Annotated in this window: 52 protein-coding genes, 3 tRNA genes and 1 pseudogene (1 of these 56 cut by a window edge); 27 read left to right on the top strand and 29 right to left on the bottom strand. The window is 58.5% G+C overall.

Annotation, left to right across the window (positions count from 1 at the left end):
• Window positions 1-212, bottom strand: the beginning of a protein-coding gene (gpmB, locus tag ACNY69_RS16170; protein ID WP_111141372.1) for a 2,3-diphosphoglycerate-dependent phosphoglycerate mutase GpmB. Its footprint begins 436 nt before the window's first position; 212 of the gene's 648 nt are visible here — the first part of the coding sequence; it begins with the start codon at window positions 210-212; its stop codon lies beyond the left edge, outside the window.
• A 203-nt stretch (window positions 213-415) separates the two neighbouring features.
• Between gpmB and yjjX the strand changes: the two genes are divergently transcribed.
• Window positions 416-934: an inosine/xanthosine triphosphatase gene (gene yjjX, locus ACNY69_RS16165; protein ID WP_111141373.1), complete on the top strand. Its 519-nt coding sequence runs from the start codon at window positions 416-418 to the stop codon at window positions 932-934.
• On the opposite strand, the gene trpR is transcribed toward yjjX, so the two are convergent.
• Together trpR and sltY are read right to left on the bottom strand one after the other, a co-directional pair.
• Window positions 935-1255 (bottom strand): trp operon repressor, encoded by a 321-nt coding sequence (gene trpR, locus ACNY69_RS16160; protein ID WP_111141374.1) that lies wholly within the window; start codon window positions 1253-1255, stop codon window positions 935-937.
• Between the two features lie 45 nt (window positions 1256-1300).
• Complete coding sequence (gene sltY / locus ACNY69_RS16155) at window positions 1301-3220, bottom strand: murein transglycosylase (protein ID WP_418799187.1); 1920 nt, start codon at window positions 3218-3220, stop codon at window positions 1301-1303.
• Window positions 3221-3489: 269 nt separating this feature from the next.
• On the opposite strand from sltY, the gene atzF reads away from it, so the two are divergent.
• From atzF to urtE, 8 genes are all read left to right on the top strand, one after another.
• A complete protein-coding gene (atzF, locus tag ACNY69_RS16150; protein WP_293774693.1) occupies window positions 3490-5277 on the top strand; it encodes an allophanate hydrolase in 1788 nt (595 codons plus the stop codon).
• Between the two features lie 2 nt (window positions 5278-5279).
• A complete protein-coding gene (gene uca / locus ACNY69_RS16145) occupies window positions 5280-8909 on the top strand; it encodes an urea carboxylase (protein ID WP_418799185.1) in 3630 nt (1209 codons plus the stop codon).
• A complete protein-coding gene (locus ACNY69_RS16140) occupies window positions 8906-9601 on the top strand; it encodes a GntR family transcriptional regulator (protein ID WP_418799183.1) in 696 nt (231 codons plus the stop codon). The genes uca and ACNY69_RS16140 overlap by 4 nt, the downstream gene beginning before the upstream one ends.
• A 27-nt stretch (window positions 9602-9628) precedes the next feature.
• Window positions 9629-10897, top strand: coding sequence for an urea ABC transporter substrate-binding protein (gene urtA / locus ACNY69_RS16135; protein WP_111141526.1), 1269 nt, complete (start codon window positions 9629-9631; stop codon window positions 10895-10897).
• Window positions 10898-10974: 77 nt separating this feature from the next.
• Window positions 10975-12540: an urea ABC transporter permease subunit UrtB gene (gene urtB, locus ACNY69_RS16130; protein ID WP_418799181.1), complete on the top strand. Its 1566-nt coding sequence runs from the start codon at window positions 10975-10977 to the stop codon at window positions 12538-12540.
• On the top strand, window positions 12540-13613 hold the full coding sequence (gene urtC, locus ACNY69_RS16125) for an urea ABC transporter permease subunit UrtC (protein WP_418799179.1): 1074 nt from the start codon (window positions 12540-12542) through the stop codon (window positions 13611-13613). The genes urtB and urtC overlap by 1 nt, the downstream gene beginning before the upstream one ends.
• On the top strand, window positions 13610-14401 hold the full coding sequence (gene urtD / locus ACNY69_RS16120; protein ID WP_418799177.1) for an urea ABC transporter ATP-binding protein UrtD: 792 nt from the start codon (window positions 13610-13612) through the stop codon (window positions 14399-14401). Before urtC ends, urtD begins: the two co-directional genes overlap by 4 nt.
• A 1-nt stretch (window position 14402) precedes the next feature.
• Window positions 14403-15101, top strand: coding sequence for an urea ABC transporter ATP-binding subunit UrtE (urtE, locus tag ACNY69_RS16115; RefSeq protein WP_111141512.1), 699 nt, complete (start codon window positions 14403-14405; stop codon window positions 15099-15101).
• A gap of 7 nt (window positions 15102-15108) precedes the next feature.
• On the opposite strand, the gene ACNY69_RS16110 is transcribed toward urtE, so the two are convergent.
• Genes ACNY69_RS16110 through rbsK form a run of 3 tightly spaced genes read right to left on the bottom strand, consistent with a single transcriptional unit; the run spans window position 15109 to window position 18371 of the window.
• Window positions 15109-16122, bottom strand: coding sequence for an aldose 1-epimerase family protein (locus tag ACNY69_RS16110; protein WP_418799174.1), 1014 nt, complete (start codon window positions 16120-16122; stop codon window positions 15109-15111).
• A complete protein-coding gene (gene fucP / locus ACNY69_RS16105) occupies window positions 16119-17444 on the bottom strand; it encodes an L-fucose:H+ symporter permease (RefSeq protein ID WP_111141508.1) in 1326 nt (441 codons plus the stop codon). Before fucP ends, ACNY69_RS16110 begins: the two co-directional genes overlap by 4 nt.
• Before the next feature lie 9 nt (window positions 17445-17453).
• Window positions 17454-18371 carry a ribokinase gene (gene rbsK / locus ACNY69_RS16100; protein WP_418799172.1) on the bottom strand — a complete coding sequence of 306 codons (918 nt, stop codon included), beginning with the start codon at window positions 18369-18371 and terminating at the stop codon, window positions 17454-17456.
• Window positions 18372-18762: 391 nt separating this feature from the next.
• On the opposite strand from rbsK, the gene deoR reads away from it, so the two are divergent.
• Together deoR and ettA are read left to right on the top strand one after the other, a co-directional pair.
• A complete protein-coding gene (gene deoR / locus ACNY69_RS16095; protein WP_418799276.1) occupies window positions 18763-19527 on the top strand; it encodes a DNA-binding transcriptional repressor DeoR in 765 nt (254 codons plus the stop codon).
• Window positions 19528-19694: 167 nt separating this feature from the next.
• Window positions 19695-21362: an energy-dependent translational throttle protein EttA gene (ettA, locus tag ACNY69_RS16090; RefSeq protein WP_111141504.1), complete on the top strand. Its 1668-nt coding sequence runs from the start codon at window positions 19695-19697 to the stop codon at window positions 21360-21362.
• Window positions 21363-21412: 50 nt separating this feature from the next.
• Here the strand turns inward: ettA and ACNY69_RS16085 are convergent, their stop codons facing one another.
• The gene (locus ACNY69_RS16085) at window positions 21413-21790 is read right to left on the bottom strand and encodes a type II restriction endonuclease (RefSeq protein ID WP_111138471.1); all 378 of its coding nucleotides are present in this window, start codon (window positions 21788-21790) and stop codon (window positions 21413-21415) included.
• A 112-nt stretch (window positions 21791-21902) separates the two neighbouring features.
• Complete coding sequence (locus tag ACNY69_RS16080) at window positions 21903-22799, bottom strand: LysR family transcriptional regulator (RefSeq protein WP_111138472.1); 897 nt, start codon at window positions 22797-22799, stop codon at window positions 21903-21905.
• Window positions 22800-22988: 189 nt separating this feature from the next.
• On the opposite strand from ACNY69_RS16080, the gene ACNY69_RS16075 reads away from it, so the two are divergent.
• A complete protein-coding gene (locus ACNY69_RS16075) occupies window positions 22989-23990 on the top strand; it encodes a zinc-binding alcohol dehydrogenase family protein (protein ID WP_367396058.1) in 1002 nt (333 codons plus the stop codon).
• Between the two features lie 45 nt (window positions 23991-24035).
• Here ACNY69_RS16075 and nadR read toward each other — a convergent pair whose 3' ends face one another.
• The 3 genes from nadR to serB all read right to left on the bottom strand — a co-directional run bounded on the left by nadR (window position 24036) and on the right by serB (window position 27726).
• Window positions 24036-25277, bottom strand: coding sequence for a multifunctional transcriptional regulator/nicotinamide-nucleotide adenylyltransferase/ribosylnicotinamide kinase NadR (nadR, locus tag ACNY69_RS16070; RefSeq protein ID WP_293774668.1), 1242 nt, complete (start codon window positions 25275-25277; stop codon window positions 24036-24038).
• Window positions 25278-25352: 75 nt separating this feature from the next.
• Window positions 25353-26735, bottom strand: coding sequence for a DNA repair protein RadA (radA, locus tag ACNY69_RS16065; protein ID WP_128085969.1), 1383 nt, complete (start codon window positions 26733-26735; stop codon window positions 25353-25355).
• Window positions 26736-26748: 13 nt separating this feature from the next.
• Window positions 26749-27726: a phosphoserine phosphatase gene (gene serB / locus ACNY69_RS16060; RefSeq protein WP_367396057.1), complete on the bottom strand. Its 978-nt coding sequence runs from the start codon at window positions 27724-27726 to the stop codon at window positions 26749-26751.
• A gap of 107 nt (window positions 27727-27833) precedes the next feature.
• On the opposite strand from serB, the gene ACNY69_RS16055 reads away from it, so the two are divergent.
• The gene (locus ACNY69_RS16055) at window positions 27834-28484 is read left to right on the top strand and encodes a YtjB family periplasmic protein (protein ID WP_418799168.1); all 651 of its coding nucleotides are present in this window, start codon (window positions 27834-27836) and stop codon (window positions 28482-28484) included.
• Window positions 28485-28571: 87 nt separating this feature from the next.
• On the opposite strand, the gene yjjG is transcribed toward ACNY69_RS16055, so the two are convergent.
• The 3 genes from yjjG to ACNY69_RS16040 are packed head-to-tail and all read right to left on the bottom strand — an operon-like array spanning window position 28572 to window position 30093.
• Window positions 28572-29252, bottom strand: coding sequence for a pyrimidine 5'-nucleotidase (gene yjjG, locus ACNY69_RS16050; RefSeq protein WP_293774664.1), 681 nt, complete (start codon window positions 29250-29252; stop codon window positions 28572-28574).
• 18 nt (window positions 29253-29270) lie between these two features.
• Entirely contained in the window at window positions 29271-29711 is a 441-nt protein-coding gene (rimI, locus tag ACNY69_RS16045) for a ribosomal protein S18-alanine N-acetyltransferase (protein WP_111138479.1), read from the bottom strand.
• Window positions 29683-30093 carry a DNA polymerase III subunit psi gene (locus ACNY69_RS16040; protein WP_111138480.1) on the bottom strand — a complete coding sequence of 137 codons (411 nt, stop codon included), beginning with the start codon at window positions 30091-30093 and terminating at the stop codon, window positions 29683-29685. Before ACNY69_RS16040 ends, rimI begins: the two co-directional genes overlap by 29 nt.
• Before the next feature lie 106 nt (window positions 30094-30199).
• On the opposite strand from ACNY69_RS16040, the gene rsmC reads away from it, so the two are divergent.
• The 4 genes from rsmC (at window position 30200) to ACNY69_RS16020 (ending at window position 31702) form a co-directional block, all read left to right on the top strand.
• Window positions 30200-31231 (top strand): 16S rRNA (guanine(1207)-N(2))-methyltransferase RsmC, encoded by a 1032-nt coding sequence (gene rsmC, locus ACNY69_RS16035; protein WP_111138481.1) that lies wholly within the window; start codon window positions 30200-30202, stop codon window positions 31229-31231.
• Between the two features lie 152 nt (window positions 31232-31383).
• Window positions 31384-31470, top strand: a tRNA-Leu gene (locus tag ACNY69_RS16030).
• 30 nt (window positions 31471-31500) lie between these two features.
• Window positions 31501-31587 (top strand) — tRNA-Leu (locus tag ACNY69_RS16025).
• 28 nt (window positions 31588-31615) lie between these two features.
• Window positions 31616-31702 (top strand) — tRNA-Leu (locus tag ACNY69_RS16020).
• A gap of 121 nt (window positions 31703-31823) precedes the next feature.
• Here ACNY69_RS16020 and ACNY69_RS16015 read toward each other — a convergent pair.
• On the bottom strand, window positions 31824-32108 hold the full coding sequence (locus ACNY69_RS16015; protein WP_111138482.1) for a DUF1435 domain-containing protein: 285 nt from the start codon (window positions 32106-32108) through the stop codon (window positions 31824-31826).
• 219 nt (window positions 32109-32327) lie between these two features.
• On the opposite strand from ACNY69_RS16015, the gene ACNY69_RS16010 reads away from it, so the two are divergent.
• The 3 genes from ACNY69_RS16010 to ACNY69_RS16000 all read left to right on the top strand — a co-directional run bounded on the left by ACNY69_RS16010 (window position 32328) and on the right by ACNY69_RS16000 (window position 34950).
• Complete coding sequence (locus ACNY69_RS16010; RefSeq protein WP_418799165.1) at window positions 32328-33425, top strand: GGDEF domain-containing protein; 1098 nt, start codon at window positions 32328-32330, stop codon at window positions 33423-33425.
• Window positions 33426-33596: 171 nt separating this feature from the next.
• Window positions 33597-34391 (top strand): siderophore-iron reductase FhuF, encoded by a 795-nt coding sequence (gene fhuF, locus ACNY69_RS16005; protein WP_111138484.1) that lies wholly within the window; start codon window positions 33597-33599, stop codon window positions 34389-34391.
• A 94-nt stretch (window positions 34392-34485) separates the two neighbouring features.
• Window positions 34486-34950, top strand: a complete 465-nt coding sequence (locus ACNY69_RS16000; RefSeq protein ID WP_111138554.1) for a YbaK/EbsC family protein — start codon at window positions 34486-34488, stop codon at window positions 34948-34950.
• 139 nt (window positions 34951-35089) lie between these two features.
• On the opposite strand, the gene ACNY69_RS15995 is transcribed toward ACNY69_RS16000, so the two are convergent.
• From ACNY69_RS15995 to ACNY69_RS15985, 3 genes are all read right to left on the bottom strand, one after another.
• Window positions 35090-36076: a nucleoside hydrolase gene (locus tag ACNY69_RS15995; protein WP_418799162.1), complete on the bottom strand. Its 987-nt coding sequence runs from the start codon at window positions 36074-36076 to the stop codon at window positions 35090-35092.
• Window positions 36077-36087: 11 nt separating this feature from the next.
• Entirely contained in the window at window positions 36088-37110 is a 1023-nt protein-coding gene (locus ACNY69_RS15990; protein WP_418799161.1) for a LacI family DNA-binding transcriptional regulator, read from the bottom strand.
• A gap of 87 nt (window positions 37111-37197) precedes the next feature.
• The gene (locus tag ACNY69_RS15985) at window positions 37198-38586 is read right to left on the bottom strand and encodes an MFS transporter (protein ID WP_418799159.1); all 1389 of its coding nucleotides are present in this window, start codon (window positions 38584-38586) and stop codon (window positions 37198-37200) included.
• A gap of 583 nt (window positions 38587-39169) precedes the next feature.
• Here ACNY69_RS15985 and ACNY69_RS15980 point away from each other — a divergent pair.
• Window positions 39170-39724, top strand: coding sequence for a histidine phosphatase family protein (locus ACNY69_RS15980; RefSeq protein ID WP_111138487.1), 555 nt, complete (start codon window positions 39170-39172; stop codon window positions 39722-39724).
• Here the strand turns inward: ACNY69_RS15980 and ACNY69_RS15975 are convergent.
• On the bottom strand, window positions 39706-40671 hold the full coding sequence (locus tag ACNY69_RS15975) for a beta-propeller fold lactonase family protein (protein ID WP_111138488.1): 966 nt from the start codon (window positions 40669-40671) through the stop codon (window positions 39706-39708). The two genes, ACNY69_RS15980 and ACNY69_RS15975, sit on opposite strands and share 19 nt — an antisense overlap.
• A 505-nt stretch (window positions 40672-41176) precedes the next feature.
• Here ACNY69_RS15975 and ACNY69_RS15970 point away from each other — a divergent pair.
• The gene (locus tag ACNY69_RS15970) at window positions 41177-42190 is read left to right on the top strand and encodes a glycosyltransferase family 32 protein (RefSeq protein WP_111138489.1); all 1014 of its coding nucleotides are present in this window, start codon (window positions 41177-41179) and stop codon (window positions 42188-42190) included.
• Here ACNY69_RS15970 and ACNY69_RS15965 read toward each other — a convergent pair.
• The gene (locus ACNY69_RS15965) at window positions 42167-43084 is read right to left on the bottom strand and encodes a LysR family transcriptional regulator (RefSeq protein WP_111138556.1); all 918 of its coding nucleotides are present in this window, start codon (window positions 43082-43084) and stop codon (window positions 42167-42169) included. The genes ACNY69_RS15970 and ACNY69_RS15965 overlap by 24 nt on opposite strands.
• A 99-nt stretch (window positions 43085-43183) precedes the next feature.
• Here ACNY69_RS15965 and ACNY69_RS15960 point away from each other — a divergent pair, with 99 nt between their 5' ends.
• The 3 genes from ACNY69_RS15960 (at window position 43184) to ACNY69_RS15950 (ending at window position 47020) form a co-directional block, all read left to right on the top strand.
• Complete coding sequence (locus tag ACNY69_RS15960) at window positions 43184-43573, top strand: tautomerase family protein (RefSeq protein WP_111138490.1); 390 nt, start codon at window positions 43184-43186, stop codon at window positions 43571-43573.
• A 223-nt stretch (window positions 43574-43796) separates the two neighbouring features.
• A complete protein-coding gene (opgB, locus tag ACNY69_RS15955) occupies window positions 43797-46088 on the top strand; it encodes a phosphatidylglycerol--membrane-oligosaccharide glycerophosphotransferase (protein WP_367396054.1) in 2292 nt (763 codons plus the stop codon).
• 218 nt (window positions 46089-46306) lie between these two features.
• Complete coding sequence (locus ACNY69_RS15950) at window positions 46307-47020, top strand: hypothetical protein (RefSeq protein ID WP_418799156.1); 714 nt, start codon at window positions 46307-46309, stop codon at window positions 47018-47020.
• Window positions 47021-47035: 15 nt separating this feature from the next.
• Here ACNY69_RS15950 and ACNY69_RS15945 read toward each other — a convergent pair whose 3' ends face one another.
• Window positions 47036-47749 carry a GNAT family N-acetyltransferase gene (locus tag ACNY69_RS15945; protein WP_418799154.1) on the bottom strand — a complete coding sequence of 238 codons (714 nt, stop codon included), beginning with the start codon at window positions 47747-47749 and terminating at the stop codon, window positions 47036-47038.
• 100 nt (window positions 47750-47849) lie between these two features.
• Here ACNY69_RS15945 and pdxR point away from each other — a divergent pair, with 100 nt between their 5' ends.
• Entirely contained in the window at window positions 47850-49298 is a 1449-nt protein-coding gene (gene pdxR / locus ACNY69_RS15940) for a MocR-like pyridoxine biosynthesis transcription factor PdxR (protein WP_418799274.1), read from the top strand.
• A gap of 120 nt (window positions 49299-49418) precedes the next feature.
• Here pdxR and ACNY69_RS15935 read toward each other — a convergent pair whose 3' ends face one another.
• Window positions 49419-49925, bottom strand: coding sequence for an RcnB family protein (locus ACNY69_RS15935; RefSeq protein WP_418799152.1), 507 nt, complete (start codon window positions 49923-49925; stop codon window positions 49419-49421).
• Window positions 49926-50056: 131 nt separating this feature from the next.
• Window positions 50057-51310 carry a serine hydrolase domain-containing protein gene (locus ACNY69_RS15930; protein WP_418799150.1) on the bottom strand — a complete coding sequence of 418 codons (1254 nt, stop codon included), beginning with the start codon at window positions 51308-51310 and terminating at the stop codon, window positions 50057-50059.
• A 239-nt stretch (window positions 51311-51549) separates the two neighbouring features.
• Here ACNY69_RS15930 and ACNY69_RS15925 point away from each other — a divergent pair, with 239 nt between their 5' ends.
• On the top strand, window positions 51550-52218 hold the full coding sequence (locus ACNY69_RS15925) for a YecA/YgfB family protein (protein WP_367396051.1): 669 nt from the start codon (window positions 51550-51552) through the stop codon (window positions 52216-52218).
• 142 nt (window positions 52219-52360) lie between these two features.
• Here ACNY69_RS15925 and ACNY69_RS15920 read toward each other — a convergent pair whose 3' ends face one another.
• From ACNY69_RS15920 to symE, 6 genes and pseudogenes are all read right to left on the bottom strand, one after another.
• Complete coding sequence (locus ACNY69_RS15920; RefSeq protein WP_418799148.1) at window positions 52361-52663, bottom strand: hypothetical protein; 303 nt, start codon at window positions 52661-52663, stop codon at window positions 52361-52363.
• Between the two features lie 312 nt (window positions 52664-52975).
• A complete protein-coding gene (locus tag ACNY69_RS15915) occupies window positions 52976-53560 on the bottom strand; it encodes a DJ-1/PfpI family protein (protein WP_418799146.1) in 585 nt (194 codons plus the stop codon).
• 412 nt (window positions 53561-53972) lie between these two features.
• Entirely contained in the window at window positions 53973-54731 is a 759-nt protein-coding gene (locus tag ACNY69_RS15910; protein ID WP_418799272.1) for a CDP-diacylglycerol diphosphatase, read from the bottom strand.
• 121 nt (window positions 54732-54852) lie between these two features.
• Window positions 54853-55161: a contact-dependent growth inhibition system immunity protein gene (locus ACNY69_RS15905; RefSeq protein WP_111138500.1), complete on the bottom strand. Its 309-nt coding sequence runs from the start codon at window positions 55159-55161 to the stop codon at window positions 54853-54855.
• Between the two features lie 2 nt (window positions 55162-55163).
• Window positions 55164-55998 (bottom strand): annotated as a pseudogene (locus ACNY69_RS15900) (RNase A-like domain-containing protein).
• Window positions 55999-56422: 424 nt separating this feature from the next.
• On the bottom strand, window positions 56423-56752 hold the full coding sequence (symE, locus tag ACNY69_RS15895) for an endoribonuclease SymE (protein WP_418799144.1): 330 nt from the start codon (window positions 56750-56752) through the stop codon (window positions 56423-56425).
• Between the last annotated feature and the right edge of the window lie 96 nt (window positions 56753-56848).

The following is a 56848-nucleotide window of genomic DNA, read 5'->3' as shown; positions in this document are numbered from 1 at the left end:
CCACAGGCATCCGCAATAATCTCCGCGGTGCGGCGCGTCCGTCCCAGATCGCTGGCGATCACATGGGTGATCCCCAGCTGTTTTACGCGCTCACCCACCTGTCGGGCTTGCTGCTCACCTTTTTCCGTCAATGGACTGTCAGACTGGCCCTGAATACGGCGTTCCGCATTCCATACCGTTTCACCGTGACGAACAAGATAGACCTGTAGCATGTTAGTTTCCGTTATACTGCGACAAAATCGCTTTAGAGCCTGTTCCGACAGGCGTCATTGTTGCAGGCAGTCCGGGCGCAGACAGTGCGTAATCACCCGACGTACAGCGGGTACGTGCGGCGTGTGGGCACTGCTCCGGCTCAGACTGACAGATAAAATGGCCTGAGGGCCAGGCGCTTAATCACCTGAGGGTTCAATCAATTATGTACCATGTTGTCGCAGCCACAACCAACCCAGCGAAGATTCACGCGATTGCGCAGGCATTCAGCGACGTTTTCGGCGAAGGATCCTGCCATATCGAAGGGGTCGAGGTCGATAGTGGCGTTGCCGCACAGCCGTTAACCCATCTCGAAACGCGAACCGGCGCACGCCAGCGCGTAATGAATGCCCGCCAGGTTCGCCCGGAGGCGGCATTCTGGGTCGCGATTGAGGCAGGGATTGAAGAGGATTGTGCGTTTGCCTGGATGGTGGTGGAAAATCAGAAGCAGCGTGGCGAATCGCGTTCAGCCAGTTTTACCCTGCCACCGGCCGTGCTGGCGGGTCTGCGTGAAGGCCGCGAGCTTGGCGAAGAGATGGCGCGCCTGACCGGTATTGAGAATATCAAACAGAAGGGCGGCGCGATTGGCGCGTTTACGCACGGCCTGCTCAGCCGCTCCAGCGTCTATCATCAGGCGCTGATCCTGGCGCTCTGCCCGTTCGTCCATCCGCTCTATCAGCAGTAATCAGGCGCGGCCCAGGCGCGCTTCCAGCCAGCGTTTCAGCTCCGGCGGCGCCTCTTTCAGGCTGTTTGATCCCCGGGTAATGGTCGCGATGCCGACGCCAAGCTCATTTTTCAGCTCGCGCTGGCTCATTTCGCCGTTCATTAACTCTTCAATGATCCGCAGACGGGTGCCGAACGCTTCGCGCTCGTCGGGCGTCATCATCAGTTGCAGCAGAGGCAACGCATGGCCATCCGCAAAGGCCTGCTGCATCAGCAGGACAACGCGCTGCCAGCTATCGTCTGTCGGATGCGCATCGGCAGAGGGGGAATCAGAATGGGTCATGGAGAGGCTTCCGTACTCGCTAAAGAGTACGGAAGCTTAGCACAGCTAGTAACGGCGATTCCACTCAGCATCTGACAGGATCCGGTCAGGCTTGCCCATGAAGTGACGATAGTAGGCGTCATACGCCAGAACGTTCTTCACATAGCCGCGCGTTTCGGAGAAGGGGATTGTCTCGATAAACGCCACAGCATCAAGGTTGCCGCCACTGATTTTCTGCCAGCTGCGCACCCGGCCAGGCCCGGCATTGTAGGCCGCTGAAGCGAAGATCCGGTTCTGGCTGAACTGCTGATAGACATACTCCAGATACTGGGTGCCGATCTGGATATTGGTTTCCGGATCCAGCAGCTGGCTGACGTTACTGTAGCCCGGAATGTTATACATCTTCACGGTATGCGCTGCGGTTGCGGGCATGATCTGCATCAGACCGCTGGCTCCGACCGGGGAACGGGCTTTGGGATTCCAGGCGCTCTCCTGACGCGAGATCGCCATCGCATAGCTCGGCGGGATCTGCTTCACGTCGGTATTGCGCTCATAGACGCTCCGCCATGCCAGCGGGAAACGCTCCTTCAGGCTGTCCCACATTTTGGCCGTGATGGTCGCCTGCACGCTGAGATCCCACCAGTCCTGTTCATTCGCGTATCGCGCCAGCATCTGCTGCTGGGTATGCGTGCGGCTGCCGATCAGATTGCTCCACTCGCTGCGTGCCAGGTTATCCAGCCCCCAGTACATCAGCTCGCGAACACGGGCCAGTTCGGGGCCCTGCACCGTGGCGCTGTCTGGCTTCGGCGCTTCATCCACCTGCAGCGGATAATCCACGCCCAGACGCTGAGCGGCTACCATCGGATAGAAGCCGCGCGCCTGCATCAGCTTACGCAGGATCTCTTCCGCTTCCTCTTTACGTCCTTTCTCAAACAGCAGATCGGCCTGCCAGTATTGCCACTCATCTTTCTCTTTGGCTTCCAGCGGCAGACGGGCGATCCAGGTGTTCAGACCGCGCCGATCGTGCTGCGTGAGCGCCAGGCGAATCCGGCGTTCCAGCAGCGCGGTCGACTCGCTGTTCATCACCACCGCATCACGCCAGCGCGCCTGCTCAGAGGTGAGATCGCTGCCCATCATGCGCCAGACGACAATCTCCTTCAGCGCCTGCTCATCCTCCGGCCCCATCTTCTGCGCCCGGACCAGAATCGGGATCAGGCTGCGGGCATTTTCCATATCCTGCCGCGCCACACGGGTAAAGGCGTAGATCGTCGCCTGGCGGGTGAAGTCGGTGGGACCGACGCTGCTGGCGAAGGTGCTGACCGTCAGCGGATCCTGCTGCAGCGCCTGCACCGCGTCAGACATGGTCTGATAATCGGCTGGCAGCGTTTTCGCCAGATAGCTCACCAGGCTGTCATTGCCAGCCTTCATCGCCAGCCGGATGCGCTCCAGGATGGTAATCGGTGAGAGCTGACCGGAAGACTGCCAGACTGAGAAGAGCTTATCGCAGTCCGCAGGCAGCGCCGTGCCGCGCAGCCAGATCTGCTTCGCACCGTCGAACGCGGCCTGCTGCTGGCCGGTGGCCCATTTCGCGTAGTACCAGTTGCAGCGCGCCTGCACCGGCTTAGGTTCAGTCGGGCTGAAGTTCAGCACGCCCTGCCAGTCCTGGCGGTAAGCCAGCACGTTGATAAAGCGGGTGCTGAGCGATCGCGCAGGCGGCAGCGTCGGATACTGGCGAATAAAGTTCTGCACGGCCAGCGCGGTCTCCTGATCGAGATCCTGCGCCAGCAGGCGATACTGCAGATAAGGGTAAAGCGGATAATCCTGCAGCGTCGGCAGGAGCTGATCCACGGTGGCCATCTGGTTGCTGTCCCAGGCCTGTTTAATTTGTTGATAACGTTGCCGTTGTTGATCAAGCGAATCGGCCCATGCGCTGCTGGCCGTGCCGGCCAGGCAGATCCCTATCATCCAGTTACGCCACTTCACCACGTAAATCTCCTCTGTTGCTGGGCCCGGCGAACTGCCAGACAGTCTTCATGCTAACCAGGCCACCGGACTCTTGCCATGTTCTTCACAAAATTTACGCACCATGACCCCCGGCGCACCGCTATCGCTCAGGCTGCGCGCCGCGATTGTGCAAATTATCATCAGAAAATCTTATCACCACCGTCATTAACCCGTTGAATCAGCGCGTTAAAAAACTGGCACACCCTTTGCTCTGTTGAATGCCATCTTGTATACCAGCTGGAATTCTTCTTATGACATCGACCATTGGCCTGACGCTTCACGCCTGGCAGCAGCGCATTCAGCAGGCACCGCAGCAGATTAGCGCCCTGCTCAACGCACACCTGGCGGAGATCGATCCGCAGGATAACGCCTGGATCACCCTGGCGACACCGGATCAGTTAGCGGCACAGATTGCGCCGCTGCTGGCGGACTATCAGCGCGATCCTGCGGCGCTGCCGCTGTTTGGGATACCGTTCGCGGTCAAGGACAACATTGATGTGATGGGCTGGCCCACCAGCGCCGCCTGCCCCGCCTTTACCTACACCGCCCGTGAGGATGCGGTGGCTGTCGCCCGGCTGAAAGCCGCTGGCGCGGTGGTCATCGGCAAAACCAACCTCGATCAGTTCGCGACCGGTCTGGTGGGCACCCGCTCGCCTTACGGCGCGGTCTGCAATACCTTCGACGCCGGCTATGTCAGCGGCGGCTCCAGCTCTGGCTCGGCGTCGGTGCTGGCGCGCGGACTGGTCGCCTTTTCACTCGGCACCGATACGGCCGGATCGGGTCGCGTCCCGGCAGGTTTCAACAACATCGTCGGCCTGAAACCGACCAAAGGCTGGTTCTCTGCGCGCGGCGTGGTGCCCGCCTGTCGGCTTAACGACACCATCTCAATCTTTGCGCTGACGACCGAAGATGCCTTTACCGTCGCCACGCTCATGGGCGGCTATGACAGCGGCGACGCCTATTCGCGCGTCAACCCGCGCACCGCCCCGGCCAGCCTGCCCGCCCGTCCTCACTTTGCTATCCCGGCCGATCCAGCTTTTTTTGATGATGCTGCTGCCGAAGCCGCCTGGGATCGGGCGCTGGAGGCCCTGCAGGCAGGCGGCGCGACGCTGCATCCCATCGACTTCACCCCGTTCCGCCAGCTGGCTGAACAGCTCTATTACGGCCCCTGGGTTGCCGAACGCACGGCGGCGGTGGGCGAAATGCTCGACCAGATGGAGCCGGTCGTGCAGAACATCATCGCCAGCGGGCTGAACTACAGCGCGGTGGAGGCATATAAAGCGGAGTATCTGCGCGCCGACCTGACGCGCCAGATCCAGCAGGCGATGGCCCCTTTCGACGCGCTGGTAGTGCCGACCTCGCCCACCATCCACACCCTGGAAGAGATGAAGCAGGAGCCCGTCCACTACAACTCGCAGTTTGGCACCTACACCAACTTTACCAACCTTGCTGACCTCGCGGCGCTGGCGCTGCCCGCGCCGTTCCGCAACGACGACCTGCCAGCCGGTATCACGCTGATCGCGCCGGCCTGGCACGATCGGGCGCTGGCTGAGTTTGGTCTGCGCTGGCAGCAGCAACTGGCGCTGCCGCTGGGCGCCACCGGCCAGCCCTTTCCGACCCGACGCGCCACGCTGCCCCCTTCAGCCGATCACGTCCGGCTGGCGGTGGTGGGCGCCCATCTCACCGGTATGCCGCTCAATTTCCAGCTTACCGAACGCCAGGCGGTGTGGGCCGGGGAGACGCAGACCGCGCCCCATTACCGCCTGTTTGCCCTGCTGGAGGGGGCGATCAAAAAGCCGGGCCTGATGCGTGATGAACAGGGTGCCGCAATCGCCGTGGAGCTGTGGGACATCCCGCTGGCGCGCTTCGGCGAGTTTGTGGCAGAGATCCCGGCGCCGCTGGGGATCGGCAACCTGACGCTGGCCGATGGCCGGGTCGTCAAAGGCTTTATCTGCGAAGGCGCGGCGCTGAACGGCGCGCTGGAGATCACTGAAACGGGCGGCTGGCGCAACTGGCTGGCATCACAGGGGAGTCACTGATCATGTTCACCACCGTACTGATTGCCAACCGCGGCGAGATTGCCTGTCGCGCCATCCGCACCCTGAAGCGCCTCGGCGTGAAAAGCGTCGCGGTCTACTCTGACGCCGACCGCAACGCCCGGCACGTCAGGCAGGCGGATGTGGCTATCGCCCTGGGCGGCGACAAAGCCAGCGACAGCTATCTGCGCATCGACAAAATTCTGGCGGCGGCGCAGCAGAGCGGCGCGCAGGCGATCTGGCCTGGCTACGGTTTTCTCTCCGAAAGCCAGCCGTTTGCCGAAGCCTGCGAAGCGGCAGGCATCGCCTTTGTTGGCCCGACCGCGCAGCAGATTGGCGAGTTCGGACTGAAGCACCGCGCGCGCGAGCTGGCGGCCCGTGCGGGCGTGCCGATGACACCGGGCACGCCGCTGCTGGCGTCGCTTGAGGCGGCGCTGCAGGCCGCCGATGAGATTGGCTATCCGGTGATGCTGAAAAGCACCGCAGGCGGCGGCGGCATTGGCCTGACACGCTGCGCCGATGCGCAGGCTCTGGCCAGCGCCTGGGAGAGCGTGCGCCGCCTCGGCGAACAGTTTTTCAGTGATGCCGGGGTGTTTCTGGAGCGCTGTATCGATCGCGCCCGTCACATCGAAGTCCAGATTTTTGGCGACGGCAACGGCACCGTGGTGGCGCTGGGCGAACGCGACTGCTCGCTGCAGCGCCGTAACCAGAAGGTGGTGGAGGAGACGCCTGCGCCGGGCCTGTCGCCCGCCACGCGCGAGGCCCTGCTCGCGTCGGCGGTGCGGCTCGGTGAGCTGGTGAACTACCGCAGCGCGGGCACCGTGGAGTATATCTACGACGTCAGCCAGCAGACATTCTACTTCCTGGAGGTCAACACCCGCCTGCAGGTGGAACATCCGGTTACGGAGTGCGTCACCGGGCTGGACCTGGTGGCGTGCATGTTACAGGTGGCGGCGGGCGATGCGGTGGACTGGGCGCGTCTGCAGCAGGCGCCGCAGGGGGCGGCGATTGAAGTCCGTCTCTATGCCGAAGATCCCCTGAAAAACTTTCAGCCCAGCCCAGGCCTGTTAACGGGCGTGGCCTTTCCCGAGGGCGTGCGGGTCGACACGGGTGTCGAAACCGGCAGCGAGGTCTCCGGGTTCTACGATCCGATGATCGCCAAGCTGATTGTGCACGCCGACAGCCGCGATGCGGCCCTGGAAAAACTGCAGCAGGCGCTGGATGCCACCCAGCTGCACGGCATCGCCACCAACCTGGATTACCTGCGGCAGATCACCACCAGCGACACGTTTCGCAGCGGCAGCGTCTGGACCCGCTATCTCGACAGCGTGGTGCCCGCCGCCCCGGTGGTGGAGGTGCTGCAGCCCGGCACCTTCAGTTCGGTTCAGGACTATCCCGGCCGCCTCGGCTACTGGGACATCGGCGTGCCGCCTTCCGGCCCGATGGACGATTTCGCCTTCCGGCTGGCTAACCGCATCGTCGGGAACCATGCATCGGCAGCGGGCCTGGAGTTTACGCTGCAGGGGCCGACCCTGCGCTTCCACTGCGATGCCACGCTGGCGCTGACCGGCGCGGCGTGTGACGCCACGCTGGATGGCGAGCCGGTGAGCTACTGGCAGCCGCTGACGGTAAAAGCGGGACAGACGCTGGCGCTGGGCCGCGCCCGAGAGGGCTGCCGCAGCTATCTGGCGGTGCGCAACGGCTTCGACGTACCGGTCTATCTCGGCAGCCGCAGCACCTTCTCGCTGGGCCAGTTCGGCGGTCATGCCGGGCGCACCCTGCGCGTGGCCGATATGCTGCCGATCTCCCGGCCTGAACAGGCGGCCTGCACCACCCCTGCCCCGATCAGCGCACCGCAGCCGCTCGACGCGGCGCTGATCCCGCACTACGGCAGCGAATGGCGTATCGGCGTCCTCTACGGGCCGCACGGCGCGCCAGACTTCTTCACCCAGGCCGCAATTGATGAGTTCTTTGCCAGTGACTGGCAGGTGCACTACAACTCCAACCGCCTCGGCGTGCGGCTGGTCGGCCCGAAACCCACCTGGACCCGCGCCAACGGCGGCGAAGCGGGCCTGCATCCCTCAAACGTACACGACTGCGAATATGCCATCGGCGCGGTCAACTTTACCGGCGACTTTCCGGTGATCCTGACGCATGACGGCCCCAGTCTGGGCGGCTTTGTCTGTCCGGTGACCATCGCCAGAGCGGAGCTGTGGAAGGTGGGTCAGGTCAAACCTGGCGACACCATCCGCTTCCACCCGATTTCCGCAGAAGATGCGCTGGCGCGGGAAAAAGCGCAGACGCATCTGATCGAAACCCTGCGGCCGGAGCATCCGCCAGCGTTTGCCGTGCCGTCGCTGGCCGAAACCGCCCACGGCTCCGCGACGATCCTGGCCGCGCGGGACGCGACCGGCAGCACACCGGCCGTGGTCTACCGCCAGGCGGGCGACAAATATGTGCTGATTGAGTATGGCGATAACGTACTGGATCTGGCGCTGCGCCTGCGCGTGCATCTGCTGATGAATGCGCTGAAAGCAGAGGCTGAACCAGGCATTGAGGAGCTGTCGCCGGGTGTGCGGTCGCTACAGGTGCGCTACGACAGCCTGGTTATCAGCCAGGCGCGGCTGATGTCGCTGCTGCTGGCGCTGGAGGCCACGCTGGGCGATGTCAGCACCCTTAAAGTGCCGTCGCGCGTCGTGTGGATGCCGATGGCGTTTGAAGACAGCGCCACGCTGGGCGCCGTCAGCCGCTATCAGGAGACGGTGCGCGCCACGGCCCCCTGGCTGCCGAATAACGTCGATTTCATTCAGCGCATTAACGGCCTGAGCAGCCGCGAAGCGGTGCGCGATACCCTGTTCGACGCCAGCTATCTGGTGCTGGGACTGGGCGACGTCTATCTCGGCGCCCCCTGCGCCGTGCCGATCGATCCGCGTCATCGCCTGCTGAGTTCCAAATACAGTCCGGCGCGCACCTTTACCGCCGAAGGTACCGTCGGCATCGGCGGCATGTATATGTGCATCTACGGCATGGATTCGCCCGGCGGCTATCAGCTGGTGGGCCGCACGCTGCCGATCTGGAACACCTTCCTGAAAAATCCGCAGTTCGCGGCCGATGCGCCATGGCTGCTGCGCTTCTTCGACCAGGTGCGCTTCTATCCGGTGAGTGAGAGCGAACTGAATCGGCTGCGCGAAGATTTCCGTGAAGGCCGCACCAGCCTGCGTATTGAAGAGACCGAGTTTGATTTCGCCACTCATCAGCAGTTCCTTGCCGATCACGCCGCTGAGATCGCCGCCTTTCGCCAGCGTCAGGCTGCCGCCTTTGAACAGGAAGTGCAGCACTGGGCGCGGGAAGAGGAGAACGCCCCGCCTGTGCAGGAGGCCGCCACCGGCGTCAGTGACGAGGATCACAGCGGCCTGGCCGTGCAGGCTGACCTCAATGGCAACATCTGGAAAGTGCTGGTGCAGCCGGGCGAGGCGGTCAGCGCCGGTCAGACGCTGATCATCGTGGAGGCGATGAAGATGGAGCTGGCGATTGTCGCGCCTCAGGCGGGCCGCGTGACGCGGATCCTCTGTCAGGCGGGGCGGCCGGTCACGCCCGGCGACACCCTGTTATGGCTTGAACCGGAGGCAGAATGAGAGCACATCCTCCGAAAGCGCGCCCCGAAGCGCTGGCCGAACGGGTCTATCAGGCCCTGAAGGACGATATTTTTGCCTTTCGCCTGATGCCGGGCGATCGCTTCAGCGAAAGCGAAATCGCCGCGCGCATGGCGGTCAGCCGCACGCCGGTGCGCCAGGCGCTGTTCCGGCTGGAGCGTGAAGGCTTTGTGGACGTCTGGTTTCGCAGCGGCTGGCAGATTAAAACCTTCGATTTCGCCTGGTTCGAATCGCTCTATGATCTGCGCACCGTGCTGGAGTGCGAGGCGGTAAAACGCCTCTGCGCCCTGCCCGCGCCGCAGTGCGCCGCGCTGCTCGAAGCACTCAACCAGTTCTGGTGTGATTCGGAGGCGCTCGCCGACGGACTGGTGGTGTCGCAGCATGATGAGGCGTTTCACATGACGCTGGTCGCCGCCGCCGGTAATCCGGAGATGGCGCGCATCCACGCCGAGCTCACGGAGAAGATCCGCATCATCCGTCGCCTCGACTTCACCCGCGACGATCGCATCTGCGCCACCTATCAGGAACATGCGCAGATTTTACAGGCAATTTTTCAGCAGCAGCGTGCCACGGCACAACAGATTCTGACCGATCACATCGCCGTCAGTAAGGCGGAAGTCCGCAAGATCACGCTGCACCGCCTCCAGCAGGCCCGGCTTCAGCTCACCGAATAATACCACTACCACTCAGGGGTTCAGATGATGAAAAGACGTTCGTTGATCAAGGCTTTTGCGCTCTCCGCCACCGTTGTCAGTCTGGGTTTCACCTGGAGTGCCCAGGCTGCGGATACCATCAAAGTGGGGATCATGCATTCCCTCTCCGGCACCATGGCGATTTCTGAAACGCCGCTGAAAGATGTGGCGCTGATGACGATCGATGAGATCAACGCCAGAGGGGGCGTGCTGGGGAAAAAGCTGGAGCCGGTGGTGGTGGATCCCGCCTCCAACTGGCCGCTGTTTGCCGAAAAAGCGCGCCAGCTGCTGACGCAGGACAAGGCGGCGGTGGTGTTTGGCTGCTGGACCTCGGTTTCACGTAAGTCGGTGTTGCCGGTGTTTGAAGAGCTGAACGGCCTGCTCTTCTACCCGGTGCAGTATGAAGGGGAAGAGATGTCGCCCAACGTCTTCTACACCGGTGCCGCGCCGAATCAGCAGGCGATCCCGGCCGTGGAGTACCTGATGAGCGAAGATGGCGGCAGCGCGAAACGCTTCTTCCTGCTGGGCACCGACTACGTCTATCCGCGTACCACCAACAAGATCCTGCGCGCCTTCCTGCACAGTAAAGGCGTGGCGGACAGCGATATCAAAGAGGTCTATACGCCTTTCGGTTACAGCGATTATCAGACCATCGTCGCGGACATTAAAAAGTTTGCGGCGGGCGGCAAAACGGCCGTGGTCTCCACCATCAATGGCGACTCCAACGTGCCGTTCTACAAAGAGCTGGCCAACCAGGGCATTAAGGCCACTGACATTCCGGTCGTCGCCTTCTCGGTGGGCGAAGAGGAGCTGCGCGGCATCGACACCCGACCGCTGGTGGGTCAGTTAGCGGCCTGGAACTATTTCGAGTCGATTGATAATCCGGTTAATGCCAGATTCGTCGCCGATTACCGCGCTTACGCCAAAGCGCACAACCTGCCGAACGCCGCCACCGTCGTCACCAACGATCCGATGGAGGCAACCTATGTAGGGATCCATATGTGGGCGCAGGCGGTGGAAAAAGCGGGCACCACGGACGTCGACAAAGTGCGGGCGGCCATGGCCGGCCAGACCTTTAAGGCTCCGGATGGCTTTACCCTGACGATGGATCAGACCAACCACCATCTGCATAAGCCGGTCATGATTGGCGAGGTGGAAGAGAACGGCCAGTTCAGCGTGGTATGGCAGACCGATCAGCCGGTTCGCGCGCAGCCGTGGAGCCCCTATATCGCCGGTAACGACAAAAAGCCCGACCACCCGGTCAAAACCGCGCAGTAATGGTGCGCGGCGGATAACCCGGCCGCGTCACCTGCTGTGATGCGGCTGCGATGCTCTCCCTTGACGAGGCTCTCTTTATGAATCTATGTCGCTGCTTTCTCAGCCTGCTGCTGCTGATGCCGCTGATGGCCAGCGCCGGACCGGCTGCGGACTTTGCGGCCGCCAGCCGCAGTCAGCAGGCGGCGCTGCTGCAGCAGTGGGCCGCGGCGCCCGACAGTCAGCGCCTGCCGCTGCTGGAGGCGCTGCATGCTGAAACTGTGGTTACCGACCAGAACAGGCAGCCGTTCAGCCAGCAGGGTGCAACGCTGCAGCCGCTGGACACGGTGGCGCAGCCTGCCGGCAGCCTGAAAAAACTGTTTATGAACAACCGGCTGCGTGTACTGGTCAACACTGCGCTGGCCGCCCACCAGCTGGTCAGCCCGGATGTCGCTCTGCGCCTGCGCGCGGCCCGGCAGTTGCAAAATGAGGGGATGGCGGACCAGCTTCCCCTGCTGGAACAGCGGCTGGCCGCCGAGCCGGACAGTCGGGTCCACGCCGCGTTAGCGCTGGCGCTGGCGAATCTGCAGCTGGCCGATCGCGAGCCGATGGTGCGTCTGCGGGCGGTTCAGCAGCTGGGTGAGTCCGGCGATCCCAATACTCAGGCCAGCCTGCAGCGTCTGACTCAGGCCGCGAACGAGCCGGATCCCACGGTGCGGGCGGCGGCGGCGCAGAGCCTGCAACAGATTCAGAAGCGGCTGATGTGGGGCGATCTGCTGGGGCAGGCCTTCAGCGGCCTGTCGCTCGGATCGATTCTGCTGCTGGCCGCACTGGGCCTGGCGATCACCTACGGTCTGCTCGGGGTGATTAACATGGCGCACGGTGAAATGCTGATGCTCGGCGCGTATGCCACCTGGTGGGTGCAGGGCCTGTTTCAGCAGTTCGCGCCGCACTATTTAGCCTGGTATCCGCTGCTGGCGCTGCCGGTTGCCTTTCTGGTCACCGCCGCCATCGGCATGGCGCTGGAGCGCACGGTGATCCGTCATCTCTATGGCCGTCCGCTGGAGACGCTGCTCGCCACCTGGGGGATCAGCCTGATGCTGACCCAGCTGGTCCGGGTGCTGTTCGGCGCACAGAACCTGGAGGTGGCGAATCCGGCGTGGCTCTCGGGCGGCCTGACGCTGCTGCCTAACCTGGTGCTGCCGTGGAACCGTATCGCGGTGATCCTGTTTGTGGTGTTTGTGCTGGCGCTCACCTGGCTGCTGCTGAACCGCACCCGCCTGGGCATGAACGTCCGGGCCGTAACCCAGAATCGTGCAATGGCGGAGTGCTGCGGCGTACCAACCGGCCGCGTCGATATGCTGGCGTTTGGCCTCGGCTCCGGTATCGCCGGGCTGGGTGGCGTGGCGCTGTCCCAGCTGGGCAATGTCGGGCCGGAGCTGGGCCAGGGCTACATCATCGACTCGTTTCTGGTGGTGGTGCTGGGTGGCGTTGGCCAGCTGGCGGGCACCGTGGTCGCGGCGTTCAGCCTGGGCATTCTCAACAAAGTGCTGGAGCCGCAGATGGGCGCCGTGCTGGGCAAGATCCTGATTCTGATGATCATCGTGCTGTTTATTCAGAAACGCCCGCAGGGCCTGTTTGCGGTTAAAGGAAGGGTGACTGACTGATGACGCAACCCATGACGCTTCGCGTGGCGCGTACCGCGCCGCGCCTGACACTCAGCCTCGGCCTGCTGGTCGCGCTGGCGCTGCTGCTGATGCCGTTTCTGGCGCTGCTGCCCGCCACGCATCCGCTGGCCCTCTCGACCTATACCCTGACGCTGGTCGGCAAAATCCTCTGCTATGCGGTGGTCGCGGTGGCGCTGGATCTGGTGTGGGGATTCGCCGGTCTGCTGTCGCTGGGGCACGGCCTGTTTTTCGCCCTGGGCGGCTATGCCATGGGCATGTACCTGATGCGCCAGGCCGCGGGCGAGGGTTTACCCGCCTTTATGTCCTTTCTCTCCTGGCATGAGCTGCCCTGGTTCTGGACCGGCACCCAGTACTTCGCCTGGGCGCTCTGCCTGAGCATGCTGGTGCCGGGCCTGCTGGCCTGGCTGTTTGGCTTCTTCGCTTTTCGCTCAAAAATCAAAGGCGTCTACTTCTCCATCATCACCCAGGCGCTGACCTACGCCGGTATGCTGCTGTTCTTCCGCAACGAAACCGGGTTTGGCGGCAACAACGGGTTTACCGGCTTTACCACCCTGCTCGGCTTTTCCGTCACGGCGACGGGCACCCGTATCGGGCTGTTCGTTGCCACGGTGCTGCTGCTGCTGCTGAGCCTGGCGATCGGCTTTGCCCTGGCGCGCAGCAAGTTTGGCCGGGTGCTGACCGCGGTGCGGGATGCGGAGAATCGTCTGATGTTCTGCGGATACGATCCGCGCGGCTTTAAGCTGTTTGTCTGGACGCTCTCCGCTGTGCTGTGCGGCCTGGCCGGGGCGCTCTATGTGCCGCAGGTCGGCATTATTAATCCGGGAGAAATGTCACCGGCCAACTCGATCGAAGCCGCCATCTGGGTGGCGCTGGGCGGACGCGGCACGCTGATTGGCCCGCTGCTGGGGGCGGCGATTGTCAACGGCGCACGCAGCATCTTCACCGTGGCCTTCCCGGAGTACTGGCTGTTCTTTCTGGGTCTGATGTTCATTCTGGTGACGCTGTTTCTGCCCTCTGGCGTCATTGGCCTGCTGCGCCGGAGGAAACCATGAGTGATGCCCTGTTTACCCAGCCCCAGCGGGCGGATCGTCACCGGCTGCAGCGCGATCCGGTGCTGCAGCTGGAGAAGATCAACGTCTCGTTCGAGGGCTTTCGCGCGCTCACCGATCTGTCGCTGCAGATCGGCATCGGTGAACTCCGCTGCGTGATCGGCCCCAACGGCGCGGGCAAAACCACGCTGATGGATGTGATCACCGGCAAAACCCGACCCGATCCGGGCCGGGTGATCTATGACCAGGACAGCGATCTGACCCGTCTTTCGCCGGTGGAGATCGCCCGCGCCGGTATCGGCCGCAAGTTTCAGAAGCCCACGGTGTTTGAGGCATTAACGGTCGCTGAGAATCTGGAGATCGCGCTTAAAACCGATAAATCGGTCTGGGCCAGCCTGCGTGCCCGCCTCAACAGCGAACAGCGCGATCGCATTGATGAAGTGCTGAAGATGCTGCGGCTGGGCGCTGAACGCCAGCGCCGGGCGGGCCTGCTGTCGCACGGCCAGAAGCAGTTTCTGGAGATCGGGATGCTGCTGGTGCAGGAGCCGCACCTGCTGCTGCTGGATGAGCCTGCGGCGGGCATGACCGACGCCGAGACGGACTACACCGCCGAGCTGTTCCGCAGCCTGGCAGGCAAACACTCGCTGATGGTGGTGGAGCATGACATGGGTTTTGTGGAGACCATCGCCGACCATGTCACGGTGCTGCATCAGGGTCAGGTGCTGGCCGAAGGGTCGTTGCGCGAGGTGCAGGCCAACGAGCAGGTTATCGACGTTTATCTGGGGCGCTGAGATGTTACAGGTTACTGAACTGAATCAATATTATGGCGGCAGTCATATTCTGCGCGGCCTGTCGTTTGAGGTGAAGATTGGTGAGATCACCTGCCTGCTGGGACGCAACGGCGTGGGGAAAACCACGCTGCTCAGGTGCCTGATGGGGCTGATCCCGGCGAAGTCAGGGGATATCCACTGGCAGCAGCAGCGGATCACTGGCCGTAAACCTCATCAGCGCGTGCAGGCGGGCATCGCCTATGTGCCACAGGGCCGCGAAATTTTTCCGCGTCTGACGGTGGAGGAGAATCTGCTGATGGGGCTCTCCCGTTTTCCGGCGGCGCAGGCGCGCGAGGTGCCGGAGGAGATCTATCAGCTCTTTCCGGTGCTGCTGGCGATGAAGTCACGTCGCGGCGGCGATCTTTCGGGCGGTCAGCAGCAGCAACTGGCGATCGGCCGGGCGCTGGCCTGTCGCCCTCAGCTACTGATCCTGGATGAACCCACAGAGGGGATCCAGCCCTCCGTGATCAAAGAGATCGGCGCAGTGATCCGCCAGCTGGCGCAGCGCGGGGATATGGCGATTCTGCTGGTCGAGCAGTTTTACGATTTCGCCGCCGAGCTGGCGGACAGCTATCTGGTGATGTCGCGCGGGGAGATCGTACAGCGTGGCCGCGGCGACACCATGGAAGCAGAGGGTGTGCGCGGCCTCGTGGCGATTTAACCGGCGATCAGAGCAGGCCCGTTTCGACGGAGAAGTGGCGCTGTTCGCCCGGTTTCAGGGTGATCAGCGTACCTGCCTGCTGTGCCGCCAGAAAGCCTTCCGGCCGGCAGGTGGCGGGCAGAATATAGGCCGCCACCTGCTGATCGGGATTATGCAGCAGCCAGCGGGTGGCGTGCGGGAACTGCGCGGTGGAGAAGCGCGTCATCAGCGCGTAGCCCTGCGGCGCATGCAGCTCAAACTGCACCTCATCGCCATACTGCGGCAGATCGTCCGCGAAAAAGACGATCTCCGGGTCGCAGAGCTGCGGCTGATCAAGCTGCTGCAGAGCCAGCGGATCGCGCGCCAGCCGATCCGTGTAGTCGCGCCAGGCGGGCGTCGGCCGCAGATGCGCCGGGATCGACTGCCGCAGCTGAAAGGCCCGATCGGGGATCGACTGCCGGAAGCGCCCCTGATCGATCCACGCGCTGTTGATGTGACACATGTACTGCAGCGGCATCGGCGCACCGGCCAGATTGGTAACAGTCATGTCGATCGTCAGCCGCGGGCGATCGGCCTGAAGACGCACGGCCGGTGCAGCCAGATAGTGATGACCAAAGCCTTTTACATAGTCATACTCCCCTTCCAGCGACAGCGTCTGATCCTCCAGCACCAGCCAGGCACTGTCCATACGGGCGCAGGCCATCTCGCCATGCAGCGGATGATCGTCCTCTGGCGCAGGACAGCCGTTAGCCAGCAGCCCCGAATGAAACGCAAAACAGCCATAGGTATCAATGATCGAACGGGCTGGCAGCGGCTGCCTGAAACTGTGGCCCATCGTCAGGTTATGTCCGTCGAACTGCACTTCCCAGATCATCTGCCCAAGAAACGGCAGCACGGTTACGCTGCCGCGACGGTTATGAAGGCGTACCGCCTCAATGCCTGACGGGTAGCGAAACAGCTCGACCCGGAACGTCTCGCTCTCCAGCAGCGTCGACGGCGTGGGGTGAAACTGGTCACGCGCCAGGGGAAAACGGGTTTTCATGGCAACTCCTCCACCAGACGCCCGCTCGCAACCGGCTGCTTTTTATGACGCAGCTCGCCATAGAAATAGAAGCCGACCCAGGCGAAGCAGAGCAGCGAGACGCCAAACGCCAGCTGCATCGATCCCAGTGTGTCAGAGACCAGCCCCTGCAGCGCCGGAACGAAGGCGGCGCCCACAATCGCCATTACGATAAACGCGCCCGCCACCTCGGTATATTTGTTGTCTACCGTCGCCAGGGTGCCTGCGTAGATGGTGGCCCAGCAGGGACCAAACAGCACGCTGACAAAAACGGCGGCGTAGACGGCGGTGAAGTCCGGCACCAGCATCACATAGGCCAGCGTCAGCACGCCCAGCACGGAATAGGCGATCAGCACCTTTTCGGCACGGAAACGGGCCATCAGGAAATTCGCTACGAACTTACCGATAAAGAAGCCGATGAAGCTGTAGATCATAAAGTCAGAGGCGTGACGCTCGTTGGCTGCGCCCAGCGTCAGCGCCAGACGAATCGTAAACGACCAGACCGCCACCTGCATGCCAACATAGAGGAACTGGGTCACGATCCCGCGTTTAAAGTGGCGGTTAGTGGCCAGATAGCGAAAGGTCTCACCCAGTGACGGGCGCGATTTCGCATGGCTTTCCGGCTTGCAGTGCGGATAGCGGGTGAACATAAACAGCAACATCACGACCACCAGCACCATCACCAGATATTTGTAGGGCTCCAGCGTATGTTCCAGCATGGTCAGCCGGAAAGCATGCACCTGCTCCGCCGTCATGCCCGCCATCTGGCTCTCCAGGCTGCCTCCTTCCTGAAACACCAGATATTTGCCCAGCACAATCCCCATCAGTGCACCAATCGGATAGAAGGTCTGGCTGACGTTGAGGCGCAGCGTGGCGTGATCACGGTGGCCAATCATCGAACTGTAGGTATTGGCCGCGGTTTCCAGGAAACTCAGGCCAATGGCGATAGCAAAAATTGCCGCCAGGAACATGGTGTAGGTCGCCATGTGTGACGCCGGGTAAAAGACGATGCAGCCTGCGATGTAGAGCGCCAGGCCGATCATGATCGCCATTTTGTAGCTGGTTCTGCGGATCACCAGCGAAGCCGGGATCGCAATCAGAAAATAGCCGCCATAAAAGGCGCTCTGCACCAGCGCACTGGCGAAGTCGCTGAGGGCAAAGACGCTTTTAAACTGGGTGATCAGAATATCGTTGAGACTCGCCGCACAGCCCCATAGCGGAAAGAGGCATGACAGCAGAATGAACTGGAACAGCGGCGTTTTATTCAGATAGCCATCAGATTGCTGCACTATTTTCTGTTGCATAGCAGAACCTCAGTTAAGGTTAAGAAAACGCTGAAAACACTCGGCGGTGGGGTAAGCACGCTGGGTGCCACGCCCGGTAACGCTGCAGGCGGCATAAGCAGACGCCTGCGCCATAGCGGCGGCCACATCACCGGTTTCGGTCAGCAGATATGCAAAGCAGCCGATAAAGGCATCGCCTGCGCCGCTGGTGTCCACCGCCTGAACCGGCGTAGCGGCCACACGATGAACCCGATCGCCGCTCATCCAGATCGATCCCCGGCTGCCCAGAGTGATGATCAGATTTTTGAGGCCGCGCTTCAGCAGCGACTGCCCGGCAAGCATCACCTCTTCATCGCTGCTGACCGGCAGGCCGGTCAGGATCTCCAGCTCGGTTTCATTGGGCATAAAGAAATCACATTTGCAGGCATAGTCGATGTCCAGCGTGGCGACGGCCGGCGCCGGATTGAGGATCACCCGGATCTGATGCCGGCGGGCAAAATCAATGGCGTAGTAGACCGTTTCCAGTGGGATCTCCAGCTGCAGAATGATCAGCGCACAGGCTTTCAGAGCCTCTGCCGCGTCGTCGATATCCGCCGGTTTCAGCTGCTGGTTGGCGCCCTTGATAATCAGAATGCGGTTCTGCGACTGGTCATCGACAAAGATAGGGGCCACGCCGCTGGAGGTGCCTGTGGCGGTCGTCACATAGCGCGTGTTGACACCCTGCTGTTGCAGATTGGCCACGGTGTTGGGCGCGAAGAGATCGTCGCCGACCTTGCTGACCATCATCACGCGACCGCCCATTTTTGCCGCCGCGACCGCCTGGTTGGCACCTTTGCCGCCGCAGCCGATGGCAAAGTCGGGGGCTTCGAGGGTTTCGCCCGCTTTTGGCAGGCTGTTGGTATACGTAATCAGATCGACCATATTTGAGCCGATCACCGCGATTGTCATAACGGTTTCTCCCGGATGTGTTGCAAACCTGAATGTTAATAAATTCACAATAACCTTTCTTAAAGGTTAAATATGTGACAAAAACCACATCCTGAAGCGGCAGACGACCCGACCTCTCGGCGATAAAAGGGAGGGCAGATGTTACTATTATAACAAGACAACATCACCGGCTATGCGGGCGAGACTTATCTCCCCGCCTGTATGCGGTCGTGGTGTGACACAACGCTGACCGCGCAGCGCAGGTTTGCGGCCCTTACGGATTGCGGGTAAGATTGATTGCCAGCCTGGCGGATGAGACGCAACTCATTCAAATCTGTGAGGTTTGTCGCGATATAACGCCGGTTACGGCGTCCTTGTTCCGCACTGCAGGATAGGTAACAGAGAGATGACCATGGAAACCCGGCGCGACGAACGCATTCACAAGCTGACGCAGGCGCTGAAACGCACCGATAAACTGCATCTGAAAGATGCGGCTCAGCTGCTGGGCGTCTCAGAGATGACGGTGCGGCGCGACTTAACCGAACCCGCTTCCAGCATCGTTCTGCTGGGCGGCTATATCGTCAGCGATCCGAAAAGTCACGCCAGCCACTATTTTGTCAGCGATCAGCATGGGCAGAATGCCGCCCGAAAACAGCGGCTGGCTCAGGCCGCAGCCAGCCTGATCGCGGAGAACGATACGGTCTTTTTTGACTGCGGCACCACCCTCCCCTACATCGTGGATGCGATCCCCGATACCCTCGCGTTTACCGCCATCTGCTGCGCCATGAACACCTTTCTGACGCTGAAGGAGAAACCGGCCTGCAACGTGATCCTGAGCGGCGGTGAATTTCACGCTGACAATGCCCTGTTTACGCCGATTGGCGTGCACACCATCCTGGATGATCTCTGTCCAACGCTGGCCTTTATCTCTGCCGCTGGCATCGACAAAGATCAGGGCGCGACCTGCTACAACACTAATGAGCTGATGATGAAGCATCACGCCATGCTGCGCGCCCGCAAGTCGGTGCTGGTGGCTGACAGCAGCAAGTATGGCAAGGTGCTGCCCGCCCGTATCGCCGAACTGCAGCGCTTTGATCTGCTGGTCAGCGACAGCGCGCCCGATCAGGCGTTGCAACACTGGCTGGCCCAGCAGGCGCTACCGCTGCGCCTGCCCTGATCCCTGCCTGTCCGCCTGGCGGCACTGAAACCAGACGGTGGCGCTCTGCACCGTCCGCGATTCCCCGGCCTGGGTAATATTCGCCGCCCCCCGGCTGGGATTAGACGGTGAAAAAGGCTAAACTTCGACATCATTCCAACGACCAAGACCCAGAGGCTCAAACCAACGTGGCTCAATTCGTCTATAGCATGCATCGCGTCGGCAAAGTGGTTCCGCCGAAGCGACATATCCTGAAAAACATCTCGCTCAGCTTCTTCCCAGGCGCAAAAATCGGCGTCCTCGGTCTGAACGGTGCGGGTAAATCTACCCTGCTGCGCATCATGGCCGGCATCGATAAAGATATCGAAGGGGAAGCGCGTCCGCAGCCAGGCATCAAGATTGGCTACCTGCCGCAGGAGCCGCAGCTGAACCTTGAACACACCGTGCGTGAGTCGGTGGAAGAGGCGATGTCCGAAGTGGTTGGCGCGCTGAAGCGCCTCGACGAAGTCTATGCCCTGTACGCCGAAGAGGATGCAGACTTCGACAAGCTGGCCGCTGAACAGGGTCGTCTGGAAGAGATTATCCAGGCGCACGACGGTCACAACCTGAATACGCAGCTGGAACGTGCGGCCGATGCGCTGCGCCTGCCAGACTGGGATGCGAAAATCGCGAACCTCTCCGGTGGTGAACGTCGCCGCGTCGCCCTCTGCCGCCTGCTGCTGGAAAAACCAGACATGCTGCTGCTGGACGAACCGACCAACCACCTGGACGCCGAGTCTGTCGCCTGGCTGGAGCGCTTCCTGCATGACTTCGAAGGCACCGTCGTGGCGATTACGCACGACCGTTACTTCCTGGATAACGTGGCGGGCTGGATTCTGGAGCTGGACCGCGGCGAAGGCATTCCGTGGGAAGGCAACTACTCCTCCTGGCTGGAGCAGAAAGATGCACGTCTGGCACAGGAAGCCTCTACCGAAGCCGCTCGCCGCAAGTCGATCGAGAAAGAGCTGGAGTGGGTTCGTAAAGGACCAAAAGGCCAGCAGTCTAAAGGCAAAGCCCGTCTGGCACGCTTTGAAGAGCTGAATAACACCGACTACCAGAAGCGTAACGAAACCAACGAACTGTTCATTCCGCCAGGTGCCCGTCTGGGTGACAAAGTGCTGGAAGTCAGCAACCTGCGTAAATCATACGGCGATCGTGTGCTGATTGATGATCTCTCGTTCTCTGTGCCAAAAGGCGCGATTGTCGGGATAATCGGTCCGAACGGTGCGGGTAAATCGACGCTGTTCCGTATGATGTCCGGTCAGGAGCAGCCCGATTCCGGCAGCATCGTGCTGGGTGAAACCGTGAAGCTGGCCTCCGTCGATCAGTTCCGCGACAGCATGGACAATTCCAAAACCGTGTGGGAAGAGGTTTCCGGCGGTCAGGACATTATGCGTATCGGTAACACCGAGATGCCAAGCCGCGCCTATGTCGGCCGCTTTAACTTCAAAGGCGTCGATCAGGGTAAACGCGTCGGTGAACTGTCGGGCGGTGAACGCGGTCGTCTGCACCTGGCGAAACTGCTGCAGGTAGGCGGCAACATGCTGCTGCTCGATGAGCCAACCAACGACCTGGACATCGAAACCCTGCGCGCGCTGGAAAACGCCCTGCTGGAGTTCCCGGGCTGTGCCATGGTCATCTCGCATGACCGCTGGTTCCTGGACCGTATCGCGACTCACATTCTGGATTATCAGGATGAGGGTAAAATCGAATTCTTCGAAGGTAACTTTACCGAATATGAAGAGTACAAGAAGCGTACCCTCGGCGCAGACGCTCTGGAGCCGAAGCGCATCAAGTACAAGCGTATGACGAAGTAAGCGTCGGATGAATATTAAAAGGGAAGCGGATGCTTCCCTTTTTTATTTTGTTACAGCGGCGTCCACTGCTCAATATGTCCCTGATGCTCATCATCATGTGTTTTAAACAGAATGCAGGTTAAGGTCTTTTTTCTATCAAAACCAATAACGATATTATCACCGGGCTCTGCCAGTTCCATCACCGGATTGCCTTCATAATAAAGCCGGAATTCAGATCGGCTCTCGTGTGACTCTCTGGCATCATACCAGGTAACTGATGCACTACAGCTGACATCACTGCCTCTGAGTACAAAGTCTGCTTCAAACTCTTTATTTTCATGACCCAGAATAGTTTTAAGGGCTGTTACACCGTTAAACTCTTTTTGATCGTAAATTTCACTTTTTGATAAAGTTTTAATACATGCACTTTTTAAATTTTGAGCTTTCATAACATTTCTCATCCTTTGAGAAGAACAGGAAAGACCATCATAATTAATGCAATATCATTTTCTGCTGCCGGTATCAAAGTTAGAGGAAACGCCAGGAATCTTTATTTCATGCTCAGCGATAAAACGCCCTGAATACCGGTGACTGCAGCGCAAACTCAATAAAGCGTGCCAGCGCGGGTGACTGCAGTTTGCGGCCCGGATAGACCAGCCACAGCTCATTGCCTTCGACCTCCCATTCCGGCAACACCGGCACCAGCCGGGGATCGGCCATCGGCCCATCGGTCAGAAATTGCGGCAGCAGCGTGATGCCCGCATCGCCCAGCGCCGATTCGCGCGCGTAGAGCAGATTGTCCGTGAGGTGGCCTGGCGGCAGCAGCCAGCGGTAGAAGTCTTCGTCGCGCTGCAGCACCCATTCATTCCAGGCGCGGTGCGCAATGCAGCGATGGGCCGACAGCTGCTGGGGGTGGACCAGCGGCGGATGCTGGTCGAGATAGTGCTGAGAGGCGACCAGCCGTCGCGGGCAGTTGCCTATCCGGCGGCCAATCAGCGATGACTCCTGCGGCTGACCGGTGCGGAGCGCCACATCAAACCCCTCCTGCACCAGGTCGCGCATCTCATCCGATATCGACACATCCAGCGTCACATCAGGGTAAAGGCGTAAAAATGCCGCGTTGCAGCGCGCCAGCAGCGTAGCGCCGATCCCCGCCGGGCTGGTGATGCGCAGGCGTCCGCTGGGGTTATCACGCAGGCTGGCAATTGCCTGATCGGCGCGTTCACTGGCCTGCATCATCTCCTGGCAGTGCAGCAGATAGCGTTCACCGGCAAAGGTCAGATTGAGCTGGCGGGTGGTACGGTTCAGCAGCCGGATCCCCAGCCGCTGCTCCAGCTGGCTGATGCGCTGGCTGACGCTCGATTTCGGCAGACCGGCCCGTTCTGCCGCACCGGTAAAGCTGCCGCACTCCGCCACCAGCGCGAAAAGCGCCATATCCTGCCACTGCCGAAACGCCATTGTTCACCTCAGACGAACACTCTATGAAAGATTGTCCATCTTATCACCGCTAAATTCAGGTTCTACACTTAAAGCCGGTTCTGAATGATTCGCCATCCCGCTCCGTAAAGCGTGGCGCAGCCCACGCATCACGGCCGGAATGGCAGAGATACGCTCCAGGCTGAGAGCCTGATTAAACAGGAAAATGCTATGTCTATTCGCGCTATCGCAGTTAATCCGGAAAATCCTGCAACCTTCACTGAGATTTTCCCTGAATCCCTGACGCCCGGTGAGTATGACCTGCGTGTCGAAGTGAAAGCGGCGTCGGTCAACCCGGTCGACACCAAAGTCCACAAAGGGGCGATGAAGAATGGCCTTGAGCAGCCGCGCATTCTCGGCTGGGACGCCAGCGGCGTGGTGCTGGAAGTCGGCAGCAAAGTCAGCAACTTTAAACCCGGCGACGAAGTTTTTTACGCAGGCGATCTGACCCGGCCCGGCAGTAACAGCACCGAGCAGCTGGTGGATTCACGTATTACCGGCCACAAGCCGGAGAGCCTGGACTGGGCGCAGTCGGCGGCGATCCCGCTGACCGCCCTGACCGCCTGGGAAGGGCTGTTTGAGCGACTGAACCTGGAGAACGCTACGGCCGATCAGACGCTGCTGATCGTCGGCGGCGCGGGCGGGGTGGGATCGCTGGCGATCCCGCTGGCGAAGCTGCGCAGCAAGGTGCAGATCATCGCCACCGCCTCACGGGAAGATTCCGCGCAGTGGTGTCGCGATCGCGGTGCCGATCGGGTGATCAACTACAAAGATATGGTCGGCGAGCTGGAGAAACAGGGGATTAAGCAGGTTGATTACATCTTCTGCCTGAATGACACCGACGGTCACTGGGACACTATGGCCAGACTGATCGCCCCGCAGGGCCACATCTGCACCATTGTCGAAAACGAGCATCCGCTGTCGATGGATCAGCTGAAACTGAAGAGCGCCGCGCTGCACTTCGAGCTGATGTATACCCGCAGCATGTTCAATACGCCGGACATGGCGCGCCAGGGTGAGATTCTGGATGCGGTGTCGGCGCTGCTGGATGAGGGGAAACTGCAGACGACGCTGAGCGAGACGCTGCACGGCCTGAGCGTGGAGACGCTGAAAGCCGCCCATCAGCGGGTGCTGGAAGGCCACATGCGCGGTAAAGTGGTGATGGTCTACTGATGCGTCGATCCGGCTGCCGGACGGCAGACCGGATCGCCACAGGCGTTATGGCTGGGCGTTTTTCTCGCCCAGCATCGCCTTCACCAGCTCAATGCAGCGCAGGAAGCGGGTGTCATAATCATCTTCCTGAACGTGCAGAAAATCGATGTTATTTTCCCGCAGCATCGTCACCAGCATCGACTGAAACTCCCGACGATCCACCGAACTGCCCAGACTGCGCAATCCATCGGCCACCCAGGGCACGTTATTTTCCAGCAGGATCACCAGATCAAAGCGATATTCGTCGATCAGCGCCTGCACAAAGGGATGTTCACGCCCCTCATACTTCAGACAGAACGCCTGCGTGGTCACGAAATCGGTGTCGATGAATGCCACCTTGTTGGCATATTTAACGGCGAAATCGATGTACTGCGCCTGCCCCAGCGCGATTTTGTCGTAATCGGAATATTGCAGCGCCATCTCATCGCCGCCCAGATGGGAGAAGACGTAGTCCCGGCCATACTCCCAGGCGCTGGTGGTGTTGAAGATGTTGGCGAGTTTATTGACCAGCGTCGATTTGCCGCTGGATTCTCCGCCGAGGATCGCCACGGTGCGGACAAAGAACGGTTTCACTTCGGTGGGAATGTAGTCCCAGAAGCGGAACGGATCCTGACGGATCTGCGCACCGCTGATGCTCATAAAGGATCGGCTGGGATCGACCAGCACGGTCTGAATCCCCAGATGCTGCTGATACATCTCGGCATCGGGCGCTTCGCTGGTGTAGATACAGTCCGCCGTAATTCCCTGTTCGCTGAGGAAAGCACTAACGCCTCTGCTCCAGACATCCCAGCCGTGCGGATAAGGCTCGATCCCCTCTTCATTGAAGGCGTGGATGCGGATATTTTTCTGATACTTAAAGGTCTGCAGCAGCCAGCGCAGACGATCGCTGACCGTCGGCTGCTGAGACATCGCGCTGTTCTCAAACAGCTCCCGGTCGCGCGGCTCGTCGTAGCCCATGATGATATGCAGCTCATCCACCTGGCTGCAGGCGCGCTGGATCAAATAGATATGGCCGGTATGCAGGGGATAGAACTTACCGAATATCACCCCTATCCGTTTGTCCCGGCGCGGAAACTCCAGGCCCAGAAAGCGGTGCAGCGCCTCCAGCTTCTGCGCGCTGGGGCTTTTAATTTTGGCATTGAGCAACTGGCTCAGATAGCCTTTCGTCATGCCGCTGGCATCAGCGACCTGTTGCAGCGTGTGACCCTGCTGGCGGATGGCCGTTTTCAGATATTCAAACGACGACATGTCGTGCCTCCTGCATCAATGCGGTTAAGGTGCGTCCGGCCTGCCCTGCACTCCGGCTGACAGGCCGCAGGCGCGTTACAGTTCGTCCAGAATGGCCAGCGCATCGGCCAGCTTCTTCACGCTGAACACCTGCATCCCGGCAATCGGTTTTTTCGGTGCATTGCCGGCGGGCACAATCGCGCGTCTGAAGCCGTGCTTCGCCGCTTCGGAGATGCGTTCCTGGCCGCTGGGCACCGGACGGATTTCACCGGCCAGGCCGACTTCGCCGAAGATCACCAGATCCTGCGGCAGCGGACGGTCACGCAGACTCGACACCATCGACAGCATCAGCGCCAGGTCCGCACCGGTTTCGGTGACTTTGACGCCGCCGACGACGTTGACGAACACATCCTGGTCCGCCATCTGCAGTCCACCGTGACGATGCAGCACCGCCAGCAGAATCGCCAGACGGTTCTGCTCCAGCCCCACCGCCACACGGCGCGGATTGCCCATCATTGAGTGATCGACCAGCGCCTGAATCTCCACCAGCAGCGGCCGCGTTCCCTCCCACAGCACCATCACGGAGCTGCCGGACGTCACCTCTTCGCCGCGCGACAGAAAGATCGCTGACGGGTTACTGACTTCACGCATGCCCTGTTCGGTCATGGCAAACACGCCCAGTTCGTTGACCGCGCCGAAGCGGTTTTTATGGCTGCGCAGCGTGCGGAAGCGGGAGTCAGCATCGCCATCCAGCAGCACCGAACAGTCGATGCAGTGCTCCAGCACTTTCGGTCCCGCCAGCGAGCCATCTTTGGTGACGTGACCGACCATGATGATCGCCACGCCGCGCGTTTTGGCAAAGCGCGTCAGATAGGCGGCGGTTTCACGCACCTGGGCAACGCTGCCGGGTGACGACTGGATCTCCGCCATGTGCATCACCTGGATCGAGTCGATCACCATCAGTTGCGGCTGCTCCTGCTCGGCGATCAGGCAGATCTGCTCAATGCTGGTTTCCGACAGCATATTCACATTTTCGGTGGGCAATCCCAGACGATGGGCGCGCATCGCGACCTGTTGCAGCGACTCTTCACCGGTCACGTAGAGGGTTTTCATCCCCTCTGACAGCCGGCACATCACCTGCAGCAGCAGCGTCGATTTCCCGGCGCCGGGGTTGCCGCCGATCAGGATGGCGCTGCCGGGTACCACGCCGCCGCCCAGCACCCGGTCAAACTCTTTGAAGGTGGAGGAGAAACGCGGCAGCGCCTCCAGACTGATTTCAGAGAGTTTCTGCACCCGGCTGGTGCCGGCACTGCCGGCGTAACCGCTCAGGCGCTCGTTACGCGCAGCCGCAGGCGAGGCGGCGATGCGCACCTCGGTGATGGTGTTCCAGGCGTGACAGGCGCTGCATTGCCCCTGCCAGCGTGGGTAATCTGCGCCACATTCGTTACAGACAAATGCGCGTTTTGCCGCTTTGGCCAAATCAATACCTCAGTTAACGCTCTTCGTGGATCAGGCTGCCGGTCAGGATGCAGAACACCCCCATAAGATCGGCATGGCGAATGGTGACTGCAGTCTGCTCATTCACCTTAGGTTTAGCATGGAACGCAATGCCCAGTGCTGCGGCTTTGATCATCAGCAGGTCATTGGCACCATCGCCGATCGCCACCGTCTGCTCCGGCGCGATGTTAAAACGCTGCGCCAGCTTTTTCAGGGTATCGGCTTTGTATTGTGCGTCGACAATCGGGCCCAGCACCTTGCCGGTCAGCTTGCCGTCGCGAATTTCAAGCTCATTGGCCGCCACCGCTGACAGGTGCAGCCTGTCGCGCAGGTATTCGGCATAGTAGGTAAAGCCGCCGGACGCGATAGCGACCTGCCAGCCCAGCGCCTGCAGTTTCTGCGTCAGCGTCGTCAGGCCTGGCATCAGCGGCAGGGCATCACGCACCTGCTTCAGGATATTGGCGTCTGCACCCTGCAGGGCCGCCACGCGCTCGCGCAGGCTGGCGGCGAAGTCGAGTTCACCACGCATCGCGCGCTCCGTCACGTCCGCCACCTGCTCGCCGCAGCCCGCCAGTTTTGCGATCTCGTCGATGCATTCGATCTGAATCGCGGTAGAGTCCATATCCATTACCAGCAGCCCTGGCGCTTTCAGCCACGGAATTTTACCCAGCGGCGCCACGTCCAGCCCGGCGTCGTGCGCCAGCTTGCTGGCAAAGGGCGTCAGCGATCCCGCCAGGCGAATCACCTGATACTCATCGACGTTCCAGGCGCTGACGATCACCATCGCGGCACCCAGCTGATGCTGATAATCGGTCAGGCGCTGTTTATCCAGCCCGCGGCCATACAGCAGCCAGCCGGTGCGGCCAGCGCGATAATCCAGCGGCATCACTTCATCACCGCTAAGAGAAAGGGGCAAACCCGGCCAGAGAGAGACATCGGCGGGAAGATCGCACCAGGTTAAACGATTTGGCATCACAGCTCCTGTAGGGACAACAAAACCACGCAAGAGGCTACCTTGTCTGCGCCGCTTCTGGCAACATAATCTCCAGGCTTTCTGTTGTGATATGACCCGGATGATTAATGGCTAAAACCGCACTGAAATTTCGCTTGCATCGAACCGTGATCGTGCTCATCTCGATGGCGCTGCTGGTCGTCCTGATGCAGGGCGCATCCTGGTTCAGTCTGGGTCATCAGATGGCGCGGTCTGAACAGGTTGAGGAGCTGGCGCATACGCTCACCAGTCAGGTGGCGTTCAGCCTTAAGCCATTGATGGACAACAGCGAAAATAACCGTAATCAGATCGAAGCGATCCTGAACCAGATGACGGCGAACAGCCGTATTCTGGATGCGTCGGTCTACGACGGCGACGGCAGCCTGGTGGCCCACAGCGGTGAGAATATCAATGTCCGCGACCGGCTGGCGCTCGACGGGCAGCGTGCGGGCAGCTATTTCAACCATCAAATTGTGCAGCCGCTGGCCGGGAACGATGGTCCGCTGGGCTTTCTGCGCGTAACGCTCGACACCCATGTGCTGGTCACCGACTCACATCAGGTCGATAACACCACAAATATTCTGCGCCTGATGATGCTGCTGGCACTGGCCATCGGCATTATCCTCTCCCGCACCCTGCTGCGTCATCGCCGCACCCGCTGGCAGCAGTCGCCGTTTCTGCTGACCGCCAGTACGCCGGTGAAAGAGGATCGCGATGATGACGAAGAGAAGAAAGCGTAGCGCGCTGGCGCCGCGAATGCGTTAAACAAAAAGGCCCGCGCTGCGGGCCTTTTTTGATCGGCAGGCGATCGCGGTGTGCGGCGTCAGTCAGCCGACCAGCAGCGCTTCCAGTTCGGCCAGCGATTTGACCTGCCAGGTCGGTTTGATATGGTCCGGCAGCGGTCGGGTGCCATGATCGAGCCAGCAGGTTTTCAGGCCCGCGTTCATGCCGCCCAGAATGTCCGATTCCGGGGTATCGCCCACCATCAGCACCCGCTGACGATCCGGATTGCCCAGCTGTTCCAGCGCATAATCAAAAATTGCTGCCGCCGGTTTGGGCACCCCGACCTGCTCAGAGATCACCAGCGCCGAGAAGTAGTCGCGGAAGCCGGTGCGCTCCAGGCGGATCTGCTGCAGCGCGGTAAAGCCATTGGTGATGATGCCCATTTTCACCCGCCCGTGCAGCCGATTCATCAGGCTGACCGCGCCCGGCAGCGGCGTGCAGATCTCGCCCATGGCGCTGAGAAAACCGCTGTTGAGGATCTCGGGGGCAACGCTGAGCTTTTCGCTCCAGTGGTTAAACCGCTGCGTCTGCAGCTGTAGCGCCGAAATCGTGCCGTTCTGGTAATCGACCCAGAGCGGTTTGTTTATCGCCTGATAATCGCTGTAATCCTGGTCGGTAAACTGCACATCGTAACCCGCGAACAGGCGCTGCAGCCCGGCGAAGGCGTCGAAATGAAAAAGGGTATCGTCTGCATCAAACAGGATGCAATCCCAGTGTTCTGACATGAAAACTCCTCTATGCGGCTACAGCGTCAGCGCCATAAGAATGGCATCTTCACGGCCGCTGGCAGTGGGATAGTAGTCAGGGCGACGACTGACCTGATTGAAGCCAAGCTGCTCATAGAGCGCGATAGCGGGCAGGTTTGAGGCCCGCACTTCCAGCCACAGCGTCAGCACATCGCGTTTGATCAACGCCTCGATCAGATGCTGCAACAGCTGACGGCCTAATCCCCGACGCTGAAAAGCGGGATCGACCGCAATATTGAACAGGGAGGCTTCGTCGAGGACGACCTGGGTAATGGCAAAGGCGGCCATTTTGTCCCCGACGTCGAGTCGCAGATTGAGGAAGCGATCACCCTGATTGCTGGCAAAAGTCTGCTCACGCCAGGGAAACGCGTGGCTGCGGCACTCAATCGCAAAGGCTTCCGCCAGATCGTCAGGGGTGAGGAAAGAGATGGCTGTCATGGTTACACATCTGTTGCCAGAGCGCGCGTCTGGCGACGCCGCTGCTGATCAGTTCATTAAAAGAGGCGCTGCTTAGTGCCACGCCATTGAAGGTCTGTTCGCTTTCAACACCCAGCAGCCAGCCTGCGCAGTTCAGCGTTTCCGGCAGCATCTGCAGCTGATCCGGCGTAACGGTCATGACCTGTGCAGGTTGCAGATGGAGGGCATGCAGCACGTCGCGCATCAGCGGCTCATCCAGACCGGGGGGCACTTCAGCGACAATGATTAACTGCGTGTCCGGGGCCAGCGTGACGGCAATTTCGCCCTGAAGCACGCGCGGGCGGCGCAGTTGATACTGCGTAATTCCCATTTGCTGTAAAAGCCAGTCGCGCCTGGACGTCATGGTGTTACCTGTTCTGCTGCCTGATTGCGACGCTATGCTAGCAAACCCATCGAACATGCGCCAACAAAGCACTATAATCCCCGCTCAGATCTTACAGGAGCCCTACATGTCTGCTTTTTCCCCGGCCAGTGAAGTTATTCTGCGCCACAGTGATGAATTTACCGCCCGCCATGTCTTATTTGCTGGCGATCTGCAGGATGACCTGCCCGCTCAGCTGGAAACCGCCTCGTCGCGCGTTCACACCCAGCAATATCATCACTGGCAAAACCTGAGCCGCCGCATGGGCGAGCAGGCCCGTTACGGCATGGTGGCGCAGGCGGAAGATGTGCAGGGCTGCGATACGCTGATCTACTTCTGGACGAAAAATAAGCCGGAAGTGCAGTTCCAGCTGCAGAACCTGCTGTCCCTGCTGCCGGTGGGCTGCGACGTGTTCGTGGTCGGTGAAAACCGCAGCGGTGTGCGCAGCGCAGAAGGTATGCTGGCGTCGTGGGTGCAGCTGGAGAAGATCGACAGCGCCCGCCGCTGTGGGCTCTATCATGGCCGCCTCGATACCCAGCCTGCGTTTGATGTCAGCGCCTTTGGCGATCACTATCAGCTGGATAATCTGACCATCCACACCCTGCCGGGCGTCTTCAGCCGTGATGGCCTGGACAGCGGCAGCGCCCTGCTGCTTTCAACGTTTGCTCCGCACACCAAAGGTAAGGTGCTGGATATGGGCTGTGGCGCGGGCGTGATGGCCGCTTCGCTCTCTGCCGTTTCGCCTAAGGTCCGTCTGTGGCTGTGCGATGTGCACGCAGCGGCGATCGAAGCGAGTAAAGCGACGCTGGCCGCCAACGGCATTGAGGGCGAGGTCTTCGCCAGCAACGTCTTCTCTGACGTCACGGGCCGTTTCGATATGATTATCTCCAACCCGCCTTTCCATGAAGGGACACAGACCAGCCTCGATGCGGCTCAGGCGCTGATCCGGGGCGCGGTGAAGCATCTGAACACCGGCGGTGAGCTGCGTATCGTGGCAAATAGCTTCCTGCCCTATCCGCAGGTGCTGGATGAAACCTTCGGCAGCCACGAAGTGCTTGCACAGACCGGTCGCTTTAAAGTCTATCGTGCTGTTTATGGTCGTGGTGCGAAGGCACGCTAAGTGCTTTTTATCGCCACTCACCGTGCTGGCGGGCTGAAAACGTTGCTTTTTGCAGCGATCGTTTCAGCCCGACGAAATAGTTGTTGACGCAAAGAGTAAAATCTCTAGAATGCGCCTCCGTGGTTGTAACATTCTCAGGGTGTTACGGGTATGCGAAGGTGGCGGAATTGGTAGACGCGCTAGCTTCAGGTGTTAGTGTCTTAACGGACGTGAGGGTTCAAGTCCCTCTCTTCGCACCAAAATCACATGTTTCATATCGCGAGCACTGCGCGAAGGTGGCGGAATTGGTAGACGCGCTAGCTTCAGGTGTTAGTGTCTTAACGGACGTGAGGGTTCAAGTCCCTCTCTTCGCACCAATGCGGTGATATGAAAAGACAACTCGATGCGAAGGTGGCGGAATTGGTAGACGCGCTAGCTTCAGGTGTTAGTGTCTTAACGGACGTGAGGGTTCAAGTCCCTCTCTTCGCACCAACGTTGTCTAATCTTCAGGTCGTTTCCCGGCCACTCCTCTGCTCCCCTGTATTTCTGTTTCACTCTCTCCGCTTAGTTCGTTATTCATCGCCCTGTTACGGTTTTCAATCGCGCCACAGCATTAATGCAGCTGGAAATTTGCAGAGACGGCCGCGAGTCCCCCTGCTAACACCAGACACGACGGCAGCAGCAGGTAATGACGCAGACGCTGATTAAACAGCATCACGACGGTCAGCAGCAGCGCCACGGTCATCACCATCCGCCACTGACTGAAGCCGGGTTCCCATAATGCAAACAGCGGCAGCGCGATGCAGGGCAGCAACACGCCCCATGCACTATCCAGTTTCTTTCCCAGCGCCAGGCTGATGCCCCACAGACTGCAGGCCGCAACAATCGCTACTCCCATGACATAAACCTCAAATGATAAGCATTCCCATTATCATAGAGCAGTTTTCGCCACTGTGCAGCCTGTTTTTGTTGGCGCCGCACCGAAGATGACAGACCAGTTGGAAAATGCTAGATTGCGGCCGATAACATTTTTAATAACAGCAATAATTATCTGACTGGCAGAAGCTATTCTGCCGGCTTGCGCTTTGATATTTCAGGGTCGCCGCGAGTATTTATAATGAAATTACAATCATATGAAGAGCTTAAACAGAGCAAATACCGGCTGTCGGTTATGCTTTTTCTGTTTCTTAATATCGCCATTTCACTCTTTTTTCTTCTGCCCGTAATTAACGTCGAAAAGAGTGATACGACGCTGCCGCTCATTTGTATCATGGCATTCAGCGGCATCATGCTAATAACCTATTTAATCTGGCCAAAAGCAAAACTTCCCCTGTTAAATCCCGCCGCGTTACTGCTCGGCGTGCTCTGGGCCTGGTACATTAATTATCGCTTTCATCAGATATTCTATTTTGATGGGGGCTTTCTTATTATCAGCTTAATCAGTCTGTTATTTATCAGTGCCATCGCCCTGAGTGATTATCTGGCGGCATTCTGGCTGCACGTTACCCCGCCGGTGCTGACTGTGGTGCTGCTCGACAATGCGCAACATCTGCCGCTGATTCTGCTGACCATTGCCCTGCCGTTAATCGGTTTTTCGCTTCAGCATCTGATGCGCCGACGCGCCGACAATTTTACCCTGCGCCTGATGCATCAGCTCTATGAAGAGAAAGAGACCTTCAGCGATCTCAGTATGCTCGACCCGCTGACCGGGCTCTATAATCGTCGTGGCCTGAAGAACCGGCTCGATAATATTCTGAAGAATCACGCGGGCAGCCACTATGTGCTGCTGCTGGATATCGATCACTTCAAAGCCTACAACGATAACTATGGGCATGCGATGGGTGACCAGGCGCTGGCGCGCGTCTCTGTCGCGATTCGTGATGCGGTGCGCTCACGCGATGTCGTCACCCGCTATGGCGGCGAAGAGTTTCTGGTGCTGATGACCAACGTCAACAGCTCGATTGCCCTGAAACTGGCTGAGCGCATCCGCCAGTATGTGGTGGATTTAGAAATTCCCCATCTTTTCAACGAAACCGTTTCGACCCACGTCACCATCAGCGCCGGCATCGCGCCCGTTTATGATGATGAATTTGATCAGGCCGTTGCCAATGCTGACAGCGCGCTCTACCTGGCTAAAAATCAGGGGCGGAATACTATCCTCGCCTGGGAAGATCTCCCACGGCAACCGCAACAGACCGCCAGCGAACCGACCTGATTACGCTGATTATAAAGAGGTGACGCCGCGACAGGCCCTGCCCTGTCCGTGCTGATCCCCCCGACTTCGCCTGCGCCTCTCTCCGCCAGCAGAAGATTTTTTGCGCGACTTGTAGAGTTAATCAATAACGATTATCATTTGCTTTCTTATCTACACGTTTCGCGAGTCGTCATGGCAACCGCTTCAGTTCAGGAACCGCGTTTTCGCGCTCAGTCGATGATCTTCCGGCAGAACGACCGTCCACTGGCGGAAAGTCTGCATGAGCAACTGCAACAGCAGCGTAGCTATCTGCTTGAATCAACAAAGTTCAGTCAGCCTGCGCCGCATGACACGCTGACCCTCGCCGCGTGGTCCCAGGCCGCCCGCTTTACCCCGCTTATCCAGCGCTACAGCGATTATCTTTATCGCGATCATCCCGATGCGGTACGGGAAGCGAAGCCGGTGCTGTCACTCTGGGCGCAATGGTATTTTGGTCTGCTGCTGCCGCCGCTGATGATGGCGCTGCTGCAGGAGTCGCGCGCACTGGACTGCTCGCCAGAGCATATCCGCGTCGGCTTCCATCAGCATGGCCATCCGGCGACGTTCTGGATCGATGTGCAGGAGGATGAGGAAGCGCGCTATCTGAACCCTCATCAGCGCATTGACCGGCTGATTCAGCAGCATCTTATTCCGGCGGTGAACGGGATCACGCAGCATGGCGACATCAACGCCCGTCTGATCTGGAATAACATGGGCTACTCATTCCAGTGGTTCCTGGGCGAGCTGAAAAGCCAGATCGATGAGGCGCAGGTACTGCAGCTGGAGCAGGCGCTGTTCTTCAGTCAGCGGCTGCTGGATGGCAGCGAGAACCCGCTCTACCGCACCATGATCCCGCGCAACGGTGAACTGGTTCGTCGCAGCTGCTGCCAGCGTTATCGTATCCCTGATGTCGAACAATGCGGCAACTGCACGCTGAGCGGTAACTAAACAGGGTTAATTCCCGCGAATTCTCCGTTTATCTCGTTTACAGGCACTGAGGCTTGTGGCAATTTTTACGCCTTCGATCAGCCTGGAGAAAAAGATGAGTCTGGAGTCCGTGCGCCAGTTCTTCGCCGAACACGCCCCTGAAATTGAAATTATTGAACTGGCCGGGAGCACCGCAACGGTCAGCATGGCTGCCCGCGCCCACGGCGTGACACCGGGAGAGATTGCCAAAACGCTGTCGCTGAAAGTGAAAAACGATGTGGTACTGATTGTGACGCGAGGCGATGCCCGACTGGATAATCGCAAGCTGAAAGCAGCACTCGGGGCGAAGGCACGAATGCTGAGCGTCGATGAGGTGATTAACTGGACCGGCCATCCGGTGGGCGGCGTCTGTCCATTTGGTCTGGAGAATCCGCTGACCGTCTACTGTGATGTTTCACTGCGCAGTTTCGACGAAGTTCTGCCCGCTGCGGGTGCAATCCACAGCGCCGTGCGCATCTCGCCCCAGCAGATGGCTGAACTGACAAACGCCCGCTGGATCGACGTCTGCGAAGTGATCTGACCCCGGATCTCGCCTGCCCTTTCTGCCTGCGAAATCATGCCGCTGACCGCCAGTTAACCTGAACGGACCAGCGGAACCGCGCCGTGGGCCGAAGCCCAATCCGGCGCAGCCCGCTGTCGGGTAAGCGCGCCCTGGCGGATCAGGCTTTCAGGCGTCTGAATGCCTCTTCGATGATCGACAGCAGCAGCGCGTTATCAACCCGATGCAGCACATGCACCGATGCGCCACACTGTTCAGGCACGCCCACCTTCAGCCTGAGCGGCTGCCGGTAACGCCAGCTTTTACCGCGCGTTGCACCCGGCCGCAGTTCGATATCGACCTGGTAATCAATGCCTGACGCGACGCGCTGATTCAGCAGCCAGGCGATCACCAGCGCATCGTGGATCCAGCATCCCGCAAGCTGCCGGGTCGCTATCGAATAGTCGATCCAGGGCCGCAACGTATCGCGCACAAAAGCGGTCAGCGGATGGTCCACTGCGGTCAGACGAGTCAGATCCTGCTGAGTGAGCAGCGTCTGTGTTGTGGCGTCCATCGGCACCAGCGTGACGGCCGCCCCGCTGTGCAGTACCTGATGCGCCGCCTCCGGGTCCAGACCAAAGTTGGTGTCTTTGATGTAATCATCCAGCGCAAATACGCCGCCCATAATCACAATCTCGGCGACCAATTCGGCCATCGCAGGATAACGCTGCATCGCCAGCGCCACGTTCGTCAGCGGGCCAATCGCGACCAGGGTAATCTCACCCGGATTATCACAAATCAGTCTGCCGATCGCGTCGGCGGCATCGAAGGCATCGGCCGTGAGCGCCGCTGGTTGCGGCACATCCTGCCAGAGTGAATTGAGCGCAAGCTGATTCACCCGGTTATCCAGCGTTTCCCGCCACGGCGCAGGATCTTCCTGCAGGGCTCGGGGCGCTCCCTGAACGACCGGAATGGTTAATCCCAGCCGGACAATCAGATCTTTGGCAACGCGCGCACCCACGTCACAGGGCGTATTACCGGCCACGGTGGTGATCAATTCCAGCGATAGTCCGGGTGAAGCTAAGGCCAGCGCAATCGCCAGCCCATCGTCGGTGTTGGCACCTGCAATCCCATTACCGGGATCGCAGTCAATAATGATTCTTTTCATGTTTTTATAATTTAACTCTGACTTTGCGGCTGACAGCCGCAGGATTCACCGATTTCAAGATAGTGTGGAAACTCCTTTAGCTGGGCTTCACTCTGCCCCTCTTTCAGCATATGAATAGCGGAGCGGGCCATCTCACGCAGAGGCTGGCGTACAGTGGTTAATGTCGGAACGTGAAATGATGAGTGATTAGTGCCGTTGAAGCAGACCAGCGCCACATCCTGCGGCACCCGGATCTGATGTTCGGAAAAGGCGCGCAGCGCGCCAATCGCCTGCCCCTCATTGCTGGCAAACAGCGCCCGGGGCACGCAGCGTCGGGCGATCATGGTCTGAGCCGCGCCATATCCGCCCTGTGGGGTATAGCTGGCCGGAAACATCAGCGACTCATCGACGGGCAGACCGCGATCCGCCATGGCATCGCGCCAGCCCTGAATACGATCCTGCGCGTTAAGCATCTCTACCGGAACACTGATGATGCCGACCTGCTGATAACCGTGGCTCAGCAGATGTGCCGTTACCTGCCAGGCAGCCTGACGCTCATTAACCCGCAGCATATTGACGCCGGGCTGAGGCTCAACCCGCTCCAGCATGACCAGTGGCGTTCCGCTGGCTTTAATCAGATCAATATAAGGGTGGCGATCCACGCTGTTGTAAAACAGTCCATCGACCTGCCGATTCAGCAGCCCCTGAATTAATTCCAGTTCGCGCTTGCGATCGTCCCCGGCATCACCCAGTAGCATGACGTGACCGTGATTCATCGACTCCTGCAGCAGCATGTGCGCCATGGAAGCCACAAAAGGATTACCGATGTTAGGCACCACCAGACCAAAGGTTTTGGTGTTGCCGGAGGCCAGTGCGCGGGCAGCCGCATTGGGCCGGTAACCGGTCGCTTTTATCGCGTCCAGCACGCGCTGACGGGTCGCTTCGGCCACCGGGCGGGGTCCGTTATTAATGACATAACTGACGACTGCCACTGACGTGCCTGCCGCTTTCGCCACTTCACTGCGGGTCACTTTTCCCGTTAACGACTTAGGCACATCATATTCCTCCATAAAAAAAACAGGCCGCATTACACGGCCTGCTGCTTTTCACCCGATCCTGACAGATAGCCTGCACAGACGAATCTAGATGGCATCTTCAGGCAAATTGAGATTTCGCCCTCGGGTCTCAGGCGCCACAAAGGTGGTGAAGAATCCTATGGCGGCCATTCCCGAGAAATAGACCGCGACAGGCCACCAGTGGCCGGTATAAGAGAGCATAGCAGCGGCAATCAGCGGTGCTGTGCCACCCGATAAAATTGAGCCCAGCTCTTTTGCCACCGCCATTTTGGTATAGCGATGGTGCACGCCGAACATCTCAACACCCCAGGCCGCCTGTACACCAAAAATGCCCAGCGACGCCAGCGCCATGCCGACCACAATCACCGGGATCACCAGCATCGGCTCACGCGTGTCCAGCAACGTAAAGGCGGGCCAGGCGTAGGCCATCAGTAACAGACAGAACACCCGATAGACGATCCGGCGACCAAAGCGATCCGAGAGCCAGCCCGCAAAAGGAATGATCAGGAAGCCCAGCAGGGACGCCAGAAACACAGCGGTAGTGGGCACAGACTTATCGACCAGCAGCACCTTCGCGACGTAGCCCACAATAAAGCCCTGCGCCAGATAAGAGGGGCCGTTTTCTCCGATGCGCAGTCCAACCATGGTCCAGAACGCACGGGTGCGCTGAAAGAAGGGCCGCTCATCGATCAGCGGCGCGGCCAGTACGCCCGCACGTTCCGCTTCCATCTCCGCTTTTCTGCGCTCAAACACGGGCGTTTCGCGCAGATGACGCCGGATCCACAACGCAACCAGCGCAATCAGGGCGCTGCTGAGGAAAGGAATACGCCAGCCCCACTCCAGCAGGCTCTGCTGATCCATCTGTACCACCAGCAGCCAGACCAGAGAAGCCAGCAGCGTGCCGCTGTTGGAACCCAGCGCAATCACGGATGAGACCAGCCCGCGGCGCGCGGTCGGCGCATATTCGCCCAGCATCACCGTTCCGCCGGAGAGCTCTGCGCCCGCGCCGAACCCCTGTGTAAAGCGCAGCAGCACCAGACAGGCGGGCGCCCAGACGCCGATGGTGGCATAACCCGGGATTAAGCCGATAAAGGTGGTGGAAGCGCCCATCAGAATGATGGTCGTGATCATCACCACCTTGCGTCCCATGCGGTCACCGAGCCAGCCGAAAAAGAGGGCGCCGATGGGCCGGGCCACAAATCCCACTGACCAGGTGGCAAAGCTCGAGAGCAGCGCCATCGCGGGTGTCGATTCCGGAAAGAAAACATCGCCAAAGATAATACCGGCAGCCAGCCCATAGAGCGCAAAATCTGCGTACTCCATCGCCGTGCCCAGCCAGCATGAGAATGTGGCACGCCAGAAATCTTTGCGGCCAGAAGAGGTATTAAACCGCTCATCGGCGGCTGAAGGTGATGACAGTGATGTCTGCTGCTTAACGGAGTCGTGTGCCGTCATAATCCTATCCCTGAATGCGTATGCAGATCGATAAACGCCCCTCCCTGGGTCGATTCCCTTATCAAAGCGGAATTCCCCCGGCAGTGACGTTCAGTTGACTAACCATGATGAAAGGTTAAAGGATCCCCTGGTGTTGGAATCGTATTCATCGTTCTGCCCCGCCGATCTATTTTTGACCGGTCGCTTAAACTGAACGAATGTAACTTAACAATCAATGGCGCCGACTGTGCATCATGCACCGTGAGCAATCACTGGGGAGCCAGTGTATCTACGCGCGTAGATAAATCAAGAGATTTGGTCGAAAATTGTTAGTAAAATTTCACTATCACTTTCCGTCACCACATATTTTTATCGCAAATTCAGCCAGTTAACTACGCCGAATCGCATAAAAAAAGATCACTCCCGGCAGCAAGTTACCATTTTCGCTAATCATTAAGCGGCAGAAGGCAGGCGAGGCGCCTTTCATCGCGTTCTGTTGTCGCACAGGTTTGTGACCCTGAGATGACACATCACGTTTATTCTGAAAAGTCGGTGTAAGGAGGGACAATGCGTTACCCTGAGCAAAAAGCCGGACAGAGATGCGATGACAATTATTCTGATGCGACACGGTAAACCCGATCACCAGGCAACGGGCCGCCAGAGTGTACAGGCGCTGGCAGACTGGTGCGAAGCCTATGATCAGTCACAGGTTACGGATGGCCCGCCACCGCGTAGCCTGGCCATTGCACGTCAGGCTACGGTAGTGGTCTGTAGTCCCCTGCCCCGCGCGCAGTCTTCCCTGAGACAGCTCGGGCTGCAGCCGCATGAGATTGATGCGCTGTTCAGCGAAGTCGCTGTCCCTCTGCTGCGAAGCGGCGCGCTGGAACTGCCCACGGTATGCTGGCTGGCCCTGCTGCGCCTGTTATGGCTCTGCGGCTATGCGGGTGAAGCGGAGTCACTGCAACATGCCCGCAGCCGGGCCTCGGCAGCGGCCGAGAAGCTGATTGCGCACTCGCAGCGGGGCACGGTATTGCTGCTGGGCCACGGCATCATGAACAAGATGATCGCGCGTGAATTACGCAAGCGCGGCTGGCAGGCAGAGAAGCATGCCAGCAGTCGTCACTGGAGCTCCGCCATCTATCATCGGCCGTTTATCTGACCGCGCGGAAAATAGCCCAGTACCTCACAGCCGGTGCCGACACGCGGCGTGGCAATCACTTTACGCTGCGCCAGATCGATCACGCTCAGCGTGCCATCGCCCTGATTGGCAATCAGCAGCTGCTGCCTGTCGGGAGTGAAGCATCCATCCATTGGCATGCGGCCCGTGCTGATATCACCGAGTGGATTCAGCAGATCGTCAAACAGCGTCACCAGCGGCTCCTGGTCGCCTATCGCCACCAGCTGCTCCCCGTCTGCACTGAAGCGCACCACCTGGCAGGGCTGCTGATGGCCCGGCAGCGTCAGGCGCTGGCGGATACGGTGGCTTTGCCGGTCAATCACGTAGAGCAGTGGCGCATCGGCCGCGCTGGCGACCAGATAGGGATGTTTTGGCGAGGCGGCGATGCCCGCGATCGGGCCGGGCAGCAGGATGGTATCGATGACCCGCCCCTCTGCTTCACAGAGATCCACCACGGTGATGGTCGCATCCTCTTCGTTATCGGTGAACAGTTTGCGCCCGCTGGGTGACAGCGTCAGACGATGGGCGTTGTGCGAAGGGATGGGAATCACTTTTTCCACGCTGTCGGTCAGCGGATCGATCACCGCGACGGCGGCGCTCTGCTCACAGCAGAGATAGACTTTGCCATCCCGTCCCAGCTGTCCGCTGTGCGGGGCCCGCAGCGGCGACAGATCGATAAAGCCACTGATCGCCCGATGCTGTAAATCGATAATCGCGATCTTATGCCCCGGATGCGGATTATTGCCGTGAACGCCGTCACCATAGATCGGCACATAGGCTTTTCCCCACGGCGCCAGCATCAGCAGTTCATGGGGGCGTGGCGGAAACGCGTTCAGTTCCCGCTCGACAGCGAACGTCTCCGGATTCAGGAACAGGACGCGATTGCCCTGCTTATCAACCGCCAGTAAACCATAGGATTCACTCTGCATGCGTGCTCCTTTCTCAGTAAGTTCTTCTTAAGCGTAGACAATCCTCTCCGGTGCTGTCCGGTTCTGCCTACTGATGAGCCAGGCTTACGCCCCGTTTTAAGGCCAATAGTGACCTGAGTCGCACGCCTGCCCGCTATTTATCCCGCACGCATCGCATAATCTTCAGATATTCCTTAAACCCGATGCCCGCGCCATTTTAATAAACGATTAATTCTGTCGATATTATTATTCGCAAAAGGTGACCGGATTAATTCCGTATTATCCTAAAGTCAAAAAAAGAGATAGCTAATGCGTAATTAATGTTTTATTAAAAAGATGCAGTGCAATTAATCCGCCGTGAGGAAACTATCGCGCGCTTCCGCACTGCGTCGCCACCAGGGAAAACTCTTCAACACTTCCCGTACTCAACGGGCTTGCAGCCGGTCTGCAACCCCGCACGTCTGCGCCTCTGGCGGAACAGACAGAGCCTGCACGATAACGGGAAAATAAAAATAACAGGTGTACCATGACTTCACATCGTCAGCGTCCGGCACATAAAATCTGGCGCAACTGGAAAAGAATATCGTTCAGTAGCCAGATGCTATGGAATAAAAAACAGCAGAGCCGCCTTCAGGCTCCGGAATATGATCCGGGGCAGGAAAATAATGTGATACTAGTCACTCAGCAGAAAGCATTGCCGGCAATCTCCAGAATTGTCTGGATGGTATGGCATCACGATCGCCTGCCTGCCTCAATGGCACTGAACATCCGTAATATCCGGCGGGACAACCCGGACCACCAGGTCTATCTGGTGACTCCGCGTACCCTGTCGCAATGGTTGCCCGACTTTAACCTGATCTCTTCCGATCTGACGCTGGCCCATAAAAGTGACATCATCCGGCTGGAGCTGATCCATCGCTACGGTGGCATCGGCATTGATTGCAGCACCCTGCTGTTTGAGGATCTCGCCTGGGTACATCGCGCGCACGAAGCGCGTCCGATGGATCTGATCGGCTACTACCGCGAGCAATCCACGATGAACCTGCTGGCACCCGTTATCGAGAGCTGGTTTATTGCCGCACCCGCGCAGAATCCTTTTATTCGTGAATGGCTGAAGCAGCTGGCACCGGTCAAAAACATCGGTATCCGTAACTATCTTCATGAGCTGAAGAAGCGCGACGACTTTCCACTGATTGTGCAGAATATGGATAACCCATCCCGCCAGCTGCTGGCACTGGCGCAGCAGGTCGCGATGCGGGAAGAGCGGCGGGCCAACCTCTATCTGCGGAAAGGAGAAGCCAGCGCCTGGTATTATCAGCGTCTGCATGGCGACAACAGCAGCGCCTTTGCCCGGTCGGTGATGTTTCACCAGCGGCCGCAGACGCCCCCCCCGATTATCAAATTAACCGGCAACGAGCGGCTGCATCTCGACTTCAATCTGCGCCTCGGCCTGTATAACCGCAGCAGCCTGATTGGGGAGATGATGCAGACCACCCCCTCTGCGCTGGCATTGCCGTCAATGACCAAAGCGCGCGCGTAGCCAGTGCGTCAGGGTGGTGACTGCACGCGGCACCTGCGCCGCCCAGGGCCGCACAATCCACAGACGGGTCGCAAAGGCCTCCACTGGCTGCCATTCGGGCAGCACCCGTCGCAGGCTTCCCGCCGCCAGCGCCTCACGGGCGCTGAAATCGGGCAGCATGGCGATCCCCAGCCCTTGTAGTGCGGCATCGCGGATCGACTCACTATTGTTGGTGGCGAAGCTGCCCTCGATCTGCACCTGCATCGGCTCGCTCTCCGCAGGCGTGATAAACCGCCAGCGCGGTGACTCCACGCCTCGCGGATAGTAAAGGCAGTTATGCTGTACCAGATCCTGTGGGCGCTGCGGTTCGCCCTGTGCCCTGAGATAGGCGGGAGACGCCACCAGCAGCGTCTGCGTATCACACAGCGGCAGCGCCACATGGGTTTCCGGCAGCGTGTCGCTGTGCCGGATCGCCAGGTCAAATCCCTCATGACTCAGCGACACAAGACGGTCTGTCACATCCAGCTGCAGACGGACCTGCGGATAGTCCCGCAGAAACTCACCGATAAGCGGCACCAGCTGCTGACGGGCAAAGGCCACCGGCGCGGTCATACGCACCAGGCCACGCACCGGCCCCGCCTCGTCACGCACGCTGAAAAAGCTCTGTTCGATGCGGGTAAAGGGATCGCGTAACTCCTCCACCAGCTTCTCGCCCGCCGACGTCAGCCGTACGCTGCGCGTGGTGCGTTGCACCAGCAGCACACCGGCCTGCGCCTCCAGCTCTTTGATTTTCTGACTCATCGCCGCTTTACTGACGCCAAGCCGCTCAGCTGCCCGGGTAAAACTGCCCTGGTCCGCCAGCACGGTCAGCCAGTGCAGGTGCTCCCACAGCGTATCGGTTTTCATCTCTTTCATCATTGTTCACTATAATGAATAATCAATTCAGGCTACGCGCTTTTTCCCGCCGCATAAAGTGTTCACCATAGGGTGCTTAACCCCTATGAGGAATCTGCCATGCCACTGCTGCAATTTGATGTGATTGAAGGTCGTTCGGAATCAGAACTGCGAACGCTGCTGGATGCGGCACACCGCGCCGTCCTCACCGCCTTTAACGTGCCGGCACGCGATCGCTACCAGATTGTTCAGGAAAACAAGCGGTATCAGATGGTTTTTCAGGATACCGGTCTGGGATTCAGCCGCAGCGACAATCTGGTCATGGTCCGGGTCTACACCAGCCCGCGCAGCACCGAACAGAAACAGCACTTTATGGCCGAACTGGCGCGGGAGCTGCGTGAGCATTGTGGTGTTCAGGGCAATGACCTGATGATCAGCTTTATTACCAATGACAAAGGTGACTGGAGTTTTGCCGATGGCGAAGCGCAGTATCTCACCGGTAAACTCTGAAAAGCATCCCGGTCGCGGCGAGTCTGACGGTGCGCGCCAGCCACCGTCACGCCTGATAACCTCTCTTCTGATATGACCCTCAGTTAATCTGTTCATCACCGCACAAATCGGACCGGATATGTTGCAGCCCGATGACAGCCAATATAGATTGTCGAAAAACCATCCCACGAAGATGGTCGGTTGCGCGACGCCTCGCGTGCCCTTGTAGAGAGAGGATTTGCCGTTGTCCGAATTGGTGTCCGTGGCGTTATTTCTGGCCGCTATTGCAATCTATTCCTGTAAAGCCGGGCGTAACAAATTCTGGTTTGTGCTTGTTCTGATTCTGCTGGTGCTTTTCGTGGTGCTGAATGCCACGCTGTATGCCAGCAACTATTTCACCGGTGACGGCATTAACGATGCGGTGCTCTATACCCTTACCAACAGTCTGACCGGTGCGGGCGTCAGTAAATATGTGGTGCCGGCGATTGGCCTGATCATCGTGCTTTTCCTGCTATTCTGCCTGCTGTCGTGGATCCTGCGGCGGCGCAGGCGTCCGCATCATTTAGGCTGGTCGCTGCTGGCAGCGGCCTGCGCGCTGGGTTCAGTTCAGACGACGCCAGCCTTTCGTCAGGTCGCGACACTGGTGGTGTCGCACACTCAGCTGGCCGATTCTGACTTCGATAACTTCTATAAAGTGCCGCGCAATCACATTGAAAATCCGCATCTCAATGTGGTTTACATCTACGGTGAGAGCCTGGAGCGCACCTATTTCGACGCCACCGCTTTCCCGGGTTTAGCGCCGGAACTGAGCCGTCAGAAAGAGCAGAGCATCGACTTCAGCCAGACCGAACAGCTGCCGGGCACCGATTACACGATTGCGGGCATGGTCGCCTCGCAGTGCGGTATCCCGCTCTTTGCGCCGTTTGACGGCAACGCGTCGGCCTCGCTGTCCAGCTTCTACCCGCAAAATGTCTGCCTGGGCGACATCCTGAAAAAGTCAGGTTACGAAAACTGGTTTATTCAGGGGGCCGATCTGCGCTTTGCCGGTAAGGATGTTTTCCTGAAATCTCACGGCTTTGATCCCAAAAACCTCTATGGTTCGCAGGAGCTGAAAAGTCGCGTCGCCGATCCGACCTACCGCAATAACTGGGGCTATTACGACGATACGGTTCTGGACGAAGTCTTTGAGAAGTATCAGGAACTTTCTCAGGCGGGCAAACCTTTCGCCCTGTTTACGCTGACCGTCGATACCCACCATCCCGATGGATTTATCTCGCGCAGTTGTGAGCGCAGGAGCTACAGCATGGAGGGCAAACCCAATCAGTCCTTTAGTGCCGTCACCTGCTCACAGGAACATGTGGCGCGTCTGATTTCGCGCATCAAAGCGTCGCCGTGGTTCCGCAATACCGTGATTGTGGTGAGCTCGGACCATCTGGCCATGAACAATACGGCGCATCCCTGGCTGATTAAGCAGCCGCGCCGCAACCTGTTTATGGTGATCCGGGGTGACAAGCCGCAGGCGGAACTGATGGAGGCAAAGCGCAGCACGCTGGATAACGGCGCTACGCTGCTGGATATTCTGGGCGGCGACAATGCGATTGGCCTGGGTCGCAGCAGCCTCTCTTCGCTTTCGCTCTCAACCCAGTTTGATGACATGAAGAGCAAGGTGTTGAGCTGGAAGCCCGATATTATTCAGCTGTGGAACTTCCCGAAGAAGATGGACACCTTCACGATAGATAAGGCGAAGAATGTCTTCAGCTTTTCCGGGACCACCTTTAAATTGCCGATCCTGTTCCGCATCAGTGATAAACACGTTGAGCCGATGCCAGAGGGCGAATACTCCGCCCCACTGCGCTATCAGCTCGCCGATTTTGCTCTCGATGATAAATTCGTCTGGGTGGATCGCTGCTTTAAGATGGCGCGCCTCTGGCAGCCTTCGCTGGCGCTCTCCAGCGATCTCTGTATAGCGATGGGGCAGACCGGCGGTACGCCATCGGTGACGCTCGTCGATAAACCGCAGTGGAAAGGAAAAGTGCAGTTCCCTGAAGGACCCGTCACCGAAGCGCGCTACCAGCAGAATCTGGCGCAGATCAGGGTGGAAGATAACAATATTCGTTACAGCGCCGACAGCTTCAGGCTCAACGTGCCGGGCGCACCGGAGAGTGTGAAAAGCTTCAGCGGCATCTCCCGGCCTGAGAGCTGGGGTCGCTGGTCCAATGCCAATCTCGCGCCAGAGGTACGGATCGACTATGTCGATGCGCTGCCAGCGAAGTTCGATCTGGTGATCACCGCACGCGCCTGGGGCGCTAACGCGCATCGGGCGATTCCGGTTCGGGTCGGCGATCAGGAGCAGCTGCTGTCGCTGGGCGAAGAGATATCCACCCATACCCTGCATTTTGACAATCCCGGTGCCAGTCATCGCCTGGTGATTGCTCCGCCGGAACCGCAACTGAGTAATACCGGTAATATCACGGGTCAGGATCCCCGCAAACTCGGCATTGGTATGGTCGAAATTAAAATCGTACCCCAGCCTTAACCCCTTTTTCCGCTTCACGCCTCTGCGAAAGATCGCAGAGGCGTCATCCTTTTCCTGCCGCAAAATATTGCGAAGCGCGCCGCACGACAATGCACGTTACCTGTTGTACTAATTGATATTTTTCTGCAATTTGCGCAAAATACAACCATCCTATAGGGCGATATGCTGTTTGCCTGTCATGATGCCGCTATCGCCAGCATTCACAGGGAGGTGTCGTAATGACAGGTACAGTAATCCGTACTCACAAAGCGTTTAAAACGCTACAACAGGCCGGGATTGCCGATCAGCAGGCGGAGGCGATGGTTAAGGTGTTTACCCATATGCAACAGAGTCAGCCTGGCGAACAGATCAGCAGACAACTCGATAAGATTCGGGCCAAAGTCGATCAGACCGATAACCGGTTCGACAGGCTAACGGTAAAAGTTGATCAGACTGATAACCGGGTCGGCCAGCTTACGACTAAAGTCGGTCAGATAGATACTCACCTCGGCAAACTGACAGCTAAGGTCGACCGGATGGATAATCACCTCGGCCACCTCACAGCTAAAGTTGACCGGATGGATAATCACCTTGGCAAACTCACAGCAAAAGTTGACCGGATGGATAATCACCTTGGCAAACTCACAGCAAAAGTTGACCGGATGGATAATCACCTTGGCCAGCTTACGACCAAAGTACTGCATATGGACGAGCGGCTGGGCCATGTTGAAAGAAAAACCGATAAGCTGGCCATCCGGTTTAATCATCTGGAAATCCGAATGGACAAGCTGGAAGTGCTACTCAGTGATATGAATGTCCGCTTAACGTCGGCGGTGGACAACCTGAGAAATGACGTGGTCGGCCTCAGCACCGATATGCGCTGGATCAAGCGGTTATCTGTTCTGATGACCACCACCCTGCTGGCGGCGGTCCTGAAAGATATCCTGCTGTGATCGGCCTGCGACCGATCAGGCCCGATTGCGCAACGTCTCCAGCTTTTCGCGCTGCTGACCCTCTGCCGTGAAGTTATCATCCGCCAGCCAGCACTGCAGACCGGTTTTCACCTGCGGCCATTCACTGTCGATAATGGAGAACCAGCTGGTGTCACGCGAGCGCCCTTTATAGACAATGGCCTGACGAAAATCGCCTTCATAGCGAAAACCGAGGCGTGTTGCCGCTTTGCGGGAGGGGGCATTGCAGCTGTCACATTTCCACTCATATCGACGGTAGCCCAGCGTTTCAAATGCGTAACGCATCAGCAGAAAATGGGCCTCCGTTGCCATCCGGGTCTGCTTCAGCCTGGGTGAGAAGGCGACATGGCCGACCTCCATCACCCCATGTTCAGGCTGAATACGCATTAATGACAGCGTGCCTGTCGCCTGCTCCGTTGCCAGATCGATGACGGCGAAATGCAGCGGATCGCGGCTGGTTTCGAGCTGACCGGCATAATCCAGCCACGCCTGTCGATCGTTGAACGGCCCCATAAACATATACGTCCAGTCACGGCCATCTTCTGCCAGGGACCAGCACGCGAACAGTGCGTCGCTATGCCGTGCCAGACTGAACGGCTCCAGCCTGCACGTATCGCCGGTGAAAACCTGATGCTCCGGTACAGGACGGGGTTGCCAGTCGGGTAAAGGCGCTCCGACCGGTTGTCCATATTGATTGATCTGCTGTGACATATCGCCTCCCGGCTGTGGATGATGTCAGCAGGTTGCCACTATCCTGGCAGGTTAAAAAGTACCACAATCAGGAGAAATGATAGATCCACGCGAGCAGACCATGATGTCAGAGATCACCGCCCTGCTGATGGCCCCCTTAATGACCACTGCCGGAATGACGCTGCAGCAGCAGCTTTATCAGCGAATAAAAGAGGCTATTTTGCAGGGGCAGCTTGCTGCCGGATCGCGGTTGCCTGCCACCCGGCAGCTGGCCCTGGATCTGGGGGTGTCGCGCAATACCGTGCTCAACGTCTGGGCTCAGTTGCAGGCAGAGGGCTATCTCACCAGCGACAGACAGGGCAGCCGCGTCACTCCACTGGCTCTGCCTATCAGGCAGGCGGAGGAGACGATGCCCGACAGCTGGCCCCTGGCAAACCGGATTGACGCCTTTCAACACAGCCCGTGGATCGACACTGGCGCGCTGCCGCTGCGTCCCGGCATCCCGGCCCTTAACCACTTTCCGATGGCGGCCTGGCGAGGGGCGATGAGTCAGGTCATGAGCCAGACGTCCCCGCAGCGGCTCGGTTATGGCGATCCGCTCGGTGAGCCCGAACTGCGGGCCGTGCTGGCGCAGCAGCTGCGCATCACACGCGGTGTGCGCTGTGATGCCGCACAGATTGTCATTACCGAAGGAACGCAGCAGGCGCTGATGCTGTGTGTCGCCCTGCTGACCAATCCGGGCGACTATGGCTGGCTCGAAGAGCCGGGCTATCGCGGTGCCAGAGCGGCGTTCCGGACGGGTGAACTGAACGTGGTGCCAATCCCGACCGATCATCAGGGAATGGCTCCCCGGTCAGCAGACTGGGCAGTGACGACACCGCGTCTTATCTACACCACGCCCACGCATCAGTATCCTACCGGCGCAGTCATGAGCGCCGCCCGGCGTCTGGCGCTGATTGCGGCTGCGCGCCAGCAGCAGGCCTGGATTATTGAAGATGATTACGATGGCGACTTCCATTATCACGGCGAACCCATCACGGCGATGCAGGGCATGAGCGTGAATGCGCCGGTTATCTATCTTGGATCCTTCAGTAAAACACTGTTTCCTGCGCTGCGAATTGGTTTCATGGTGCTGCCCGCGTCACTGGTCAGCCGTCTGCGTCCGGCACTCGATCAGCTGCTGCGGGGCGGTAATCGTCTGGAGCAGCTGGCGCTGACACGCTTTATTCTCAATGGGGATTATCGCCGTCATCTCGGCAAAATGCGTCGTCTCTACCGGCAACGTCAGACCTGGCTGCGCAGCGAACTGCAGCGCGCGGCGGGTCGGGCCGTGCCGTTGCTGGGCGGTGAAAGCGGTATGCATCTGGTGCTGCCGCTCGATTCGCAGCGGGATGACAGGGCCATCGCCCGAAGACTGCATCAGGCGGGTTTTGCGCCTGCGGCGCTCTCTGCCTTCTGTCTGACTGAACCGGCGCAGTCCGGGCTGGTGATGGGCTATGGCAACAGCAGCGACACGCAAATCACAGCGGCCACGCGCCTGCTGAGCCGGTTACTGGACTGGCCGGATTAACCCCCACGGCGTGAATTGAGAGGGATCACACAGCCCGGCTGACGCCGCCGCATAACCGAAGCCGGGGGTGCCAGGCGTTTCCGCAAAAAAAAAGCCGGTCATCACGACCGGCTTTTTCACTCAGCCACGGAAGAAGATATCACCTGATTTACCCATGACGATCTTGCCGGTGTCATTGGTAATCAGAATGTAGTTGGCGTTGATATAGGCCCAGTGGGTATTTTCCTGTGGCGCAGGCAGGTTACGCTTCTGCCACTCGCCGATAGTGTAGGTTTTGCCGATGTACTTCTCTGGCACGGTATCCCCGATTTTATACTCTTTGTAATCGATGATGATGGTGCTCAGTTCGTAATTCGGACGCGCGCCGTTGGACGGAGCGGGTGTGGTTGGCGTGATGCCATCATTGGATTGTGAGCTGGCCGGTGCCTGGCCCTGCGGCGCAGGGGTATCCGGCTGAGCAGCACCCGCAGCCGGTGCAGCAGGCTGTGTGCCAGGATTCGCGGGCTGAACCTGTGGCGGTGGCGGAACGTTATCCGTTGCTTCGCCAGCGGCCTGAACAGCGGGGATCAGGCTCAGCGAGCCAACCAGTAATCCCATTGATAAAAGTACACGTTGAGTCCTGCGCATAATGATTTCCACGTTAAATTTTGACAGTCAGGCTAAAGACAATTTTTATCGCACTTCAGTTCCGGCGCGCTGACGCGCTTTGCAGGGAAAACAGCGCGATTCATTTCACTGCACACAGGCCAGCTGACCGGTTACTGTAAAACCACTTTATCCTGAGTTGCCAGATCGACCAACAGCGCAATGCCTAAATAGTTGCTCCAGTTAAAGCCGTTCTGCAGCACCACAATCGCATTACCGTTTCGTTTATCGTAGCCGATAAAACTGGCGTAACCGCCGATGTAGCCTACCTGATAGGTGATCTGCTGCCCGTCGACCCTGTCCGTCACCCAGGCAATGTTCTGCGCCTGTGAACCCTGCTGATACCACGCCCGCCCGGCCGCGGCAAAGGCACGATCCCGCGTCCTGTCCCCGGTCGCACGCAGATGCGCGCGCAGATAGGCGCTTAAATCGCGTACATTACTGTAGAGGCTGGCCGCGGCCACCATATTGCCGTGAAAATGCCAGTCGGGCGTCAGTCCGCCGCGACGGATGAATTTCGGCTGATCGCCGGCATGCCCCAGCGCGCGCAGCGGATAACCCGGCAGCGTTTCCGGCATAAAACTGCTCTGATTCATCTTCAGCGGCGCGAAGATCAGTGCTGACGCCTGCGTCTGGATGTCCTGATGAAAACGGGTGCGCAGGATATAACCGAGCAGCGCATAGCCGAGGTTAGAGTAGTGCGGTACGCGTACGGACGGCGCGGTGAAATCTGCCAGATAACTCAGCAGTGTGTCGCTGTCGAGATTGCCATAGAAGTTCTCGCCCGTGCCCAGATAACCGATGAACTGCGCCAGCATCGGCAGATCCATATCCTGACGCGGCAGGCCGGAAGTATGCGTCACCAGTTGCAGCAAGGTGATGCGCCGCGCGTCCGCGCTGAGCGTGACCTTTTCAGGCAACAGATCGGCCAGGGTATCGCTCCAGCGCAGCCGGCCCTGCTCCACCAGCTGGATAATCACCTCTGCCGTTACGCCTTTACTCAGTGATCCCAGCGCAAACAGGGTATCCGGCGTGATCGGATGGCGATGCACGCGGTCGGTAACGCCAAAGGGATAAAAGCGCGTCGGACCATTATGATGGATGACCGCAATGCTGATGCCAGGAACCTGCTTCTGCTGCATGTAGTGCTGCACGATATCTTCGACATTTTCGTCAAAGGTGGCATGCGTAAGATAAACACGATCGCTTACCGGCGCGGAGGTCTGCGACAGGGTGCCGCAGCCTGCCAGCAGGAAGAGGATAACGGGCATGAAAAGCCTGATCGCTCTGCTGGCCCGCTGGCGGGGAGAGGCAGCCCCCGCGAGTAATCCGGCATCCGCCTGGCAGAGAGTAAATCCATTATTCATTTTTTAATCATTAACTTAACGCTTTAAAGCATGTCACGGGCGGGCGGTAGCGCAAAAATGTATCACAAAGTGCAGTGGGCTATCGCCTGCTTAACGACCGGAAACAGGGGCTAAACGCGGTTTAACCGCCAGAGACACCGCAACGGGGTTAGCTGTCTTGTGGCCCGCAAGGGTGTACACTGCTGCGGTTTTAAGGCTTAACGCCACGCTGAAATCTGATACGCCCGGGAGGCAACCGCATGAAAGAAGGCCCACTGTCCGAAAAAGAGCTGCAATGGCTGGAAGATATGCTGGAAAAATATGGCAGCGAAGCGTCAATTATGGATGTCTCCGAGCTGGATGGCCTGCTGACTGCCGTCCTCTCTGGCCCCGTGACCATCGAACCCAGCCAGTGGCTGGTCGCGCTCTGGGGTGGCGAGAAACATATTCCTAAATGGAGCAATGAGCGTGAAATGACCCGCTTTATGTCGCTCTGCTTCCAGCATATGAATGACGTGGCTGACCGCTTGTCGGAATTCCCGGAGCAGTTCGAACCGCTGTTTGGCATCCGCGAGATGGAGGGGCTGGAGTTTACTGTGGTTGAAGAGTGGTGCTTTGGCTACATGCGCGGTGTCTCGCTGAGCGACTGGTCTGGTCTGCCGCCAGAGCTGCAGCCTGCGCTGGACGCCATCGCCCTGCACGGCACGGAAGAGAACCTGGAGAAGATCGACGCCCTGACACCGGAAGAGATGGAAGCCAGCATCGAGGCGATCCGTCCGGCGGCCCTGGCGCTGCACGACCACTGGATCTCTCAGCCTGAAGCCATTCCTGTTCCGCAGAAGCCCGTGTCGGCAGAGAAAATGCCGGGCCGCAACGATCCCTGCCCGTGCGGCAGCGGTAAAAAATATAAGCAGTGCTGCCTGCACTGATTAAACGTTCTGAGCTGCCGGGCGGATGAGGGCCTGGCAGTTACGTTTTATCCGAATGCGTTAATTATTCAGCACGTTAGTCAGTTCAGTTTCCCGGGTCAGGGGATTGAAACAGAGACAGAACAGAGCCCCATCCAGCTGATCATATCTCCTTCTCACCCGGACTGCGTTTTTGCTTCGCGTATCCCGGTTTTTCGAGATAAGCACGCAGCGATACGGTCTCTGCCGCCCCCTTAAATACGATGCTATTTGAACGGAAATAACCGTCTCCCGGATGGGCTTCAAAATAGTAGCGCGCCGTGATACACGGGGCGTTTTCAATATCCGTATCTGTCAGTGTGTGGTATTTAAAAAAATCGCGTTGCGTGTAAACGGTCACGTTATTTGAGCCCGACGCGACAAACCCGATAAATAAACCACTACAGATCAGCACGGTGGCAGCCATAGCGGCAGATCACTTAATCAGGTTCTTCATTGCTTCTTCCCCATAAATGAGAGTGATGTCCCATCATTGGTAACGACTTTAATATCCCGCGATAAAGAAAGCCTTCTCTGTTGCGCTGGGGCTGGGTGGGCAAGCGCCTGACGCACCCATCGTTAATCCGATACCGGCGGCGAGCGAAATGCTCACCGCGAAGATGGTTCTGTTCAGTGAGGAAAGCGGCGCTGTGCCGGTAAGCCGACCCCGGATAAGACCCGGCCGCGCGGTAGAGAGACACTGAAGATTCAGTCTCTCTTATGGCTGCAATCCGGGCGTTTAGCGAGGCTCCCTGTTCAGCCACGGACGGTAATAGATATGTTCAGCCTGAAAGTCGACCGCGCCCTTGTTCCCGGTCAGGCGCAGAGCAAGGGTGAAAGCAAAATCGAAGGCGACACCCAGACCCCGGCCGCTGAGCAGATTGCCATCTTCCACCACATCCTCCATCAGATACTCGCCATCTTTCACCGCCAGCCCCAGCTCACCCGAGCAGGTATAGCGACGGCCTTTCAGCAGGTTATTTCCCCCCAGCACCCGGGCGGCGGCAGAGCAGATGGGCGCAATCAGCATCCCGGCTTCATCATGTCGCTGGATTAAGGCGGTGACCGCCGGGCTGGCGGCAAGATTCTTAGACCCCTCCGGCCCGCCAGGCAGGATCAGCGCATCAAAGAGATGTGCGTCCTGCAGTTCTTCGATTTGCTTATCGGCTTTAACGACGACACCGTGGTAACTGACAATCTCGCGCTGAGGCTGGCAGGCAACGGTGGTGACTTCGATCCCCAGCCGACTGAGAATATCGAGAGTAATAAACGCTTCTGCTTCTTCAAATCCTGTGGCCAGCAGTAGTGCTGCATTTTCAGACATGTCGCCTCCGATACGTTTTCATAAAAATAAAACACTGTTTCATTTTTACAGCATTCTGCCAGAAGTTTCACGTTGTCGATGGATCGGTTCAGGCGAGGATGTTTATGAAGGATGTGCCCTTTCTGCGTTGGTGCTGAGCCAGTCCGCAGGGCCAGGCTGTCTGATTTCCGGGTTCATAAGGGCCTGGATGATGTCCGGGCTGTCCGGCGTGAGCTTAGACAATGCGTAACAGAGGCACATCCCGCCAGAGACGCTGGCGCGGGTCTGTGCCTGTGAAGCGGTGGGCTCTTTCGTGGCGATCCCCTGACGGACTGGCCCTGCGTTACGGCATGAGCTGATCTTTTCTGCGCTGGCGATCGTTATTGTCACTCCCGCCATCAGCCTGCTGAAAGTTCGGGGCAATGGTGCCAGGCTAATCGCCGACTGAAACCTCTGCTGGCGGCGTTGACAGGATCGCGCAGCGCTTATCCAGTAACGACTCAACGGAGGCCCGATTGCCCTTATCCAGACCGCGTCGGGTAGCCAGCAGAATAAACCCTTTTTCGCCTGAGAACGTCGCCGGGATGAGCGCTACGCCCCATTCCGCCAGCTGCGGCGGCGACAGCCGGAGATGACGTGCCACAGAGCTGACAGGATAGATCCCCATCGCCGTCGGCTGTATAACGCGACGGGCATAGTAAGTATGTTTCAGCAGGCGATCAGGCAAGGGTTGCCACTCATCCTGAATATAAGGACGCTCGGCCTGAAGCTGCCGATAAACATCCTTCCGCAGGCAGGTCAGATGAATATGCAGCTGATTCTGGCTGCGGCCATAAGCGGAATTCAGCGCCATGCCAAGTCGATCCTCCGGCACCCTGGCCCCATAGGCAGCCATCAGCGGATAACGCATAAGCCAGGCGTAACCGAAATAGTCGGGACGCCCGGGGCGCGATAGCGTGATGCTCTCAATGCCGGAGATCGCTATGGTGGGGACCAGAAGAAAATGCAGCCTGTAACGAGGATTCTGGATGACGCTGAAGCCCTGGTTACTGTCCTGCGGCTGATAGACCTGCTGGCAGGGAGCAGGATCGCGCCGGTAGTGATGGTTAGTCATGCAGAGGTCATGCGTGACCGTCCACAGCGCGTCAGAGCGGGCGCATCCCACCAGCAGCAGCGCGATGAAAAGCGGCAGCGAGCGGCATCGCCATAACCATTTCCCGTTAAGTGGATTGCATCCGATCAGGCGACTCAATGCAGGTACAACCTCATCAGCAAGAATTCATATTGGGGGGAGCGCTTATTGTAATGGCAAATCAGCCTTGAGAAAGAGGTGCACTAACCTTTTGCTTTAAAAGGTTGAGGAATTCGGCAGGCGTCGTTTCCCATAATTCTGTAGAAAATTCCGCGCCATAGCGGCTTCTGAAGTCCTCCTCCAGGTTGTCACACTCCCTCATAAATTGCTCAATATCACCCATCAAGCCATGTCGTGAAGCAGCAGTGGAGTCTGCAATCCATGCGTTGATTTGGGCATCTACACTTTCACCACTACCGAACAGGTCATAGTCTTGTCCGAAATAGATGGCAATAAGGCTATCAAGTCCGGCTATGTTAATGTTTTTCATAGTTATACCATCGGATAAGCAGTCAGGATGAAAAAGGGCTTACCGTTCCAATACTCGAATTTGAGTATTATACGGACCTTATAGCAGGCTTTCACTTCCATTATTCCTCTGGAAACTGAAATACCTGTCTGGCGGGCAAAGCTACCATCTAACACTGTTTTAGCTTTGAGACCTTCGGGAACATTCTTCACCCACAGTGTGATGCTATTCTTATTGTCTCTTAAAATCTTAGAGATAAGTATTTCAGCATCCCGGGTACTTTTAAAGCTGCTCGATGACTTCAATCTTGGGGATTTTTCAAGCCGTTCAAATAACTCTTCCGCAGTTTTGCCTGCGTGTCTTTCAATAGCATGTCCAGCCGCATTAGTACCAGGAAGAGATTCATGTTCAGCAAGCTTGATGCGACCACTGCGTATCGCAATAACACGCTGGGCGCCTGTAGCAAAAGAAAATGCCAGTGGAACTGCCAGATCGACTGTGAATCCCACTTTCATTGCCGTATTTTTATCAGCCCCCAGCGCCTGTGCCAGTGAGACAGCAGAATTGCAGGTATCGGTCTCAGTACCTTTGCCTGTCCAGATCTGCCGCAGAGATGCCTGCACAGTATCCAGTCCATGCGTGCCAACGACAACACATCCCGCTTTAGTCAGCATCGTGGGTTCAGGTACTACGCACATGGCACCGGGCACCAAATAGCTCAACGATACCACCCGCAAGGCCTAAACCGCCATACAAGCGATTACTCAGAGTTTCGCCTTCGCTAACGCTTTTATCTGATAGTAAAGCCGCAAGCTGCACCGGGGAAAGAATAACTCTCACTCCGTCTTCATTATCCATAGCTCAAATCCTCCTTGAGGTATCAATAGTCCTGCGCAATATTGTAGCTATAATCATCAGCCACTTTAAAGAAGACTGGCCCTAAAGTGTGATTTAAAATCAAAGCAGTATTATGTCGTAGATTTGCGTGCCACAGGTTGTCGCATTTGAGTGTATTACTATTGTTGACGATTTCATCAGGGAGGTCAGCCGATGTAAGCTGCTTTTGCAATTCCCTCCTCTAAGATTTTCATATTATTTTTGATAATACTGGTCAAACAGCCTTTTATTTTTTTAAAAGGCAATTTAAGCATCAGTTTCTTCTATTCAAAAGTTGAAAGCGAAGTAAAGCTATTAAATGATACGAAGGACTAATGAACTGATGGAGGTAGTGGCTTCCTGATAGTTAATCGCTCCCGATGCAATATCGGGAGCGGTTTCACATTCAGGCTACTTTCTGTTTAGAGGTAATGACCTTAATAAACTCCTGCACCTGCTTTTGTTTCCGCGCCGACAGTTTGCACACCTGGCGCAGCGACTGCATCAGTTCGCTCTCCTGCCGGGCGGTGAGCACAATACAGCCTTGCATTACCTTTACATCTACTACTGTGCCCGTGGCAAAACCGGCAGCTTCCAGCCATTGTCCTTTCATGGTAATTGCAGGGATCCGGCTGTAATCCGGATAGCGACTCGCGTAGCCAACAGTCAATTGACGGTTATTTGCCGGAGAGACTTCTGGTTCAGACGGTTGTGCAATAGAATGAGCGTCAGTCATGATTACTATTCCTTTTCAATAGTGATTGTGATTAGCGGCGCGGAGGTGGTGCCGTACACCCCATCCTAACGCAACCCCCCTTCCAAATCCCCCGAA

It is taken from the genome of Pantoea graminicola (assembly GCF_048452665.1).
Taxonomy (GTDB): Bacteria; Pseudomonadota; Gammaproteobacteria; order Enterobacterales; family Enterobacteriaceae; genus Pantoea.
Note: the sequence above shows the minus strand (reverse complement) of the source record. Positions and strands in the feature narration are given on the sequence as shown.

Excerpts from the sequence above, each read along its gene's own strand:
- ACNY69_RS15905 (WP_111138500.1), bottom strand. The coding sequence starts at position 55,161 with ATGAAAAACATTAACATAGCCGGACTTGATAGCCTTATTGCCATCTAT.
- ACNY69_RS15995 (WP_418799162.1), bottom strand. The coding sequence starts at position 36,076 with ATGAAAAGAATCATTATTGACTGCGATCCCGGTAATGGGATTGCAGGT.
- deoR (WP_418799276.1), top strand. The coding sequence starts at position 18,763 with ATGGAAACCCGGCGCGACGAACGCATTCACAAGCTGACGCAGGCGCTG.
- ACNY69_RS15960 (WP_111138490.1), top strand. The coding sequence starts at position 43,184 with ATGCCACTGCTGCAATTTGATGTGATTGAAGGTCGTTCGGAATCAGAA.
- urtD (WP_418799177.1), top strand. The coding sequence starts at position 13,610 with ATGAGTGATGCCCTGTTTACCCAGCCCCAGCGGGCGGATCGTCACCGG.
- rsmC (WP_111138481.1), top strand. The coding sequence starts at position 30,200 with ATGTCTGCTTTTTCCCCGGCCAGTGAAGTTATTCTGCGCCACAGTGAT.
- ACNY69_RS15935 (WP_418799152.1), bottom strand. The coding sequence starts at position 49,925 with ATGCGCAGGACTCAACGTGTACTTTTATCAATGGGATTACTGGTTGGC.
- yjjX (WP_111141373.1), top strand. The coding sequence starts at position 416 with ATGTACCATGTTGTCGCAGCCACAACCAACCCAGCGAAGATTCACGCG.
- urtB (WP_418799181.1), top strand. The coding sequence starts at position 10,975 with ATGAATCTATGTCGCTGCTTTCTCAGCCTGCTGCTGCTGATGCCGCTG.
- urtA (WP_111141526.1), top strand. The coding sequence starts at position 9,629 with ATGAAAAGACGTTCGTTGATCAAGGCTTTTGCGCTCTCCGCCACCGTT.
- ACNY69_RS15985 (WP_418799159.1), bottom strand. The coding sequence starts at position 38,586 with ATGACGGCACACGACTCCGTTAAGCAGCAGACATCACTGTCATCACCT.
- serB (WP_367396057.1), bottom strand. The coding sequence starts at position 27,726 with ATGCCAAATCGTTTAACCTGGTGCGATCTTCCCGCCGATGTCTCTCTC.
- fhuF (WP_111138484.1), top strand. The coding sequence starts at position 33,597 with ATGGCAACCGCTTCAGTTCAGGAACCGCGTTTTCGCGCTCAGTCGATG.
- ACNY69_RS15950 (WP_418799156.1), top strand. The coding sequence starts at position 46,307 with ATGACAGGTACAGTAATCCGTACTCACAAAGCGTTTAAAACGCTACAA.
- ACNY69_RS16140 (WP_418799183.1), top strand. The coding sequence starts at position 8,906 with ATGAGAGCACATCCTCCGAAAGCGCGCCCCGAAGCGCTGGCCGAACGG.
- ACNY69_RS15980 (WP_111138487.1), top strand. The coding sequence starts at position 39,170 with ATGACAATTATTCTGATGCGACACGGTAAACCCGATCACCAGGCAACG.
- ACNY69_RS15970 (WP_111138489.1), top strand. The coding sequence starts at position 41,177 with ATGACTTCACATCGTCAGCGTCCGGCACATAAAATCTGGCGCAACTGG.
- ACNY69_RS16000 (WP_111138554.1), top strand. The coding sequence starts at position 34,486 with ATGAGTCTGGAGTCCGTGCGCCAGTTCTTCGCCGAACACGCCCCTGAA.
- rimI (WP_111138479.1), bottom strand. The coding sequence starts at position 29,711 with ATGACAGCCATCTCTTTCCTCACCCCTGACGATCTGGCGGAAGCCTTT.
- ACNY69_RS16055 (WP_418799168.1), top strand. The coding sequence starts at position 27,834 with ATGGCTAAAACCGCACTGAAATTTCGCTTGCATCGAACCGTGATCGTG.
- ACNY69_RS16075 (WP_367396058.1), top strand. The coding sequence starts at position 22,989 with ATGTCTATTCGCGCTATCGCAGTTAATCCGGAAAATCCTGCAACCTTC.
- ACNY69_RS16080 (WP_111138472.1), bottom strand. The coding sequence starts at position 22,799 with ATGGCGTTTCGGCAGTGGCAGGATATGGCGCTTTTCGCGCTGGTGGCG.
- urtE (WP_111141512.1), top strand. The coding sequence starts at position 14,403 with ATGTTACAGGTTACTGAACTGAATCAATATTATGGCGGCAGTCATATT.
- ACNY69_RS15965 (WP_111138556.1), bottom strand. The coding sequence starts at position 43,084 with ATGAAAGAGATGAAAACCGATACGCTGTGGGAGCACCTGCACTGGCTG.
- ACNY69_RS15915 (WP_418799146.1), bottom strand. The coding sequence starts at position 53,560 with ATGTCTGAAAATGCAGCACTACTGCTGGCCACAGGATTTGAAGAAGCA.
- ACNY69_RS15945 (WP_418799154.1), bottom strand. The coding sequence starts at position 47,749 with ATGTCACAGCAGATCAATCAATATGGACAACCGGTCGGAGCGCCTTTA.
- rbsK (WP_418799172.1), bottom strand. The coding sequence starts at position 18,371 with ATGACAATCGCGGTGATCGGCTCAAATATGGTCGATCTGATTACGTAT.
- ACNY69_RS16085 (WP_111138471.1), bottom strand. The coding sequence starts at position 21,790 with ATGAAAGCTCAAAATTTAAAAAGTGCATGTATTAAAACTTTATCAAAA.
- fucP (WP_111141508.1), bottom strand. The coding sequence starts at position 17,444 with ATGCAACAGAAAATAGTGCAGCAATCTGATGGCTATCTGAATAAAACG.
- ACNY69_RS16010 (WP_418799165.1), top strand. The coding sequence starts at position 32,328 with ATGAAATTACAATCATATGAAGAGCTTAAACAGAGCAAATACCGGCTG.
- uca (WP_418799185.1), top strand. The coding sequence starts at position 5,280 with ATGTTCACCACCGTACTGATTGCCAACCGCGGCGAGATTGCCTGTCGC.
- ACNY69_RS16040 (WP_111138480.1), bottom strand. The coding sequence starts at position 30,093 with ATGACGTCCAGGCGCGACTGGCTTTTACAGCAAATGGGAATTACGCAG.
- nadR (WP_293774668.1), bottom strand. The coding sequence starts at position 25,277 with ATGTCGTCGTTTGAATATCTGAAAACGGCCATCCGCCAGCAGGGTCAC.
- ACNY69_RS16110 (WP_418799174.1), bottom strand. The coding sequence starts at position 16,122 with ATGAAAACCCGTTTTCCCCTGGCGCGTGACCAGTTTCACCCCACGCCG.
- ACNY69_RS15930 (WP_418799150.1), bottom strand. The coding sequence starts at position 51,310 with ATGAATAATGGATTTACTCTCTGCCAGGCGGATGCCGGATTACTCGCG.
- ACNY69_RS15975 (WP_111138488.1), bottom strand. The coding sequence starts at position 40,671 with ATGCAGAGTGAATCCTATGGTTTACTGGCGGTTGATAAGCAGGGCAAT.
- ACNY69_RS15925 (WP_367396051.1), top strand. The coding sequence starts at position 51,550 with ATGAAAGAAGGCCCACTGTCCGAAAAAGAGCTGCAATGGCTGGAAGAT.
- urtC (WP_418799179.1), top strand. The coding sequence starts at position 12,540 with ATGACGCAACCCATGACGCTTCGCGTGGCGCGTACCGCGCCGCGCCTG.
- trpR (WP_111141374.1), bottom strand. The coding sequence starts at position 1,255 with ATGACCCATTCTGATTCCCCCTCTGCCGATGCGCATCCGACAGACGAT.
- symE (WP_418799144.1), bottom strand. The coding sequence starts at position 56,752 with ATGACTGACGCTCATTCTATTGCACAACCGTCTGAACCAGAAGTCTCT.
- atzF (WP_293774693.1), top strand. The coding sequence starts at position 3,490 with ATGACATCGACCATTGGCCTGACGCTTCACGCCTGGCAGCAGCGCATT.
- ACNY69_RS16015 (WP_111138482.1), bottom strand. The coding sequence starts at position 32,108 with ATGGGAGTAGCGATTGTTGCGGCCTGCAGTCTGTGGGGCATCAGCCTG.
- ACNY69_RS15920 (WP_418799148.1), bottom strand. The coding sequence starts at position 52,663 with ATGGCTGCCACCGTGCTGATCTGTAGTGGTTTATTTATCGGGTTTGTC.
- yjjG (WP_293774664.1), bottom strand. The coding sequence starts at position 29,252 with ATGTCAGAACACTGGGATTGCATCCTGTTTGATGCAGACGATACCCTT.
- pdxR (WP_418799274.1), top strand. The coding sequence starts at position 47,850 with ATGATGTCAGAGATCACCGCCCTGCTGATGGCCCCCTTAATGACCACT.